Raw genomic sequence first — 57,671 nt, forward strand, 5'->3', positions numbered from 1 at the left:
TTGAGTTGCTGGTAATGCACCAGCTTCGGAAGCGTCCGGTGCCGCATGCACAAGATGGCTTTGATCAGGCCGGCCATGCCAGCCACCGATTCGAGATGGCCGATATTGGTCTTGACGCTGCCGAGACCGCAGAAGTTATCGCCCAGGATTTCACCGCGATCTTCCGCCATGCGCGAAAACGCCAGCTTCAGACCCTCCACTTCGATCGGGTCACCTTTCGGCGTACCGGTACCGTGCGCCTCGACATAGGTGACCGTACTCACCGGCACGTCCGCCTCGCGCAAGGCAGCGGTAATTACGTTCGACTGCGCCAACGAACCCGGATAAGTAACGGTACGGGCGCGTCCGCCATGATTGACGGCGGAGCCACGCAGTACCGCGGCAATGCGATCACCGTCGCGAATGGCTTGCTTGAGCGGCTTGATCAGCACCATCGCCGCGCCTTCGCCACGCACATAGCCGTTGGCGCGCTCGTCGAAGGTCTTGCAGCTTCCGTCCGGCGACAACATGCCGGTCTTGGAGAACGAGATGAAATGCGTGGGGCTACACAACACACTGACCCCGCCCACTAGCGCTTGATCGCACTCGCCGCGCCGGATCGCATGCGCGGCTTTATGTAGAGCAACCAGTGAACTGGAGCAAGCCGTATCGATCGGCATGCTCGGGCCGTGCAAATTCAGAAAATACGAGATGCGATTGGGAATGAGTGCCGTATGTGTACCGGTAGAAACATGCCCCTCGATAGTATCGAGCAATTTTCCCAGGCGTTCGCGGTAATCGAAGGTGAAAACCCCGATATAAACACCGGTGCGGCTACCACTGAATACCTTTGGATCGTAGCCGGCGTCTTCGATACATGCCCACGCCTGTTCCAGCATCAGGCGCTGCTGCGGATCCATCACCTCCGCTTCGCGCGCGGAGACGCCAAAGAAATCCGCGTCAAAATATTCGACGCCATCAATGAAACCGCCCCACTTGCTGACCGACTTGTTCTTCTCGCGCGGATCGGTCGAATAACAGGCATCCTTGTCCCAGCGATTGGGCGGAACCTCGCGCACGCTCGACAAGCCCTCACATAGATTCGCCCAGTACTGGTTGTAATCGTCGGCGCCGGGAAAACGGCAAGCCATGCCGATGATGGCGATATCGCAATCTTCACGACGACCGTGGACGGGGTTGCCGGCCGTATCGTGATCGGGGGACGACGTATTTGCACTAACTTGATCCTGACGAACGTTCATGATCACGCACATCCCATGGATTGTTTTTAGCTACCACTCGGCCCGATGCAGCGGGTCGCTTGAATACCGACTACTTTCCCGCTCACGCGCTAATGACTGGCGAAACGACTGAAGGAGCGTGTCAAATGTTCAGCCGTCGCATCCATCAACTTGAACGCAATGTGATCCACGTGGCGCTTCGTCCACGGCTCCAGCTCGGTGCCTTTCACCCACTGATTGAACGAGCCAAGCGCGGGACCCGTCTGGATCTGATAATTCACGCGATCCTCGCCTTTGCCCTCAATCGCCAGGCGCGTGCTGTAAGCGAAGTACCAACGGAACACGAGCGCCATCTTGTGCTTGGTGTTGGCTTCGGCCTTGGCGATCTCATGATCCAGTTTGATCGAGCGGAAATAGTTAGCCGTCTCGCCCCAGATCTCATCGAAGGATTTCTTGAAGAACGTACCTTCCAACTGATTGCGTGTACGCGAAGGAATGTCGTCCAGGCTCTCGTAGTGCCGATACAGCGACAGCAGCTTGTTCGCGCGCGCCGGGAAGAACACCGACTTCTTCATCACCTGTACCTGTGCACCGATCTCGAACATGTCGCCGGCCGGTGCGTATTCAGTGTCGTGGATATCGATCTCCTGAAGCATCGACTTGCCGTCGTCGCTCATGCCTGCTTCGACCGTGCATTGATTGATCGAGCCGGTGGTGATGAAGTCAGCGCCCAACAGGAACGCCGCGGCCGCTGCCTCGGGGCCGCCGATGCCACCCGCAAGCCCCATGCAGAGCGGTTCCGCATAAGCATGTGTACGCTGTAGCTCGTCGCGCATGCGCAGTAGCGGCGGCAACATCACCGCCGCGATACCGCCGTCCGTATGTCCGCCGGAATCGGCTTCGACGCAGATGTCATGGCTGACCGGAATGCGCTTCGACCATTCGGCCTGTTGCGGTGTCACCAACCCACGCTCGAGCAGACGGTCGACGATGTGTGCAGGCGGCGGGCTCATGAATGCCTTGGCCACTTCCGGACGCGACACCTTCGCAACGACACGATGCGTGCAGACGACGTCGCCACGCTCATTCAGGCGCAGCCCTTGCAAGCGGTAGCGCATCAGGGCCGGCGTCATCTGCATGAACGCAGCCGCCTCGACGTTCTTAATACCGTGCTTCAGATACAGCTCAACGACCGCCTCTTCCTGAGCGGGATATTCGTAATTGGCCAGCAGATTCATGCCGTAGGGCTGACCGGCGTTCAATTCGGTCTGGATGCGGGCAATGTTCGCCTCGATCTTTTCCCGTGAAAGACCGCCCGCGCCAAAGAAGCTCAGGAACCCGGCCTTACCCATCTTGATGACCAGGTCGGCAGATGCGACGCCGCGATACATCGCCCCGGCCATATACGCGTATTGCAAATCGTAACGGCGGCGGAAGATCTGGCTGCCCAATGTCATTGCTGACACCCGCAAAGGCAGGCTCAGGTCGCCATTGCCTATTACTTCGGTGATATCGGCCTTGGCATCATCACGACGCAATGCCGACACCGCATCAACGTGCGGTGCATGATCTACCTCCGGCGCACTATCGACGATCGGAATTTCCGTCGCCTTGATCTCCAGTACCATCTTGCTCAGCAAGCTGGCGCCAATCTCCTGGAATGCCATTTCGCCGCGCCCTAGCAAATAGCGGATCGAATCGACCCAACGCACCGGTGTGGCGATCTGCGCGGCCAGCGTTTCGGCTATTCGGTCCGGCTCGTAAGGACGCGCCGTGGTATTGGCGATCACCGGAATCTCGGGCGCTTTGAACGAAAACGAGCGCAGGAATTCGGCAAACTCCGCCTGTGCTTCACGCATATGGCGCGAGTGAAAAGCTGCGCTAACATTGAGCACCACACAACGCAGGTTGCGCCGTGCAAAGAGCTCCGCTGCCTCCGCAAGCGCCGCCTTGTCGCCGGCGATCACCGTCTGCGTCGGCGTATTGAAATTGGCGACATCGATCTGTGCCAAGCCATGCTCATCGAGCATCGCGCGGATGTCCGCCGCCGCCACGCCCAGCACGGCGGCCATGCCACCGGCCGTGCTCGCACCCATCAACTCGCCGCGCTTTTTCACCAGGCGCAGTCCTGTCTCGAACGAGAACACGCCGGCCGCGAACAAGGCGTTGTACTCGCCCAGACTGTGACCGGCAAGGAAATCCGGGCGCGGCACCGACTTCGGCCCCCACTCTTTGAGATAGTGCAGTGCGTTGACGACGTACAACGCAGGCTGCGTGTACTGCGTCTTCGACAGCAGGCCCTGCCGGTCGTTGACGCACACATCTTCCAGCGAGTAACCGAGTATGTCGGAGGCCTGTTTGACCAGTTCGGGAAAGAGCGGAAAAACGGCGCCGCCCATGCCTTTGAATTGGGAACCCTGGCCTGGAAAAATGCATGCTTTCATGTGTCGCGACTCCACAGCATGGTGTGCCGATGACCCGGAATGACGGGGCGTCACCGGGGCGAACTTTGCGGAAGATGAGCGCGCAGCCAGTTGACGATCGCTGACCAGCTTGTCGAGGCGATCCATATCGCTGCCAAAGGAGGACATGATCGAACGCACGTCGGACTTTGAATCAGCGGCAAGCGCGTATTTCAGGAACGTCGCCATCGATCCGCCCGGGCTAAGATCGATATAGCGATAGCTGTCGTACGATTCGAGGTTTTGAATGGCCTGCTGAAACAAGATCGGTTCGCGCACCACCGACCAGAAATAATTTGGCGGAAGTGCGTGCAGCGTTTCGCCCGTCGCGCAGCACACAAAAGGTAACGCGGGCTGGCGTATCGGCAGATTTTTCAGGAAGGATTGATAACTTGCGCTGGCTTCGTCGATCCAGCGCGAATGAAACGCAAAACGCACGGGAAGTTGCTGGAAAGCCAAACCACGCTCGCGCAGATAGACCTCGACGGCCGCAAGATTCGACTGGGGCAACGCGAGCACCGAATGTGCGGCGAAGTTGCTGGCGCCATGCTCGCAAAGGGCCAGCAATTCCGGCGAAAGGAAGCGCTCCCGCTCGCCCATCACGGCCACCATGCAGCCGGCCTGGCAGCGTGCTTCAAGTGTGACGGCCTGCTCGATCACGGCAGACAGCGCGATGTCCGGATCCACGCAACCGACCACAGTGGCAGCGGCGAAGGCACCGAGGCTTGCACCCAGCACCATATCGGCCTGTACGCCGCGATCAATCAGCGTTTTCGCCAGCGCATACTCCACCATGAAAATAGCGACATGGCTGTGCAGCAGGCGATCCAGCGCGAGATGTCGGCTTTTATCTTCCGCGAAGATTGCCGCCGATACCGATTCTCCGCAGCGCGCATGCACGATCTTATCGGCATGGCGTATGACGGCGCGAAAGCCTGCATCGTGTTCGTATAGCTCACGCCCCATTTGAAAATGGTGCGTGCCCTGCCCCGAGAAGAGAAATACCGTTTTCACATGTCACACACATTCAAAACCGCGCCCGACTCGAAAACCAGTTAATCCACCAGGGATTCAAATGGGTTTGGATGCTGAAACAGAGCGGCCTTTCCACGCGCTATCGCTCGGACCACTTTCCATCGGCCGATGGCGAACAAACGACAATAAGAAAGGACGTCCATCCGCCCGGGATCATGGATCCCGGATAGGATGCATTCGATTTATTGCATTTCGTCGCGCACGATGCTGGCTAACCAGGGTGCGCCGATGCGCGAAGTGAAAGCGGATGCATGTCGGTCCACACTTCGCTGATGAATGCCAGACAGGCTTCTTTCGTGCCTTGCTTGCCCACGGTTGACCATCCATTTGGAACGATCTTATTTGTAGGCCAAATCGAATACTGCCCCTCCTTATTAATGACAACCTCGTAACTCGCTTGCATTGGATTCGATCCGGCAGACATTGACGCACTCCCACCCGAAGAAAATAAAAAAAGGCTTTTATAAGTTCACTCACGCAACAAAACGCAAGACCTTCAACTAACCAATATGTGATGTGATAAACACAATTTCGTCAGCGATACACCCACGTGGACTGATTCGAGCATCCGAAGATCCCGCCCTTTTCCAGTACTTCCTTACTCAAGGTCACACCTCGCAGACGCATCGCCTTTCAGGCAACGCCAAGGTTTCTAAGATGTTGTGCAACTGCTGATTGCTGTGTTTACGTTGACAGGCAATGCTCCTGTGAGCGCCCGTTCCGCCTTTTGAATCCGACACGTAAACAAACAGGGCACCTTATTGATGCCACTGCGCCCCTCCCCCAAGGTTAGAGCATTGACACTACGACCACAGTCGTGAAGGCATCGTGATAACGCGATATATCTTGCGACTCAAGTTGTCGGCTGCCGCCCTGATTAAAGCTTGCACCAAACAAAAAATCCATTATGGATTTCACTTTATTGCGTGTCCTCACCTTCTCTGACTGCGCGACACCACCTCAAGGCTTTCGCGATGACGAGTTAGTTAATCTGAAATGTCTGGTCATATTTCATGAGTTTTTGATCACAGCACTGCGATTCTTCGCCGCCGTACACACCTTTGCGGATATTCGCCTCAGGACTCGGCATGGCCAAGCAAGCGATTACTCTGATTGGTGGTGGCCCGGTAGGCGCGCTGCTCGCTCGACTTCTGGCCCAGCGCGGCTTTGCCGTAAAGACCTTCGAAAAGCGTCGCAATCCACGGCGCGGAAGCTCCGTCCGTGGTCGCACGATCAACCTTGCCCTCGCAGAGCGCGGATTGCATGCATTACGTGCTGCGGGGCTCGCGGAGCATGCACTGCAACGATCGGTTATGATGCGCGGTCGCATGGTGCATCCGCCTGATGGAGCTTGCGGACTGCAACGTTACGGTGTCGACGACAGCGAAGTGATCTGGTCCATTTCGCGCAGCGAGCTCAACGCGCTGCTGGTCGATGCCGCCGAGGAAGCGGGTGTTAGGTTCCACTTTGGTCAAGCGCTAACGACTGCCGATCTCGATGCACAACGCATCACGCTGACCGACAGCAATCGCGTGCAGCGCGAACACGATGCCACCTTGCTGATCGGCGCCGACGGTGCCGGATCCGCCTTGCGCGCGGCAATGAACCTTTATCAGCCGCTGGGCATCCGTGTCGAACCACTCGGCCATGGTTACAAGGAACTGGAAATTCCGCCCGCCTCCGGCCGCAACCGCTTTGCCATCGAACCGCACGCCCTGCACATCTGGCCACGCGGCCGTTACATGTGTATTGCGACACCGAATATCGCGGGTAGCTTCAATGTCACACTGTTCATGCCCTTGCACGGGCCTTATCCGAGTTTCGATACACTGCGCGACGCCGCCACTGCCAGTGCCTTCTTCAGCAAGGACTTTCCCGAGCTGCTTCCGCTGATGCTGCGATTTGCCGACGATTATGACGGTCATCCGGTCGGCACACTCGCCACGCTCTATCTCGACAGCTGGCATATCGATAAGCGCGCCGTGCTGGTTGGCGACGCGGCACACGCCATGGCGCCGTTCCATGGCCAAGGCATGAACTGCGGTTTCGAGGATGCCGTGGTGCTGGCCGATCTACTGGCTGACGCCAGCCGCGAAACCGCCGACGCCTTCGCGGAATTCCAGAGCATCCGCAAACCGAACGCCGATGCCATCGCGGCCATGACGCTTGAAAATTACATCGAGATGCGTGACTCGGTCGTCGATCCTCGTTATGTTTCCAAGCTCGAACTTGGTGCGCGGCTGGCACAACGAGTGCCGGAATATTTCATGCCACGCTATCGCATGGTCACGTTCACGCTACTGTCGTATGCCTACGCGTATGAGCGAGGCTGTGCGCAGGATCGATTGCTCGAACAATTGCTGCAAGCCTCTCCAAATCCCGACGATGTATCGCTGGATGCTGCTGTGTCTGCACTGAAAGCTACCTTGCCCCCGCTCCCACTACTTCGCAGGGATAGCGCGCTGATGGATGACGCGCCAATTAATGCTGATTACGCAACGGACGCGGGACACGCGTAATCCATGCGTTAGTTTGCTTGAGTTGCGAAGCAGTCGTTGATTATCAGCCCGCCAGCCTTTCGCGATTGGGCTCTTATTCCATATCGGATTGCGGATATGCGATCCGAAATGAGTGCATTAACAGCTCATACATCACATCTTTCTTAGGATCGACACTAAGCATTTACCAAGAGATGATAAGCATGTTGGCGCTGCGTGAAGAAGACGTGTAGCGCCGTCCATCTTGTGTTGCCCATGGTGCTGGCCTGCGCATCGTAGACGGCCTGCATACCGGTAAGTCGTTGCGTATGGACGATCTTGTACTCTTGAATCATCCGTGGGTGATTGCATGAATACATCGCTTTTTGAGTGGCCGGAATCACCAAGAGTGACCAAGACCCATATCCATACCAGCCCTTATGCAGGCGCCGTGGACTTTTCTTCCTTGGAAACGCGCCGTGCACAGAACGATGCCATCGACCGTGTCTCGCTTGCCGATCTTCTGCGCAACGCCTTCGTTTACCCTCCACACACTATCTACTGTGATGTAAAGAATCTTGCGACCGGTTTCGTCTCGCAGCATGACATGGATGACGAGCTGCGATTTCACTTCGCCTATCAGTCGGCTTCGGCCCCACCGCGACCGGCCTCCGACGCGGTAAGCGACGAGACTTTGCTGCGCGTTTACCATCAGCTTCTTGCCCAGGCCGTGCAACGATGCACGGTCGACATAAAGACCCCTTGGCTTTTACAGAGCGGCGGCAAGGACTCCACGTCGTTGGCCATCGCCATCGCAGATGTGCGTCCGGATACGACCTGCATCACCTATCTGGGTGGCGAGGAAGAGAACGAAGTCGAGTCGGCGCGTTTCGTGGCGCGTCGACTCGGCCTGCGTCATGAGACAATGGTATGCGACCCGGGGCGCGCTTACGACCGTTATCTGGCCATGGTGCCGCGCATGCCCTTGCTGACGGCCGACTTCGCCACGCTGTCCTATGCGGACCTGGCAGCGGAGATCAGCTATCTACAAGGCGATGGCATTATCGACGCCTTAGGCGTGGATCCTTATTTTGGCGTGCCATTGCACTTGAAAGATCGCCTGCTCGGCATGCTGGCCAGAAGTAGACGCATACCCGGCGCACTTCTCAAGCATCCACTCATCCGTCGCAGCTTCAGGCTTTGCTTTGCGCTCGGCACACTGCAAATGAACGCGTTCGAGCGCTATTTCCCGGGCTCGCGTTTCAGCGACGATGAGGTAGATCAACTCCTCGGCGGAAACGTGTCCAGGCTCTCGCTCAAGCGCATCGAAGCGTTTCATGACGACATGCATGCTGCGGAGTCGGCAGAGGCGGTGCGGCGCGTGGTCCTCGTAGTGTTGGAGGCAGCGGGGTTCGGCAAAGGCATGTATACCGCGCAGGCGATGAACATGCGCCTGGCCTACCCGTATTGCGACAAGCAGTTGTGCGAATGGGTCTTCAACGAAGTTCCGGATGACCGCCTTATTGGCCCCGGCGGCGTGAACAAGGTATTGGTGCGCAGGTATATCGCGCAGTACTTTCAACAACTGCCCTATGTAAAGTCCAAGGGCTCATTCCGCTTCGATGTGCGGGGCTTGGCAAGACAGCGCTTCGATCAGGTCCATGACTTCGCCTTGCAGACACAGACGCTTCTTCCGGGTGCACCGAAGTGGTTGGAAGACCATCGACATTGCCTGGACAACAAATTCTTCGCGTCCAAATTCTACCTGCTCGCGTTAACGCTTCCCTGGCTGCTCAGTCACCCGGGCGGCACCGTGGATGGCGTCGAAGACGCGCCGACTTCGGATACGAATTTGGATTCTATTGACGCGCTTGTTCGGGTGTGAGGTTGGATGAAGGATGCCATTGCGGTTGATCAAGCCAGCCATGGCACCCATCCCGTCGAACACCTGCCAGCCGGTTTTGAGCATGTGCGCGTATAGCTGGCATGCGGGGAAAAGGGCCAGCGGTATGTGGCCGTGTTCAATCTTGATGATCGACCGACGTCCCTCGATACGACATGGAAAAGGTTGGGCTTGGCACCAGGCAAGCATGCCGCCCGCAATCTGTAGGATGGCCATCGCCTTGCGGCTTCCGACCGGCTGAAGGTCGTCTTGCCAGCGCACGGATGTGTTCTATATGCATTGGAATCGCATTGACACTTTCATCACGCCGCGTGGTTGACGCTTCCGCCGCGGCATTTGTACCAAGCCATAAGGGGTAGCCCCGGTTTCGCCGGGGCGACAGCAACAACCTTCCACCGAACATTTTTCGGTCTCTCAGGTGATGGGATACATCGAGGGCAAGTGCTCCATGCGCTTGCCCGAACGCCTGCTGCGCGAAAGAAACATTTCCTGGGGCAACACACTGGGGTAAGGGGCTGCTTCGCCTTGACGATGGACCGAGGCGAACCAGTGATTCAGGAATATAGCGACGGGAGGATCATCAGTTGAATCAACCGAACCTGTGACGATGAAGACGCCGCAGGTGTTCCAGGCATGGAAACGTCACCGGCTTTGCCGGTGTGGACACTTACTTGATGAGGTGACGTGCTATGAAGGCATTCGGCATACGAATCACGTTTGGCGCGCTCGCAGGGACTGCGATGCTTTGTTTGGTTGGTTGTAGCAACACCGTTACCGTTCATTATGATCAGGTTGCAACCTGCTATCTCTTTGATAGCAATCCGACAGGCTCACCACACACCACTACGTCGTCCAACAATGGATTGTTCGTGATCTACAAGATCAGTTCCATCGACAACACAAGCTCCGGAGCCCAGGACTTCAACTTCGCCCCGTCGAAGGTGTATTCGGGAAGTCAGAATTTCGCCAACAGCCAGTCGTTCGACTATTTGCTGCAATTGGCGCAGCCAAAGACCGTGGCGAAGGGAACCGTTGCGAATGCTCTTGGCAAGCTCATCATCGATACCACGGCGAATCCAAAAACAGATCAGAAGGCGAACTTCCCGCTTCTCTACAACAGCAGCTCCAGCGAGAGCGTGCTGCTCGTCAGGGACAATCCAAACGCGGCACCGCCTTTCCTGGATCCGTGTTCGCCGACTAACGTCAACGCTTTGTAGCAGCCTGATGTCAGGGGCGGAGGAGCATGGCTTGTAAGCTTCTCTGCCCCTGTTGGCGCCTGACTTGATCAATGAATATCAAGCACCACCACGGATTTCGGCGGCAACACAGCCGTTACCACCCCTTGCTTGAATATCGCGCCACCGAATGCGGCTGGCTTGACCCGATCAGGATGATCGAACGTGTTGATGGCGTTGATCTCCGGCGCGGTAAGCACATGCCCATGCACGTCTGATCCCTTGATCCCGGGCAACATCAAGTGAACGGTATCCGCATGATGCGGATCGAGATTCACCAGTGCCACATGCACGATACCGGTGGCATCGCGCCCCGCCGTGGCGTGAACACCCGGCACGGAGACATTACCGAAACGATACGCTGGAGCCTGTACGTTCACCGGTAGATACGTGGCACCCTGAAACACCTTGTACATATCGAAGACGTAATACGTCGGCGTCAGCACCATCTTCGATTGGTCAGTAAGAATCATCGCCTGCAGCACGTTCACCATCTGCGCGATGTTGGCCATGCGCACGCGGTCCGCATGCGCCTGGAAGATATCCAGGGTGATCGCCGCTGAAAGTGCATCGCGCAGGCTGTTTTGCTGGTAGAGCGCCGCGTCGCCGGCGCTGGGATCCTGATCTGTCCAGTTGCCCCATTCGTCGACGGCCAGCCCCACGCGTTTCTTCGGATCGTATTTATCCATCACCGCGCTGTGCCTGGCGATCAGTTCATCCATGCGCAGCGCACCTTGCAAAGTGGACATCCATTCGGCTTCACCGAATTCGGTGGCCGAGCCTTTGTGCTTCCAGTCACCAGTAGGAATGGTGTAATTGTGCAGGCTGATGGCATCGATCTGACTACCCGCCATCGACATCGCGGTATCGGTCCAGCCGAGGTCGTCGGCATTCGCGCCGCTGGCAATCCTGACGATAGGCGCATGCTCCGGTGCATGCACGAAGGTTGCGTACTGGCGGTAGACGTCGGCATAGAACTGCGGGCGCATGGAGCCGCCGCAACCCCACATCTCATTGCCGATGCCGACATAGTCGAGCTTCCAGGGCTTGTCGCGTCCGTTCGCGCGCCGCTCCTGCGCCAGGCTGGAATGGACATCGGCCGTGATGTATTCGATCCATTGGCTCATCTCGCGCGGCGTGCCGGTGCCGACGTTGATGCTGAGGTAGGTTTTGGCGCCAATCAACTCGGCGAAATCCATGAACTCATGTGTGCCGAACCGGTTGTCATCTTCCCCGCCCCAGGAGGCATTCATGCGAACGGGCCGCTTGTCACGCGGGCCGATACCGTCGCGCCAGTCGTATTGATCGGCAAAGCAGCCGCCGGGCCAACGCACCACCGGCACCTTGATCGCTTTCAGTGCCTCGACCACATCCTTGCGATAACCCCTGATGTTGGGAGTGGCGGAATGCTCGCCCACCCAGATGCCGCCGTAGATACCATGCCCGAGCTGCTCGGCGAACTGCCCGTAGATTTCCGGATGGATGATTGCACCCGGCCGATCCGCGTGCACGGTGACTTCCACGGTGGTATTCGTCTGCGCATAACCGTGACTGCATACAAGCACCAACATTGCCGCAAAACCACCCATCCACGCCCGAACGCTCGCCTTCATGAAGATCCCCGAATGCTGCCATGCAAGAGCAGCAGAGTATGCGGGAGCTGAGCAAAATCCGTGCAACGATTTCCAGGGCGGGGGCTTATGATTTTGACCAGTACCTGCCACACCATGCCCCAACCTCGTTGACCAGCTTCGCCGTTGAAAATCGCCTCGGCGAAGATCAGCGCACTTTTCAACAGCGAAGCTGGTCAATGACGATCAGGCAAGATCAGATCTGATGACAAGTGATGTGGATACATGTGCTGCTGCGCGTCAAACCGACGTGCGACAACTAAGGCACATACGAGTTGTTCAGCGCATGAAAAATGCAAGGGCATTATTTTCTTAATAGAAGAATGTTTCTCATGCAACGAAACTCGTAAATTCTTGCATCGCTTCCGTCCGTTTTCTTAGCCTGACTCACGCATAGGTTAAGCATTCAATCGCGCGACTTTCACGCTACTTACACACCTGTCGATGCGACGTAGATGCGAGCTGAAAAATAGCTGACGAAGAGATCATTCGAACGCTCTTCACGCGATAGCCATATTCGTCAAGACTTCGTAGCATGGTGTGGCTGCGTGTTTTTATTGCACCGCATCGGGATGAGCGGCAAGTTGGCTTGTCGGATCGACGAGCCCAAGCACGACTTCATGGTTCTGATCACCATGCCATTCCCCTCGGAGCTTGCATGAACGCCGACATCCAAGATTTTCTCGACCGCCGTCAAGTGATCGCCGCGTTGCGCCGTTTCCGCCGCGGCGACTTCAGTGTGCGCCTGCCGGAAGATATGCAAGGTCAGGACGGTGAATTGGCGCAGCTGTTCAACGAAGTGGTGGATCTCAATCAGCAGATGACGGCCGAACTTGAACGCCTTTCGTGTGTAGTGGGCAAGGAAGGCAAGATCACACAGCGCGGGCGCGTCAAGGCGGCCACCGGCGGCTGGGAAAGCGCCATTCACGCGGTGAACGAACTGATCGAGGACATGGTGCAACCCACCGCCGAAGTGGCTCGTGTAATCGGTGCGGTGGCCAAGGGCGATCTATTGCAATCGATGACGGTGGAAATCGATGGACGTCCGCTACGCGGCGAATTTCTGCGCATCGGCAAAGTAGTCAACACCATGGTGGAACAGCTCGCCTCTTTCACGTCGGAAGTGACGCGCGTGGCGCGCGAAGTGGGCACCGAAGGCAAGCTCGGCGGCCAGGCGACCGTGCGTGGCGTGGCAGGCACATGGAAAGACTTGACCGATAACGTCAACGCCATGGCGACCAACCTTACCGGGCAGGTGCGCAACATTGCCGAAGTCACCACTGCAGTGGCTTCCGGCGATCTGTCCAAGAAGATCACCGTGGAAGTGAAAGGCGAAATCCTTGAGCTGAAAAACACTATCAACACCATGGTGGACCAACTCAACTCCTTCGCTTCGGAAGTAACGCGTGTGGCGCGCGAAGTGGGTACTGAAGGCAAGCTCGGCGGTCAGGCGCGTGTGGAAGGTGTGGCCGGTACCTGGAAAGACCTCACCGACAACGTGAACCTGATGGCGGAAAACCTTACCGGTCAGGTGCGCAATATCGCCGAAGTCACTACCGCGGTGGCCTCCGGCGACTTGTCCAAGAAGATCACGGTAGATGTAAAAGGCGAAATCCTGGAACTCAAGAACACCATCAACACCATGGTGGACCAGCTCAATTCGTTCGCTTCGGAAGTAACGCGCGTGGCGCGCGAAGTGGGCACCGATGGCAAGCTCGGCGGCCAAGCGCGCGTGGAAGGTGTCGGCGGCATTTGGAAAGACCTGACCGACAACGTCAACCTGATGGCCGGCAACCTCACGGGCCAAGTGCGCAACATCGCGGAGGTGACCACCGCCGTAGCGCGCGGCGATCTTTCCAAGAAGATCACGGTGGACGTGAAAGGTGAAATTCTGGAGCTGAAGAACACCATCAACGTGATGGTAGACCAGCTCAATTCGTTCGCTTCGGAAGTGAGCCGCGTGGCGCGCGAAGTGGGCACCGATGGCAAGCTCGGCGGCCAGGCGCGCGTGCCCGGTGCGGCGGGCTTGTGGCGCGATCTTACTGACAACGTGAATCAGCTCGCGGCCAACCTCACCAATCAGGTGCGCTCGATCGCCGACGTGGCCACTGCGGTGACAAAGGGCGACCTGTCGCGTTCGATCGCGGTGGAGGCATCCGGCGAAATGGCCTCTTTGAAGGACAACATCAACGAGATGATCCGCAACCTCAAGGATCAGACGCTGAAAAATGCGGAACAGGACTGGTTGAAGACTAACCTTGCTCGCTTCTCGCGCATGCTGCAGGGCGAACGCGACCTAGCCACCGTATCCAACCTGATCATGTCGGAACTCGCGCCGCTGGTGAATGCGCAATACGGCGTGTTCTATGTCACGCGCCGCGAAGAAAACGAAACCGTGCTGGATCTAGTCGCCAGCTACGGCGCGGAAAGCCGCGATGCCTTGAAGCACACTTTCAAGCTGCGCGAAGGCTTGGTCGGCCAATGCGCGGCTGACAAGCGGGCAATCCTGCTGTCAGACGTACCCGGCGATTACGTTCGCATCGGCTCGGGGCTCGGCCACGCGGCGCCGGTCAACATCGCCGTGCTCCCTGCTCTGTTCGAAGACGATGTGAAGGCTGTGATCGAGCTGGCATCGTTCAGCCGCTTCAACGAGACGCACCAGAGCTTTCTTGACCAGTTGATGGAGTCGGTGGGCATCGTGCTCAACACGATAGCCGCCACCATGCGCACTGAGGGCCTGCTCAAGCGATCGCAGCTGCTCACGCAGGAACTGCAGGCACGTCAGACGGAACTCACCACCAAGCAGGAAGAGTTGCACACCACTAACGAGGAACTACAGGAAAAAGCGCAACTCCTGGAGAACGAAAAGAAACAAGTAGAGGCCAAGAATTTCGAGATCGATCTCGCCCGTCGCGCAGTGGAAGAAAAGGCCGAACAGCTGTCGCTCACCTCCAAATACAAATCCGAGTTCCTGGCCAATATGAGCCACGAGCTGCGCACGCCGCTCAATTCCCTGCTGATCCTCTCGCGCCTGCTGTCCGACAATCCGCAAGGCAATCTCAACGAGAAACAGGTGGAATTTGCGCGCACAATTCACTCGGCGGGTTCGGATCTACTCAGCCTGATCAATGACATTCTCGACCTGTCCAAGATCGAATCCGGCACGGTGTCCATCGAAATCGGCGATATGTCGATGAACAGCCTGAGGCAGCACATGGAGCGCACCTTCCGTCAGCTTGCCACCGACAAGAACCTGGATTTCAAGGTGAAATTCGGCGCCACGCTGCCAGCTTCCATCCGTACCGACGAAAAGCGGCTGCAGCAGATTGTGCTCAACCTGCTCTCCAATGCGTTCAAGTTCACCTCACGCGGCAACGTTACGCTGGCAGTAAATCGCGTGGAAGACGGCTGGAGCACCAACCATCCCGTGTTGCGCGACGTGGAATGCGCTATCGCCATTGCTGTGACCGACACAGGCATCGGCATTCCGAAGGACAAGCAGAAGCTGATCTTCGAAGCGTTCCAACAGGCCGACGGCACCACCAGCCGCAAATACGGCGGCACCGGGCTGGGCCTTTCGATCAGCCGCGAAATCGCGCGACTGCTGGGCGGCGAATTGCAGGTGCGCTCTACGCCTGGGCAAGGCTCCACTTTTACGCTGTTTGTGCCGATGGAACTGGCCGCGCATGCGGCGCTTCCCTCCGATGCCTTCGGTGCGCGCTACGACAACAGCGGCGCGATCGTGCCCAATGCGTTGCCCGTGCAGATGGAGGTTTCCGACGATCGCGATTCACTCGATCAATCACCGTTCGTACTGATCGTTGAGGACGACGCCACCTTCGCCTCGATCCTGCTCGATATCGCCCGCGAAGTCGGGCTGAAAGGCGTGGTGTCCACCGCGGGCGCCGGCACCCTGACGCTGGCGCGCAAGCTTCGACCCAATGCCATTACGCTGGACCTTGGGTTGTCAGACATCGACGGATTCGTGCTGCTCGATCTGCTCAAACACGATCCGTGCACCGCGCACGTGCCGATCCACATCATCTCCAGCACTGACATCGTTTCTGACCTTTCGCTGGACGATTATGAGGTGACGGAAAAACCAGCAACACTGGAACGCCTGAACGAAGTATTCGCCAATCTTGCCAGACGCGCCCGGCAGGAGCCGCCGATACCTGTGCCCGCGATGCCGGACGGCGCGAATACTCCCATGACCGGATTGCTTGCCGTGCCTGAACTGGCGGGCGCGAAGATCCTGATCGTCGATGACGATATCCGCAACATCTACTCCCTCACCAGCGTGCTGGAAAGCTACGAGGTGGAAGTACTGCACGCCGAAACCGGCCGCGACGGCATCCTGATCCTTGAACAGACGCCCGGCATCGACCTTGCGCTGATCGACATCATGATGCCCGAGATGGATGGCTACGAAACCATGCAACAGATTCGCGCCCTGTCGAAGCTGGCTGGCGTGCCGCTGATCGCGGTCACCGCCAAGGCGATGAAGGGCGATCGCCAGAAATGCCTGGATGCGGGGGCCTCGGACTATATCGCCAAGCCGGTCGATATCGAATTGCTGCTTGCGCTGCTGCGCGCGTGGGTCACGCGGTCACGCGAACGACGGACATTCACGCATACCCACACGACGGAACTGGCGCTGGAGAACCACCCATGACATCGCAGCCACCCGCGCAGGTTCGGGCAGCTAGTCACACGCCATCCACTATACGGGGTCAGGCGCCCCCTTCCCGTGCGCGCGTCCTGATCGTCGACGACGACGAGCTCAATCTGCACGCCATCAAGACCGTGTTGGAAGACATTGCAGACGTGGTCATGGCCGGCTCGGGCGAGGAAGCGCTGCGGCACCTTCTCAAGGGCGAATTTGCGGTAATCCTGCTAGACGTGTTCATGCCGGGCATGGACGGCTACGAAACCGCGCAATTGATCCGCGCGCGCGAACAGACAAAACGCATCCCGATCATTTTTCTTTCTGCCATCAATAAGGAAGTGGAGCATCTCATTCGCGGCTACTCGATGGGCGCGGTGGACTACGTGTTCAAACCGGTTGAGCCGATCGTACTGCAGTCCAAAGTGGCCGTATTCGTCGACTTGTTCATGATGCGGCGTGAGATACAGCTCAAAGCCTTGCAGGAACAGCAACTGCGCGACGCCAACCTTCACGCCAATGCGGACAGGCTGCGCGCCGAGCAGGAACTGTTGAGAGTGGAGCAGCAGCAATCGGCGATCATCGAATCGCTGCCGATTGCGCTCTATCTTGAAGAACTGAATACCTGGCCGCATGCGCCCAAGTTCGTCAGCGGCAATTTCCAGGCGCTGACCGGTTTCACCTTCGACGCATTGACCGCCGAACCTGCGCAATGGATGGACCGCGTGCACCCCGACGATCGGGCGCGAGTGATCGCTGCTCTGGCGCAACGTGGCGATGGACGCGGCTACGCCGTGGAATACCGCTGGCGCACCGCCGATGAACAGTACCGGCATTTTCTGGATCAGGCCGTACTGCTGCACGACGCCCAAGGCCATCCTCTGGAATACGCCGGCACTTTGTTCGACGTGACCGATCGCAAGGAACTGGAGTCGCAACTGCTGCATGCGCGCAAGATGGATGCGCTCGGCCAAATCACAGGCGGTATCGCGCACGACTTCAACAACCTTCTCGCCGCGATCCTTGCTGGACTGGAAATGCTGGAGCTGCGCGTGGAGATGGAACCGGAGCATCGCAAGCTTTTCGCTACTACGCGCCGCGCCGCTGAACAAGGCGCGGCGCTCGTCTCGCGTCTGCTTGCCTTTGCGCGCAAACAGAAGCTCGAACCCGCCAGCATCGACGTGGCTGCACTCTCCGGCGCGGTAACGCATCTGCTGGAGCACACGCTGGGCGGCATGGTGATGCTTGAATGGCATGTGGAAGAAGAACTTTGGACCCCCTATGCCGATGGCGGTCAACTTGAGCTGGCCTTGATGAACCTGGCGATCAACGCGCGTGACGCCATGCCGGAAGGTGGCACGATTCAGATCACCGGTCGCAATACGCGCGGTGGGCAATTCGGCCTCGCGGATGGCGATTACGTGGTATTGGCTGTGTCGGACTCCGGTTGCGGCATCGCCCCCGACGATCTCGAACGTGTTGCCGAACCCTTCTTCACTACCAAATCGGTCGGCAAGGGGACCGGCCTGGGGCTCAGCATGGTCTATGGCTTCGCCCGGCAATCCGGCGGCACGGTGCGAATAGAAAGCCGGCTCAACCAGGGCACCACCGTGGAGATATGGCTACCGCGGGCGGCGGAACTGCCGCAGACTGAAGAAAACACCCTTTTAACCCCAAAGAAACTGCCAAGCACGCACACCGCCGGGCATCAACACATTCTACTGGTGGACGACCACGACGGTGTACGCACGACCACGGTCACCCTGCTGGAAGAACTCGGCTATCGCGTCACCGCCATGCCTGACGGCACCCAAGCCACCGGCTTGCCGAACGAGGAACTGGAGACCATCGACATCCTCATTAGCGACTACGCCATGCCGCTGATGTCCGGCACCGAGGTGATCCGTCAACTGCGCGCCAAGCGAAGCACCCTGCCCGCCATCATCATCACCGGACACGCGGATGCAATCTCCCATGTTCCGGAGAGCGTGCTCGTGCTCAACAAGCCTTTTACGCTCACGCAATTGCAGGATGCCATTGCGTCGGTGGAGGTTGGGGAGCGTGCGGTGAGGGCGCACTGAAATCGAGCGTTGCAATGTAGCCATCATCGCCTCGGCCAATGACAGGCGAACTTGGCACCAACCCTCAATGCCGCAATATCGCGATCACGATCTCCACCACGATCAACACGATGATCGCTAGCTCCAGCAGCTCCGCGCGCTTGCCGGACGCCTCTTCGTAAAGAGCGGCGTAAGTATCGCGGATGATCGACAACTTGCGATCCACGGTACCGCTGACGTGGCGCACACGGAACAGATCCAGCGCGGCGGTGTAGACACGGGCGAGATAGACGTCTTCGGTGACCTGCAGGGCGTTATCCACCTTCTCGGTGATTTCGGTGACTTCCGCTACCAGCGTGTAGAGATTGCGCGCCAGGTCGGCGAAGCGGCGTGCCGCCAGTGGATTGCCCGCGTGGTGCGCAGCTTCGACCAGGTCGTACATGCGTGGCAGTTCGGCGTCCAGCAGTTCGTCGTAGAAGCGCATTTCCAGCAGCTGAGCGTTGGCGACTTCCAGAATGTCCACCACGTCGGAATCGCCGCGAGGTTCGTAGATGAAGGCGCGGTCCCAGGTCAGCACGACAAGGTCGTCGACATAGTAAGAGAAGCGCTGCTGAAGCAAGTCCTTCCGCGCCTGCTCCGATAAGGGACGCTGCTCGCCGGAAAGCAGCGGTACCAGGTCGATGCGCTCGTGCATCACGCTGGCGGGTATCGCTTCGTCGAAGGCATGCACGATACCCAGCAGGTAATCCTCGTGCAGAGACGCGGGGCTGGGCTTAGTCAGCGCCGGCAACAGGGCTGCGCGCACTTGATACAGCAGCGCTGTCCAGACAGGACTGTTCGCCAGCGGTCCCAATTGCGCATCCACCGCATTGACGAGCTGCGAAAAAGAAGCCCAATCGCACGATGCCACCGGCACCTGCACCGAAAACGCCGCTGCGCCGAAGTCATACAACCGCACGGTGACATTGGCGCGATAGGCCTTGCCTAGCAGTGAAAGATCCAGCGGATCGAGGGTAAGCACGACCGGCGGCACGCCGAACGCAACCGCCTTCGGCGGCGTGCTGGTGAGCTTGCTGCGCATGCTGGCCGGGCGCCGTTGCTGATCCCAGAGCACTTCCACGTTGGAAAGGTCGATGGCGTCGGCGATGTCGATCAGATGCATCGCAATCACCTCGGCCGATTGCACGTTGGGCTGTTCGTACGGCATGAATAGGCACCTGGAAGGCGGATGCGTCGGCCAAGGATCGATACCATAGTGGACCTGTAACAACCCGTCGAGGCGAAGTGTTCGACGGGGCGCCGGCGGCGTGGTAACACGTCCAAAAAAATACGTCCCGACGTAGATAAAAATGGCACTTGCTCCCGCTCAATTGCGGTAGCATTTCCCCACCTCAAGGACCACTGCGCACCTATGACCAGTCACGCTCTGGAGTCGTTGTTGTCCCCCCTCGATGGCGAGTCGCCCACCGGGGAGAATCTTGAATATGACCCCGATTTCATGGCCCTGGAACGCCTGGCGGCGCCCAAGGCCGAGCGCGCTATAGGCGACAGCGTAATCGCCGCCGAGGAGCCGGACTGGGATAAGGTTTCCAGCCAGGCCGAGGCATTACTGGCACGCTCCAAGGATCTGCGCGTGGCGGTGTACCTGAGCACCGCCTGGATGCGCACCACCGGTTTGCCCGGCTGGAGCGCCGGCCTGCAACTGGTCCGCAGCCTGCTGGAGCAATTCTGGGAAGGTGTGCATCCACAGCTGGATGCGGAGGACGACAACGATCCCACCGCGCGGGTCAACGCCATAGCCGCCGTTGCCGACCTACAGGGCATGCTCGGCTTTTTCCGCACCACGCCGTTCGTGCAATCGGCCCGATTGGGGCGGTTCTCGCTGCGTGATCTGCGCATTGCCAACGGCAGCTTGAAAATAGCCGCGAGCGAGGAAGATGGTACCGAGCAGCCCGCCATAAGCCAGATCGAAGCCTGCTGCATGGACTGCACGGAGGAACAGCTAGCCGCGAACGTGGCGGCGATCAGCGCCGCGCTCGATCACGTCAAAGCCATCGATGCCATCTTCAACGAGCACATCGGCACCGCCGGCCCGGATCTGAGGCCGCTACTCAGCGATATCTATGAAGTAAAGAAATTTCTGGAGCCACAGCTCGCCAAGCGTTCGCCCCAGGCGGATGAAGCAAGCGACGAGGCGGACGGTGAAGCGTCGCCGGCATCATCGGGTTCGGCAAAAGCCAGCGGCCGTATCGAAGGGCCGCAGGATGTAATCCGCAAACTGGACGAAATCTGCGACTACTACGCGCGGTGCGAACCCTCCAGCCCTATTCCGCTGCTGCTGCGCCGCGCGCAGCGACTGGTGGGCTTGAACTTCGTGGATCTGATGAAGGATCTGGCTCCAGGTGGAATGGGCGAGTTGCAGGTGATTTCGGGCGCGAATGACGAGTAACGCCGCGGCTTAGGTTGAGCCACCTGCTCTTATCTACGACGTCACTTCGTGCCAATCGTACTACCCTGCATAGCAAATGCTATGCAGGGTGCAATCTGCCATGAAACGCGACTCTGGCTATGTCTCGCTCTACGAAATCGAAGACGAACACGGGCACTATTAGCCCGAAGGCTAACTATCTCTAAATCCGGCTGGAGAGAAGCGAATCATCCATCTCGGGGAATCTATCGGGCCTAATTGGGTGTCTTAATTTTAGCGCAATTTGTAGCGATCTATAAAACGCAGCCTAGCTGCACCATGCTGCGTCATTTGGGCAACAATCGATGTTCCCACAGGGTTGGGCAACAGGCTATCACCTAACGGGCCAGTGACTGGGTTAATCATCCTTTCCATGGCTGATGCAGTGCCCTAGCTGAATGCTGCAACGACTTAAAGGCTAGATCGAACCTGCCAAGTGTTCCAAAAAGGAGAGGTCGGCTCCATCGCGGTCTGTCGACTTGCTGACGTGCTCCCATTCCGCAGTGGCTTTATCACGGGCGGCCTCGACCATGCGAACGGCGAATAACGCATCGCTTCCCAGAATCAAATGATTTGGAAGAGCATCCATGCGAGATAGATCGAAGATGACCTTCGCGTACTTTTTCAAATCACCGATCGCGTTGCCCGATAGGCTTTCCATCATAGTGAGCAAATGCCCGACGCTCGATTCATACTCGGGCAAGACCTTCGGTGCACTTTTCATCGCAAGCGGCGCCCAGCTGGTTGGCATGCTTCCGGGCTCAACGGCGATCATTTTTACGCCAAACCCGGCCACTTCTTTCGCGACCGATTCGGTGAAGCCACCTACTGCGAATTTGGCAGCATGATAGGCGCTCATACCGGGTGAACCCAGTCGGCCAGCTCCCGATGAGATGTTGATCACGCACCCGGAACGCTGCTTGCGCATCACAGGAAGCACAGCGCGCGTCAGGTTGACGACACCATAAAAGTTCGTGTCGATCTGCGCTTTGAAATCGTTCTCGCTCAATTGCTCGAATGGTGCAACCGAGCTAAATCCCGCGTTGTTGACCAGGACATCCAGTCCACCAAACCTGTCGACGGCGATCTTGACAGCGGCCTGTGCAGCGGTAGTGTCAGTGACGTCAAGGGCAGCTATCGTGATTTGATTGCCATACCGCTCCTGGAGGTCCGCGAGCAATTCGGTTCTCCTCGCCGTCGCTACGAGACGGTCGCCGTTGTCGAGAACCGTCTCAGCGATCGTCCGACCTAGACCGTGCGCACTCGCTGTTATTAGCCACGTCTTTGCCATTTCTGTTTCCTACTTTTAATGTGAAGGCATAGACTTTAACTGCGTACTTAACTACATAGTCAATGGTTCAAACATGCTCATTTCGGATTTCGTTTTCGCTACGGGGCTGCCCCGCGAAACGGTGCGATTCTATGTACGCCTCGGTCTTCTGCGGCCCACGACGAATGGCAAGGGTGGCCGCCGCCCATATCAATTTTTTACTGAGGAGGACATCCAAACCGCCGAAGTCATTCAGGTAGGACAATCCCTGGGACTGTCACTCAAAGAAATAGCAGCTCTGGATACGGAACGCCGCGAAGGCGGCATTACGCCCAAGCGCCGCATCGAGATTTTGCGTGACCAACTTGCTCGTCTGGACGCGAAGGCAGCCGAGTTAGAGGCAATGACCCGTTTTATACGCGCCAAGATTGATTGGCTGATGGCCAATCGACACGCACCCCGTCCTCAATTCGGGAAATGCGGATGTCGGGTTCAGCCTCATAGCAGCGCAGCGCCGAGTAGCTCCTCTCGCGCGCGGAAGCAGGTACGCACTCGACGATAAGAATCGGCTGGAGCGGATACTCTGCACCAATGGTGCCAATCACGACGCCGTTATTACCAAGATGACGCCATGATGGTTTAGAGCGATCGTATAACGCCGATGAAAATCGAAGCTCCATGGTCACCTTGTACGAGATGGCTATTAGTTATCCTGTCGGGAAGATGGAAGTATTTTTTTCCAATCATCTCGCGTTTTTCCTAAATAGTTCTAGCCGGAAGCAATATTTCAAAGCTGAAATACACGCCAAGGCAATTTGATTGGCGTACAATTTTGGCTTTGATTTCAAAGTCAATGGTGATGGTGTGACTGATGTTCTCGTAATAGATGACGATGAAGAAATGCTTGCTTTGCTCAAGAAATTCCTTGAGAAGCACGGTTATCATGTCGTTGTGACTACTTCGGGCCATCAAATTGAAGAGATCATTTCAAAAAATAACTTTGACGTTTTAATTCTCGACGTGATGCTTCCAGGCGAGGATGGCCTGAGCCTTTGCAGGTGCGTCAGATCAATGTCATCCATGCCAATAATCATGTTGACCGCCATGACGGATACGACGGATCGCATTGTGGGATTGGAGCTTGGTGCGGATGATTACGTTTCAAAACCATTTGATGCGCGCGAGCTCTTGGCGCGTATCAGAGCCTTGTTAAGGCGATCTTCTTCCCAGTTGGTGCAGGGCGGTGGTGAGAACCTGCCGAACTATGCGTTTGGCAGTTGGCGATTGAGCTTGACTAAACGCGAGCTTCGATCAACGGATATGACCCTCGTCCCGTTATCCCAGGGTGAGTTCGAGTTGCTTCTGGCGTTCCTGGAGCACCCTCAACGCCTTCTCACTCGCGACCAGTTGATTGATTATGCTCGAGGTAACCGCCATGAAATGTTTGATCGAAGTATCGACGTTCAAGTGAGCCGCATAAGGCGCAAGATCGAGCTAAATGTACGTAATCCAGAAATTATTCGGACCGTTCGTAATTCTGGCTATGTTTTTACGTTACCGGTCGAACGAGTGAGATGAAGCGTCATCATTTTCTCGATAGCATTGCATGGTGGTTTTCGCTGAATATCATCGCCGCGATCCTTGTTGCGCTACTCCTGAACCTGGCGTTTGTACAACTTGCAGGGGTCTGGGCGGAGCCGCCGTTAGAGAGTGCTGGTCTCATTGAGAATCTTACTGGCATAGCTCGGGCCATGAACGCCCTACCGATGAGTAATCGAGGTTTATTGGCGACTAAGCTCTCGTCGAGCGATTTTATAGTGAAGTGGTACCCGAGCAGAGTGGATGTACCCATACCCGATGTTCCCGGCAAAAATCCCTATGATGAGCGTTGGGCAAGACTGAGGGAATTGGCCGACTTGCCTGGCGCAGGCGTACTTATTCAGGACACTCAAGTGCGACCTTGGAGCTCGATGACAGTCAAAAGCGTGCACCCGCGATATTCCTTGGCCATGGAACTCATCGATCATTCTTGGGTAAGTTTCAGTACTGATCGACGAAATTGGGGAATGAGTCAAAGTGCGAAGTGGTTAATTGCCACTTTATTTTTAATGCTTTCATGCAGCTTAACCGCGAGTGCAGCAAGCCGGCGATTAGCTCGCCCCATACAGCATTTTTCTTCTGCGGCCGAAGCGTTCGGTTCAAGCTCAAAGATAGAGCCACTTCGTCTTTCTGGCCCCTTCGAAATTCGTGAAGCGGCGGAAGCCTTCAATGCCATGCAAAGTCGAATCCAAGAGCTCGTAAGCAGTCGAACGGAGATGTTTACCGCCATTTCTCACGACTTAAGAGCGCCGTTGACACGGATCCGACTAAGAGGCGAGTTTATCGAGGATGTCGAGCAGCAGAGGCGTCTTTTTCGGGACGTCGATGAAATGGAGGCGATGATCGAGGCCAGCCTTAACTATTTCCGCTTCGATGGGCAGCAAGAGGATGCTACTCGTTTTGAATTAGGGGAGCTCATTCAAAGTGTATTAGATGATTTTCAGGATATGGGGAGGACGGTGGCCATGGCTGGCATGCATCAATTAGTCTATCGAGGACAGCCGCTGGCAATTCGGCGCGCACTGACCAATCTCGTAGACAATGCAGTGAAATATGGGATTTCTGCTTTAGTCACTCTCACTGTTCAAGGCCGCAGTGTTGTTATTACGATCGATGACAATGGACCCGGCGTTACTCCCGATTTAATTCCCAAGCTTTTTCGCCCTTTTTTCCGTGGTGAGCCATCACGTAATCGTGAGACTGGAGGCTTCGGGCTCGGTTTGGCCTCTGCATACTCAATCATCCGGAGCCATGGTGGCGAACTTGTTCTTTCGAACCGTCAACCACATGGACTTCGCGCGACTATTTGGTTGCCGCGTGAGTGGGGTTGATATGGGCATACAACATTAAGTTATTGGACAAATGTGCCGAATCTGCCTAGTACACACCTTTGCAGACATTGGCGGCAGACCGCACAAAAACCGTTCTCGTCGACGGACTCCAGCTCAGCGTGAGTCCCGCGGGAAGTCCCAGCGTGATATCCGCCGCGGCACTCTGCTCGACTGGCCCCACCGATGCGCTGTTGCCATCGCCGAATGCGACCTTAGCGCTGATCGCATAACGTGACGGATCAGGACAACCGGCGAGTTCGACCTGGTGCGATGACGTAGCACCGTAGGAAACGATGTCCGGCAAGCTGCCGGTACTGGGTACGCTGTTGCTGCCGCATGTCGCGGTCAAGGTGTAGTTGACGGAGACGCGCAACGGCTGCGCCACTTGCAGTGCGGTCATGGCTTCCGGCTGAGCGCTGCAGCCCATCAGGAAACTCTTGTGCTTGGACACCACGTGCAGCAGCAAGGCACTCGACGTGTTCCCTGCCCCGTCCGGTAGCTTCAGTTCGATTCGCGTGGGCAATACGCCGGTGATCGCGGGTTGCGTACCAAGCAGCTTACCGTGTTCGTCGGTGATCGTGACCTGCGGGTCGGCGCATTGCGCATCCGATAGGTTCGTGCCGACCAAAGCCAGCGCAATCGGCGTACTGCCCGGATGCAGGGCGAACAGCGGGCGATGATCGATCGTCTCGACGCCGCTGATCACTGGCGTGGCCTTCGACGAACTCGATGCCGTGGCGAGCTGGTCGATGGTGACGGCCAATCCATCCGCCATCGCTTTGGCATCGCTGCCGGGACAGCCTTGCGCGGTATCGAGATAGGCGCGCGTGCGTTGCACGGCGGCGTCTGCGCGCAATACGGCAATGCGCCTGCTGTCGTCGATGATGTCGACCGGCTGACTCGCCTTGTCACCGAGCGATTTGCGCAGCGCCGCGGTCATCGTGCCGAGGCGTTCGCTCGCCGCGTTGAGGCGATCATCATGTGCTGCGCTGGCACGCGTGGCCAAGTCTTGTCGTGCAGTATCGAGCTTGGCGATCACCGCCTCGCCGGTCAGGCGCGGCGCAATCTGCGCGCGAGCATGATCCGGCGCGACCGCAAGCAGCAAGCCGCACCACAACGGGAAAACCCAACGTGCACTGCGCATCACGCCTCCCTTTCCGCTCACTCGTCCGAACAATCTGTATCACCTGCTTGGCAGCTCTGCTGATCCGGCGGTAACAAAATGCCAGAAGGCACGATGCCGAACGAACGATAGTTCGCTGTGATCACGCTCGCGTCGATATAGGAATCCAGATGGTTGTTGACGTTCTGCGCGCGGCTGGAGAACAGCGACGTCGGCACGTTCACGCTGTCGCCGATGATCGACAGGATGTTGCCGGCCGAATCCACCGCGTAGAAGTACGCAGGCGGATCGCCGACCAGCGGCACGTACTGCGTGGTCGTACCCGTGACGTAGATCGGATTGGCTTGCGTACCGATCGCGCCCGTCGACGACCAGGAGCCGGTACCGTCATAGGTCCACGTGTGATCGGCCTGGTAAAGATTGCCATTGGTGACCGCGATCGACACCGGCGACGTACCGGCATTCACCACATAACTACTGCCGTTCAAGGAACTCAAGGTCAGCGTTTCATCGTCCGCGAAGCTGAAACCGGACAGCGAGCGGAAATCACCCAGCGTGCCGACCTTGTTCAAGCCGGTGAGCGTGGTGAGGCCGCCGGCGTTGCCGCTGAGCGTAGCCGCCGCAATGGAGCCTTGGTTTCCTTCGCTGAGTGCACCGGCGCTGTTGAGGCTGGTGCTTGATCCGCTGATGGCACCGTTGATGCCGATGTTGCCGCTACTAGTGGTCAGCGCAAGACTGCTGCCGGCATTGACTGGGCCGTTGATCGCCAAGGCGCGCGCGTTGATCAAGCTGAAGCCGTTGGCAGTGAAGCTGCCCAAGGTGTCGATTTCGTTGATGCCGTTGAGCGTCGTGACACCAGCCGAACTGCCAGTCAGCGTTCCGGCATTCACGCCGTCGTTGCCTTCGCCGATCGCACCGGCCGAATACAAGGCCACCGTATTACCGGCCACCGTACCGTTGATGTCGATATTGCCGGCGGTCGTGGTCAGCGTTGCCGTGCCGTTGCCGCTGTTCACGGCGCCGTTGATCGCCAGGCCGCTGCCGCCGCCAAGCTTCACCGCACTGCCGGTGACATTGCCATTGACGGTCATTGCCCCCGATGCAGTGGCAATGCTCGCCGTGCCATTGCCGGCATTTACCGTACCGGTAACCGTCAGCGCCTGCGCGTTGGCCAGGTTGAAGCCGTTGGCCGAGAAATTGCCCAGATTGGCGATCTGATTCGCAACACCCAACGTGGTCGCAGCGAAGGAATTGCCGGTCAAAGTGCCTGCGGTGACGAGGCCGCTGCCGCCTTCGCCTATGACACCACCTGAGGTCAGCGTGGTTGTGCCGCTGCCGCTGTTCACGCCGCCGTTGATCGCAAGACCACTGCCACCGCCAAGGCTCACTGCACTGCCGGCGACACTGCCGTTCACGGTTAGCGCCCCTGTCGTAGTGGCGACGCTCGTCGTGCCGCTGCCGCCATTCACTGCACCATCCACGGTCAACGTATTTGCGTTACTCAGACTGAAGCCGTTCGCCGTGAAGTTGCCCAGACTGACGACCGCATTGGCGCCACCCAGAGCAGTCGCGCCACCGGAACCGCCAGTCAGCACACCTGCCGTAATGACGCCGCTGTTGCCTTCGCTGATGGTGCCGCCGGAGGTGAGCGCGGTAGTGCCAGCGCCGCTGTTGACGCTGCCGTTGACACCAAGACCACCCTGGCCGGCCAGCGCTACGGAGCCACCAACGACAGCCCCATTCACCGCCAGCGCCCCCGCGGACGTGGCAATGTTGGTAGCACCGCCACCGCCGTTCACTGTACCGGCGACAGTCAGCGCCTGCGCGTTATCCAGGTTGAACCCGTTTGCAGCAAAACTGCCAAGGGTACCGATCTGGTTTGCGCCCTGCAGTGCAACCGCTGCACCAGAGCTGCCGGTGAAGGTGCCGGCCACAATCACGCCGTTGCTGCTTTCACCAATCGCACCGGTCGAAGTGATCGTAGTGATGCCGCTGCCGCCATTGACGGTGCCTGCGATCGTCAACGCCTGCGCATCCGACAGATTGAAACCATTGGCAGTAAAGTTGCCGAGCGTGCCAACCACGTTCGCACCGCTCAGCGTGGCCGCGCCGACCGAACTGCCCGTCAGGCTGCCGGCCGTGATGACGCCGTTGTTGCCTTCGCTGATCGCGCCACCCGAAATCAGCGTCGTGGCGCCACTGCCGCTGTTCACCCCGGCATTGATGGCTAGATCACCGTTACCGTTCAGCGCAACAGCGCCGCCGCTGACAGAGCCGTTCACGGTCAGATTGCCGCCCGTGGTGGTCAAGCTGACGCCCGAAGCTCCGCCGTCCACCGTACCCGCGACGGACAGCGCTTGTGTGCTGGTCAGGCTGAGACCGTTCGCGGTGAAGTTGCCCAGCGTCGTGATTGCATTGGCGCCATCCAGCGTGGTTGCTCCGGCCGAACTGCCAGTCAGCGTAGCCGCCGTGAGCGCACCGCCACTCTGCGCAATGCCGCCTGCGCTGCTGACCAGACTGAGCGTGCCCGCAGCAGTCACATTGTTGGCGAGTGCGATGCCGTTCGCACCGCTCAACGTGACATTGCTGCCGCTCAGGGCACCCGTCGTATCTAGCGTACTGCCCTTGGAAACAAGGGCGAGGTTGCCCGTGCCGGCATTGATGCCTCCAGTCAGATTCAGCGCCTGCCCTGCCGTCAGGCTCACGTCGCCGTTATTGTTATCGGTCAACGCGGCGATGGTCAGGTTATTCGCATCGTAGATGGATACGCCGGCACCTGTCGCAGTCACGGCTCCCGTGAAATTGTTGCCAAGCGTGAGATCGACCGTGTTAGTACCCGCATTGAAGCTGGAAGCACCTGTCACCACAAACGGATTGGTTTGCTTGATATCGCCCGCCGTGGTCGTCACCGATAGCCCGCCGCTGCCGATATTGAGCGCGTCCGCCGTGAACGTGCTGCTCCGAGTAGTCAGACCGCTCAGCGACACCGGCTGATTGAAGGTGACGATGCCGCCGGTGTTGATCGACAACGCACCGGAACCATTCACCGTGGAGATGAAATCAATGGCGCCGTTGCCGGTACTGGTGAGCAACGCGTTTGCTCCAAACGCCACTGCACCGTTGTAGGTTTGGCTTCCGCCGGTCGTGACGTTGTTATCCAGAGTCAGTGTGCCTGCCCCGGTCTGGGCGAAGTTGCTGCCGCCACTGATCGCGCCAGTCACTGTCAGGTTGGTGCCACTATCGGTTTGCAGTGTGCCGCCGCTACTACCCAGCGTCACAGCGCGACTTAGGGTGAACGAAGCAGTGTTTTCCAGCGTACCGCCATTGAGCGTAATGCCCGTGCCACTCGCACCCAGGTTGCTGTTGCTCGATACCACCAGTGTGCCGCCGCTGACGGTGGTGCCCCCGCCGTAGCTGTTCGCACCACCCAAGGTCAGCGTCCCGCCGCCCTTCTGTGTGACCGAGCCCGTGCCTGAGATCACTGCGCCGTAGTTCAGGTTGCCGCTCAGATCGAACACCAATGCGCCGTTGTCCGCTACGATGCTGACGACTGAACCATTCGTTCCGCCATTACCCAACTGCAAGGTGCCGCCGCTGATCGTCGTGCTACCTGAGTACGTGTTCGTGTTCGTCAGTATCAGCGTACCGCCAGACAATACGAGGCTGCCGCCGGTACCGCCACCAATACCGCCATCGCTGATGACACCGCTGAAAGTGTCGTTAGCAGCATTGGTCAACGTCAGTATTTTGCTGCCCAGCCTCACTTGGCCCGCGCCACTCAGGCTGGCAATGCTTGCGCCGCTGGTCGTCTGAGAAATGTCGAATGCGCCCGCATCGCTCACGCTCGAGTTCGCCACGCTGCCGCCACCCGAAAGTGCCAGCGTGCCGTTAGTGATCGTCGTGGCACCGCTATAGGTGTTCGCCCCGGTCAGTGTCAACGTGCCGCTGCCCGCCTGTGTCAGCGATCCCGTGCCGGAAATCACTCCGCCCAAGCTCACGCCGTTGCTGTGGTCGTATACCAGCGAACCGTTGTCCGTCACGTTGCTAGTGATTGAACCGCTCGTTCCGCCATTGCCCAGCTGCAAGGTGCCAGCACTGATCGTCGTGCTGCCTGTGTATGTGTTCGCGCCCGTCAATATCAGCGTGCCGTTGCCCACAAGCGTCAACGAACCCGTGCCGGAAATCACTCCGCTGTAGCTCACGCTACCGCTGCGATCGAACACTAGCGAGCTGCTATCCACCACGCTTCCCGTGATCGAACCGCTCGTCCCACCATTGCCCAGCTGCAAGATGCCGGCATTGATCGTCGTGCCACCTGTGTAGGTGTTTGCACCGGTCAGTATCAGCGTGCCACTGCCCGCCTGCGTCAACGAACCCGTGCCGGAAATCACGCTGCCGTAGCTCACGCTGCCGCTCTGGTCAAAGACCAGCACGCCGTTGTTCGTCACGTTGCCAGCGACTGAGCCACCGGTCGCACCATTGCCCAACTGCAAAGTGCCCGCACTGATCGTCGTGCTACCCGTGTACGTGTTCGCGTTCGTCAGTATCAGCGTGCCCGAGCCCGCCTGCTTCAACGACCCCGTGCCTGAAATTACTCCACCATAGCTCACGCTACCGCTCTCGTTGAACACCAACGCACCGTTATCCGTCACGTTGCCAGTGATCGAACCACCGCTACCCAGTTGCAAGGTGCCCGCACTGATCGTCGTGCCGCCGCTATAGGTGTTCGCGCCCGTCAGTGTCAACGTGCCGCTGCCCGCCTGCGTCAGCGATCCCGTGCCGGAAATCACTCCGCCCAAGCTCACGCCGTTGCTGTGGTCGTACACCAGCGAACCGTTGTCCGTCACGTTGCTAGTGATTGAACCGGTCGTCCCGCCGTTACCCAGTTGCAAGGTGCCGCCGCTGATCGTCGTGCTACCCGTGTATGTGCTTGCATTCGTAAGTATCAACGTACCGCCGGACAACACGAGATTGCCACCGGTACCACCACCGAGACCGCCATCACTGATGACACCACCGAAAGTGTCATTGGCAGCATTGCTCAACGTCAGCGTTTTGCTGCCCAGACTCACCTGCCCAGCGCCACTCAGGCTGACGATGCTCGCACCACTGGTCGTCTGCGAAATGTCGAACGTGCCCGCATCGCTCACGCTCGAGTTCGCCACGCTGCCGCCACCCGAAAGTGCCAGTGTGCCGTTAGTGATCGTCGTTGTGCCGCTATAGGTGTTCGCCCCCGCCAGCGTCACCGTGCCTGTACCCGCCTGCGTCAGCGATCCATTGCCCGAGATGACGCCGCCGTAGCTCACGCTACCGCTCTGGTCGAATACCAGCGCACCACTGTCCGTCACGTTGCCGGCAATTGAGCCGCCGGCCCCGCCATTGCCCAACTGCAAGGTGCTGCCCGCCGTGATCGTCGTAACGCCCGTGTAGGTATTCACACCCGTCAGCGTTTCCGTGCCGCTCGACAACACGAGGCTACCACCGGTACCGCCAGCGATGCCGCCATCGCTGATGACGCCACTGAAAGTGTCGACAGCATTGGTCAACGTCAGCGCTTTGCTGCCGAGACTCACCTGGCCTGCGCCGCTCAGGCTGGCGATGCTTGCACCGCTAGTCGTGCCGGAGATGTCGAACGTGCCGTTGTCGGCAACCCCGCTGGAACTCACCACGCTGCCGCTACCCGAAAGTGCCAGCGTGCCGCTAGTGATTGTCGTGACGCCGCCATAGGTGTTCGCACCCGTCAGCGTCAGCGTGCTCGCCCCCCCCTGCGTCAGCGATCCGCTGCCCGAGATGACGCCGCTGTAACTCACGCTGCCGCTCTGGTCGAATACCAGCGCACCGTTGTCCGTCACGTTGCCGGCGATTGAACCGCCGGCCCCGCCATTGCCCAACTGCAAGGTGCCGGTATTGATCGTCGTGCCACCCGTGTACGCGTTCGTACCCGTCAGCGTCAGTGTGCCCGTACCCGCCTGCGTCAGCGATCCGCTGCCCGAGATGACGCCGCCGTAGCTCACGCTGCCGCTCTGGTCGAATACCAACGCACCGCTGTCCGTGACGTTGCCGGCTATTGAGCCACCGGTACCACCATTGCCCAGTTGCAAGGAGCTACCCGCCGTAATCGTCGTAACACCGGTGTAGGTGTTTGCACCCGTCAGCGTTTCCGTGCCACTCGACAACATGAGGCTACCACCGGTACCGCCACCGATACCGCCATCGCTGATGACACCACTGAAGGTGTCGACAGCATTGATCAACGTCAGCGCTTTGCTACCCAGATTCACCTGGCCTGTGCCACTCAGGCTGGCGATGCTCGTACCGCTGGTCGTGCCGGAAATGTCGAACGTGGCGTTATTGGCGACCCCGCTGGAGCTCGCCACGCTGCCGCTACCTGAAAGTGCCAGCGTGCCGTTAGTGATCGTCGTGACACCGCCATAGGTATTTGCACCCGTCAGCGTCAGCGTGCCGCTGCCTTTTTGTGTCAACGAACCCGTGCCTGAAATCACCCCGCCGTAGCTCACGCTGCCGCTCTGGTTGAATACCAACGCGCCGTTGTCCGTCACGTTGCCCGCGACCGAACCACCATTGCCTAGCGTCAAGGTGCCCGCACTGATCGTCGTAGCACCCGTGTACGTGTTCGCGCCCGTCAGCGTCAGCGTGCCCGTGCCTGCCTGGGTCAGCGAACCCGTTCCGGAAATCACTCCGCCATAGCTCACGCTACCGCTCTGGTCGAACACCAGCGCAGCGTTGTCCGTCACGTTGCCGGTGATCGAACCGCTCGTGCTGCCATTGCCCACCTGCAAGGTGCCCGCTGTGATCGTCGTGCTGCCATAGTTATTCGCGCCCGTCAGCGTCAACGTACCGCCGCCTGTCTTGCTCAAACCGCCACTACCGGAAATCGCGCTGCTCACGATCAGGTTAGTGCCGCTATCGGTTTGCAACGTGCCTCCACCAAACAGCGTCACCGTAGCGTTCAAGGTGAACGAAGCGGTGCTCTCCAGCGTACCTCCGCCGAAGGTCAGGCCACCATCGTTGCTTCCCCCCAGGTTGGCGTTGCTGGATACCGCCAGTGTACCGCCAGCGAAGAGCGTGCCACCGCTGTACGTGTTCGCGCCCGTCAGTGTTTCCGTGCCGCCCGACATCGTGAGGCTGCCACCACTACCACCATCACTGATGACACCGCTGAAAGTGCCAGCCGCGTTGCTTAGTGTCAGCGTGTTGCCGCCCAGGTTAACCGCCCCGCCGCCCGACAGGCTGGTGATGCTTGCCCCGTTGCTCGTGCCCGAGATGTCGAACGTGCCGGCATCGCTCACGCCACTCGAGTCCGCCACGCTGCCGTTGGTCTTGAGGGCCAGCGCGGTGCCGCTGTTGATCGTCGTGCTACCTGAGTACGTGTTCACCCCCGTCAGCGTCAGCTTGCCCGTACCCACCTGGGTGAGCGAACCCGTGCCGGAAATCACTCCGCCGTAGCTCACGCCAGTTGTCCGGTCGAAAACCAGCGAGCTGTTGTCCGTCACGTTGCCGGTGATCGAACCGGTCGAGCCGGCATTGCCCACCTTTAAGGTGCCCGCTGTGATGGTCGTGCTGCCGTAGCTGTTCGCGCCCGTCAGCGTCAACGTACCGGTACCTGTCTTGCTCAGACCACCGCTGCCGGAAATCGCGCTGCTCACGATCAGGCTAGTGCCACTATCGGTCTGTAACGTGCCTGCACCAGTCAGCGTCACCGCAGCGTTCAGGGTGAACGAAGCGGTGCTCTCCAGCGTACCTCCGCCGAAGGTCAGGCCACCATCGTTGCTTCCACCAAGGTTGGCGCTGCTCGATATCGCCAGCGTCCCGCCATTCATGGTCGTGCCACCGCTGTAAGTGTTGGCGCCCGTCAGCGTTTCCGTGCCGCCCGACAACGTGAGGCTGCCGCCGGCACCGCCATCGCTGATGACACCGCTGAAGGTGCCGGAAGCGTTGCTCAACGTCAGCGGATTGCTGCCCAGGCTCACCGACCCGTTGCCAGACAGGCTGGTGATACTCGCCCCGGTGTTCGTGTTTGAGATGTCGAACGTGCCCGCGTCGCTCACACTGGAGTCCACCACGCCGCTGTTGTTACCGGTAAGTGCCAGCGTGGCGCCGCTGTCGATCGTCGTAACACCGGTGTAGGTGTTCGCGCCAGCCAAGGTTTCCGTGCCGGCCGATACCGTAAGGCCGCCGCTACCGCTGATGACGCCGCTGAAGGTATCCGCAGCGTTGCTCAGCGTCAGCGTATTGGCGCCAAGGATTACCGACGCCCCGCTCGCGCTGCCTGCCAGGCTGGTGATGCTTGCCCCACCATTGGTCAGGCCTGAGATGTCGAACGTACCGTTGTCGGTCAAGCTGCCGATCGTCGAGGTGCCAGAGCCTGCCAGCGACAGCGTGCCGGTGCTGCTAATGATGGTCGTGCCGCCGGACACGGCGTTTTCGGTCGCACTGCCGGTCGAGTTGGTAGTCGAAGGTTCCAGCGCCAAGCCGGCCGTGCCGGTGGCCTTCAACGCGCCACTGATATTGATGTTGTCAGCAGCGATCAAAGTAAGGGTGTTGTTGTTCCAGCTAACCGTGTCGTTGACGTTGATGCTGCCGGTTCCTGGCGTGGTGGCACCCTGGCTGGACTTGATGATGACGTTGCCGCCAGACAGGTTCGTGCTCAACGCGGTGCCCGTAATGTCCCCACCCGTCGCCGCAATGGTGAAATCAACCGGGTCGATCAGCCAGCTGCCGCTCTGCCCATGCGGCGCCAAGGTGTTGACGCCCGTGCCGTCGGCAATGTGAACCTGCTCGCCCGAGGTCTCAATGCTGCCACCGTTGCCGCCGTCCACACCACCGCGCGCACTGAAGCTGCCGGCGACGTTGTTGGTCTGACTACCCCACGTCGCGATAGAACCACCGGAACCCTGCGTCGTGGCATCGGCGTTCAACGTGGCGCCTGCCTCAACGGTGGTGTTGGCCGCCTGCATCAGTCCTTCACCGCCGTGCGGACCACCACCGATGCGGATGCTGCCGCCACCGTTCGCGCCAGAGGCATTCACATTGCCGCTGACGTCCACGTTCTGATCCGACAGCACCTGCACGCTGCCGCCTTCCGCGCCGGATACGTCGATAGTGCCGCTGGTAACGGTATTGCCGCCGCTGGCGATCAGCTGCACTTTGCCACCTTGCGTGCTTATACCGCCGGCGCTGATTACGCCGGTGTTGTTGACCAGGTTGGTGAACAAGTCTTTCGCCGCCGACGCCTGCAGCACTACCGTGCCGCTGTCCGCTTGCAGCTTGCCTTTGTTGGTGACGGCTGCTTCGTCGGTGTTGAGTCGCTTCTGCAACTCACCCGTGACCTGTACGTTGATCAGACCTTCGCCATCGAAATCGAGTACCGCTCGATCGGCGCCGTCGAGATTGATGTGGCCGTAGTTAGCGAGGATCAGGCCGTCGTTCTCCACCTGCCCGCCGATTAGGCTTACCGAGCCGCCGCTGGCCGCTTCGATGGTGCCGTGATTAACGATGCCAGCACTGCCGCCGTGCGCATCTAGGTTGAAATGGCTGGAAAGAAAATCGCTGGGCGTGAGATCCAGCGTGCTCGCTACCAGGCCGCCCACGTTCATTTGTGAGCCGGCACCGAAGATGATGCCGTGTGTGTTGATCAGGAAGATCTGACCGTTGGCGCTGACGTGGCCGAAGATCTGGCTGGGATTCTGATCGAGGATGCGGTTGAGCGCCACCGAGGTGAACGACGGCTGCTTGAACAGCACCGACGCGTTCGCGCCCACGTTGAAGCTTTGCCAGTTCAACGCCAACAACTGCGAATTCTGCACGATGGTGGTGTTGACGCCATTCTGCGAAATCGAGCCGTTGCCACCGACGATTGCGCCGCCGGTGGGCGTGGCGTTCGCCGCCACGTGTCCGCCCGCCCATACCTCGCCGCCGCACGCGAAAAGACCCAGCAATGACACCAAGCTTGCCGGTAGCAGTTTGCGCCGCAAGGCCGGCAATCCATTCGGGTGACGTGACACGTGCTGCTGTTTGCCAGTGTTCGTGTTCATGATTGCCTCCATCAAAACGTCAAGCCCATACGTCCGTATACGTGGTATCCGTGACGATCCGTCGCCTGCTGACTGCCAAGCGGAATCGAACCGTCCAGATGGAATTCGAAGTGGTGGAACTGGGGTATGCGGAAAATGAAACCGGCGCCCCAACCGCTGAAGTTGACCGGCGGCGTGCTGCTGTGCAGGTCCGCGCCGGCCGCAAAGCCACGCGCGTAGTCGAAGAAGGTCTCCAGCTCCAGCAGCTCACGCCACGGCCTGCCGTAGAACGGCGAGGTGACGTTGCCGAAGCCCGGCGCATCCACGTGATATTCCAGCGAAGTGTAGTAGCCACGATCCGTCAAGCCGTCGGCAATCGGGTACGCGCGCACGCTGTCCGGACCACCGATGACGAACTGCTCCATTGGCACCAACGCATCCGGCGTCCATTGCCCGTTGAACTTGAAGTACAGCCGCTGCGCCTGCGTAAGGAATTGCAGGCGTGTGTACGATATTTTCAACAAACTGAAGTCGTGTGCGTGATTGGGACTGACCAGATCCGGTTCGTGCGACTGGTCATCCAGCGACTTGCGCACGCTCACCTGCAGCAGATCCACGCCGTGCAGGCGTCGGTCGGTGTGGTTCATCGCGTAAGCGAGTTCGAGCAGGTTGAATTTCTCGTTCGACAACTGCAAGCCCTGCGTGCTCAGCCGCGACTGCTCGCGGATCACGTGCAGCGAGGTCTGCATCTTCATGTCGTCGTCGTTGATGAACTTCCAGTCACTGCCGGCGAAATACGTGGTGGTGGGGCCACGCACCTTCAGTGCCGCGAAACCGTCGGAGTTGATCTGCAGCTCGCTGCGCGTGCCACCGATGTTCATGCTAAGACCTGGTACGACCACCAACGGTGCGCTGTAGTTGAGCGAGCCGTAGGCGTTCTGGTTCGGGTCGAGCGCGTAGTTCGCGTTGGCGGACAGCGAGTCGCCGATGCCTAGCGGACTGTTCCAGGTCACGCCGCCCTCCGCGCGATAGCGTCCGGTAAGCGGCGTGCCGTAGTTGTCCGCACCGGTGGTGAAGGTGAAGGGGTTTCGTGCTTCGCGTGCCACCATGATCAGGTCGGTATCGCCGGTCTGTCGGCCTGGCTGGAAGGTGGACGCCACCGACACACCCGGCAGGTCGCGCACATACAGGAGCGCGGAATCCACCGTGCTCTTCTGCAATGGCTCGCCTCTGAGCTGCTGCGCGGGTGCGGCGATCACGTCGGCGTAATAGCGCTTGTTGCCCTTGACGATGATGCGGCCGACGCGGCCTTCGAGAATCTGGATCTCCACTTTTTGATCGTTGCCGATCGTTTGCGCCGGCAGGAATGCGCTGGCCACGATGAAGCCGGCCTTGCGGTAGCGATCGGTGATCGCGTCGGCCACGCCCTGCATCTGCGCGAACGAGAGCATCACAGGTTGATCGGCGCCGCCACCCAGCTTGTGGTACTGCGCGTCGGCCATCGCTTGGATGCTGTCAAAGGTGATGCCGGAATCGGGATGATCACCCACACCGTCCACACGGAAACCTTTCACGGCGATTTTCTGCGCCGCAGCGCTGCCGCTTTCGCGTTCCTTCACCGGAGGCACCACGCCGCTTTCGCTCGGCGCCGAGGCTAGCGCGGCGTTGCCCGCCGCCGAGGCTGCAGGCACTGCGCTCGCGGCCGCCTGAGCATTGGCACCGGCGCTCGCCGGTTTCGCCCCTGCGCCGAAGCTATAGCTCACGAACTGGTCGGCCAGGTAGGCATGCGCCTGCGGGTAGCCGGCTTTCTTCAATGCCGTGGTGATGCGTTCGGCCAGCGCCTGTAACTGGGTGTGATCGAGCGTGTTCGCGTTGCCTGTCGCGGCCAACGCCTTCTGATATTCGCCGTCGACGATCTTTTGAATATCCGGCGACGATGCGGGCACGCCGCTTACCAGGATGTTCTGCGCAGCCGCAGGTGCGCCACCTTGCGCCCATACGCTGCTGCTGCCCAACGCCAAAGCCAATGCTGCTGCCATGCATGCAATCCGCACGATACGTATCCCCTGAATCGAAACGCGGTGGTATATGGGTCGAAGGAGCGCACCATGCACTCCCCGTCAATCAACTTTTTCGTTAAACGGAACCCCTTGCTGCGGAGCGCACGCTGACGTCGGTGCGTCCGTTTTTCCCCTGCTACCGGGCCATCAACCGTGGTGCCGGACAGCTATCATGCCTCCATTCGACAACGTGTTCCAAGTCGCATTTTTCACTTTCCAATGGCTGTGACGGCATTACCTTTGCTTTATGCCGGCCCGGTAGGCGGCGATGCCAATCCTGGCTTTCTCCTGGTTTCCCGATGCTGGGATCGGCATCCCAGCCTACGCACTAACTCTTATCCAAAGTTCGAAGCATTGCCGCTTCACCCACCGCGCGATAGCCAATACGCCAGTACCGCGCACAACAGAACAATCACAGCCAAGGGAACACCCCATTTCCACGCCGTATGCCGCGGCGGAAACAGGCCGGGCAGCACGTCGCCAGCCGGTTGCGGCGCAGGTTCATGCGAGTGCGGTGCCGGTCGCACGATCGCATTACGCGCGGTTACCACGTGGCTTTCGCATAATGCACTCAGCAGATGACGGCGGCGCGACCGGTATTCCTCGCGACTGATGCGCCCCAGGCGATGGGCCTCGTCCAGCGCCTGCAGGCTTTGATTGGCGTGACGTTCCCGTTCGTTCATTTGAGTTCTCTGAGCACGCGGAAACCCACGTCTTTCTGTGCCGTGCCGGTGTCATCGCGGCGGCTGTTTACGGTGCAATCGGACCAGTAGCTGTTGTAGCTGCCGCCGCGCACTTCCACGCCTCCGCCGGTGGTGACCCACTCCCAAACGTTACCCGTCATATTCACCAAGCCCCATGGATTGGCCTCGCGCCCGCGCGCCGAAATCGGCGCCGAGGTGTTGTCGCCGCCGCCCACCGTGTTGGGCGGAATGCAGTTGCTGTCGGAAGCTTGCGACCAACTGCCGCCGCCCTTCGCCGCATGCATCCATTCCGCGTCCGTCGGCAGGCGGTACACGTAACCGCCGCTGGCCGAACTCAGCCATGCCGCATACGCCTTGGCCTGGGCCAGGCTGATATTGCTGATCGGCAAGTTCCCGCCATCCGGGTCGTCGGAGGCTTTCGCCGAACACTGCCCGGTAGCGCTGCAGAAGCGGTTGAACTCGCTTACCGTGATTTCAGCGCGCGACATCGCATACGGCTTGCCGCCGGACGCACCAGGCACCACCACCAGCGAAGGACCGCGGCGCTGACCGAGCGCGTCGAAACAGACCTTGCCCTTGCCAATCAGGTCCGGCTGATTGCAAGGATCGGAACTGGGGCCGGCCGGCGTCTGCGGTGCAATGTTCGCCGCGGTGGCGGCGCCATTGGCAGCGGCAGTCTTGCCGTTCGTCGCAGGCTTGGCGGCCGTACCCGTCGTGGGCGTAGGTTGTCCTGGCGTACCGGTGGCCGGTTGCGCGGGATTGGTGGGCGATGGTGTGACCGGTGTTGCAGCGGCCACTTCGCTCGGCTGCATGCTGTTGATCAGATCATCAAGCGTGCTGCTCAACTGGCCGCGCTGTTTCAGATCCGATTCCAACCGCTTCAAGCCATCTGGATCGGCCTTGCGCGCATCGACCAGTTGCTTCTTCATGCGCTCCAGGTCGGCGGAAGCCACTGGCTTGCCGCGTGCGTTCATCACCGCGGCGAGCAGGTCGTAGCGCGCCTTCGCATTGCGCAAGTCACTACGGCTGCCGAGCGTCTTGATGCCCTTGGCCATAAGTTCGGCAGCGGACGAGTAACGACTGCGCTGGACCGCCGTATCCGCCTGGCTGAGATACGCGCTGGCCAGCAACTGCGGACCTTCCTGGCTCAGGAACGGATTGTCCGGCTGCAGCGTGCGGATGCGCGCCAGCGATTCCTCCGCCTTGCCGATATCGTTCGCCGCCGCGGCGCGCTTCACCGATTCGATGCGCGAAGTGACTTCCGCGGCGATGCTTTCCTGGTTGAGCTGTGCTTCCTGCTGCTGCAGCAAGGTATCCAGGCGGCCGCGCTGCGCACGCAATGCGTTCGATTGCGGCGCGTACTGCAATCCCAGGTTGACCAGGTTGCTGGCCTGCTGCAGATGCAACGGATCGCTCTGCGTGCTAGCCGCGGTGGCGATGGCGTTGGCCAGGTCGTCCACCAGCTTGCGCGTTTCCGGCGCATTGTCGTTGCGCAGCGGGCCCATCGCATTGGCAACGGATTGCTGCCAGTCAGCGCTCAGCACCGGCTTGGCGATCAGGGCCGCCAGCGTCTTGCGCGCTTCCGGCAGATTTTGTAAGACCGGTGCCGCGGCTTGCGGCGCCGTCGCGGCGAGCGTGCCGCCCAAGCCCGCCAGTTGCGCCTCGCGCTGCTTCAAGCGCGTCGAATCAGGAAACAGGCGCGTTGCCAGGGCCAATTCCGACTTGGCTTCGTCGGCACGGTTGGCGCTCAAAGCTTGACCGATGGCAATGTCGTATTTCAGTTCCAGCTCGGCGTTCTTGAGCAATGCGCTGTGCGGATCGATGGCCCGGATCTGCGCCAGCGTTTCCACCGCATTATTCGGTTGGTTCTCGAAGATCGCGCCGGCATCAATGCGCTGGGTGAGCTGCGTATCGAGTGTGTTGAGCAGGTCGTTCTTCTGCGTTTCGATCGCACTGCGTTTGGTATCCAGCGTCGGCGAATAAAGCTTCAGCTGATCGCGCAGTTGGAACACGTGCTGCGTGCCGGCATAGTCGTAGTGATTCTGCGCCGGATCCCAATAGGTGCTGATGCGGCTAAGCATGTAGTTCTGGATCGCGTCGCCTTGGTCGAGCACGATGCGCTTGCGCTCGTCGTCGGTCAGGCTGTTCAAGGCTTGCGCCGCCTGGTCCTCATTGGCGTAATGATCGGGCGCACTCAGCGAGAACCGGCCGACGATATGCGCCACGTGCTGGTTGTGCAGGTAATACGTCGTTCCCCAGCCGACGCCGATCAGCAGCACCAGCGCGCCACCGCCGTAGGCCAACTGCGGGCCGATGCGCTCGCGCAGACTCAATTCGCGCAAGCCCTCTATCAGCTCGGCCGCGGTTTTCAAGCGCTGTTCGCCGTGGAAGGCCACGGCATCGCACAGCGTCTTGTACTGGCGCTTGGTCAAGCCGGGGACCGGCGGCGGTTTGCGCCCTTCGCGCAGCGCAACTTCCGCGCTGACCTTGTCGAACGGGTGCTTGCCGGTAAGCAGCTCGAACACCACGCAGCCCAGCGCGTAGATGTCGTCGCTGGGCGTGGGCTCCTTGCCTTGAATCATTTCCAGGCTGGCGTAGGCCGGCGTGAGCGCGCCGAGGGTGCCGGCGTCGAACAGCGTCTGTTCGCCGGACGCGTCGCTTGCATGTTTGCCCGCGCGCGCGATACCGAAGTCGAACACCTTCGGCACGCCGTCGCGCGTCACCATCACGTTGCCGGGCTTGAAGTCCGAGTGCACGACACCGCCACCGTGCGCGCGCTTCAGCGCCCAGGCCATGCCTTCGATCAGCGGACGCGCTTCGGACAGCGGCAGGCCGTTGTAGGCTTTCTCGCGGATCAGAGCCTTCAGATCCTGGCCGTCGACGTACTCCATCGTCATGAAGACGATGGTGCCGTCCTTGTCGAAATCGAACACGCGCACGATGTTGTCGTGCGCCAGCAATTGCGAACGACGCGCCTCGCGCTGCAACGCGATCAGCGAATCGGGATGGCGGCGGAATTCGTCATTCAGCACTTTCACCGCGACATACGGGTCGCGATCGCGCGCCTCCACCTTGCGCTCGTCGCGCGCCAGGTACACCACGCCCATGCCGCCGCGCCCAACTTCGCGTTCAAGCAGGAAGCGTCCTTTCAGCAGCATCCCGACGGTAGCGTATTCACCGCCTTCGGCCTGCGCTATGCGTTGCCAGGTATCGCGGTTGGAGCTGCCGGAGTTGCTGGTGTTCTGACTCGTATTGTGACCCGTGTTCTGCGTATTGCCCGAAGGGGTCGAAGCCGGCTTTACCACCGTGGCTTCGGCATCCGTCGATGCTGAAGCCACAGTGGGCTTTACTTGTGTGACTTCCGTTTCGATGGCTCCGGGCGCTTTGACGACCGTAGCGTCGTCGGACGGCGGCTGCGCGGGCTGTTGCACGGCATGCAACTTGGCGATCAATGCACGCGCAATATCGGGCGACAGCGCATCCTCGCCCTGCAGGCGTTCGAGCAGCGCCAAGTCGGCGCGATACGCCTCGTCCGGCTGCGGCCCGCGCTCGGCCAGCGCCTGGAACAGCTCCGGCAGCTTGCGTCGGTGCGCGTTGAAATCGTCGATGAGTTCGGCGAGAAAAGTCATGGCGTGCGGGTCAATCCTTTAGCCGCACGATCACGGCGGAAATGTTGTCGCGCGCGGCGCGATTGAGCGATAGCTCGAATAGCCTGGCGAGCAGTATCTGCGGATCGACGTGTGCGCGGCATTCGTCGTCCAGTTCCGCGTCGGAAAGCTCCTTGTTGATGCCATCGGTGCACAGCACGAAGGCCATGCCTGGCCGACTACCCGCCACTACCCAATCGACGAACAGGGCTTCCTCGGCGCCGACCGCGCGGGTGAGCACGCCCGAGCCGGCCGGCTGCGCCTGCCCGATCTGGGTGACGTCGTTCTTGTGGCCGTGCACATGGTCGTGCGTGATCTGCCGCAACCGGTCGTCCTCAAAGCAGTAGGCGCGGCTGTCGCCCACCCAGCCGCACAGCACGAAATCCTTGTCGTGCACCAGCACGACCACGGTGGAACCGATCACGTCGACGTTGCGCTCGCGCGCGATGCGACGGAGGTCGGTATTCACCTTTACCAGGGTGTCCTCGATCGCTTCCACGAAATCGAACACGCTGCCGTTGCGCGGCAATGTGCCCAGCCGTTCCACGATCATGCCGCTGGCGTAATCGCCGGCGGTATGGCCGCCCAGGCCATCGGCCACTACCCACAGGCCCACGTCCTCGCGCACGAGAATGGCATCCTCGTTGTGCGCGCGGACTTTGCCGGTATCGGTATGGCCAACGGATTCATAGCGTAGCGTCATGAAGTCACCTCGATCACGGCCAGCGGCCAGCGGGCCGGTTCTTCGCCAAGCCCGGCAGCGGTAGCGATGCGTGCGCGCGCGTCGTCGCAGGAAGGCATCGCCAGCGCGCGCGCGTAGACATCGGGAGCAAGCTGCACCAAGTGTTGCGTGGCGACTAGCAGCAGGCGATCGCCTTCTTCCACCGCACACACGACTTCGTCGCATAGCGGCTCGGTCGGGCCACCCAGCCCGGAGGCAACCGTCGCCGCACGGGTGAACAGCAGATCGTCGAAATCGCCGCCCAAGGCGTTGTCTTCGTTCGACGCATTGGCGGTGGCGAACAGCGATTGCAGCGTGCCGCCACGCCAATGCCACGCTGCGGCTGTGCCGATGCGCAACAGATTGGCCCAGCGCCGGGTGATGTGCACGGCGATCACCGAGCCGTCTTCCGGCACCGGGTTGATCAGGTCTTCGCCGCGTTCGCGCAGCCGCGGATGCAAGGCCAGCAGGCGTTGACGCAGCACTTCGAGGCTGCCGGCCAGGTCGCCTGCGCTCAATTCGTTCGCGACCTGATTGGCATAGACGGAAGCCTGCCGTCGCACATCGTGCCCGCCTTCGTCGGCAGCGACTAAAGCCAGCGCGATATCACCGCGATAGGTGGTTGCGACGCCGTCGCTTTTGACGACCGAATCGCCCTCGCCTGCCGTGCCCACTGTGCTGCCAGCCATGGCCATCGACACCGGCGGCACCAGGTCGGCGAATACGTCGCTCAAGTCATCCGGCAACAGCTTGCGTGGCGGCGGCGTGATGACCGGCGCACTCACCGACACGTGCGGAGCGTGGTGGGTATGCACATGCGACGCGACGTCCTCGAACACGCCCAATGATTGCCAGCCTTCATCCGCGTGCTTGGCGTCGAGAAATCCCGCATAACTTTCCGCCTGCGGCAGACCGCGCGTGACCAGTACGCTGGCCGGCACATGGCCGCCGCCATGCGTCCACCACAGACACCAGTCGTTGCCGCTGGCGGAGGCGCGCGTCCACAGGTCGGCCAAGAAATCGCCATTACCCCGAGCACGCGGTAGCGGCAGACGCCATTGCCCGGCGTTCTGCCAGGCGATGTGTTCCACGCCATGCAGTGGAGCCGTTGTCGGTGCAACAAGCGGAATGTCGGCCAGCGCGAGCAGTTGCGCATCGAACGCTTCCACGCCGACCGACGGATCAGCCTGCGCCGCGCCGTGGACGCGCTCGATCGCGGCAAACCACGTGTCGCCATCGCGCAGCACTTGCGTGGCGAGCGAAACATCCTCCAACGGCACAGCGATCACCATCGGAAAACTGCGCCCGACGCGATCGCCGGCCGGCCCCATCACGCCCACCCACGCAGAGGACGTGCACACTCCCGGCGACAATAGAAACCGCCAAACGGGACTGCTGCGATAAGCGTGCTGCCATGCATCGCCCAGCGCGAGGCGGCTGGCGTTCACGGCACGCTCGAAGTGCCGGTCCCACACCTCGACGAAGGCTGACGGCAGGCGCCGCTGGACGAAGTCACCCGCGCCCGGAAGCTTGCCGAAGAATCCCGCCCCTGTCGGACTCACCGATCTACCCTCCGCACCTGAAACGTTGCACGGTGGTATTGAGGAACGGGTTCTTGAGGTTATCGGCTTGAATCATGACCTTCGCCACGTGGCCGCCGAAATTGAAGTTGGCCAGGTAGCGTAGATCTGACTGGCGCTGCAAATTGGCGGCCTGCATGGCGTGGAAAAAGGCCCAGTCACCCTGGTAGTCAAAGGTGCTGAGTAGATTGCCGCTGGTATCCCACGCCGAAATCGTCACATGACCGGGCTGCGGCCCTGGCCATTTCATGCCGGCAGTGCTCGTGCCGCCCGCCTGGTATTCGAACTTCTGCCCATCGATGGTCACCGAGAGCTTGCCGATGCCCGGATCCAGCGACGGTGCGGCCAGCGTGAAATCGACTTCCGGCGTAGCACCGTTGTTGCGGAAGTACATCTGCTTGATCGCATCGGCTAACTGCATCTGCGCCAGCATGCCGGGCGATCCGGCGACTGCACCGGGGCCACTCTTCCACTTCCAAGTGGGGCCGCTGGCGTCGATCAGCTTGTCCAGCGTCTGCTTGTAGAAGCTGTCGAAGCGGCCGCCGTAACCGAACAGCTCGCCGAAGTTCTGCAGCGGAATATCCGAACCGCTGTTCGGCGAGAACGGATAGCGGCCACGGGTGAAGTCCGCGCAATCCTTGCCTGCCGCTTGCTGGAATGCATCGCCGAGCGCACCGCTGGTGCCGGTGGCGACCAGCGCCTGGCTCTTGCCGGTGAGGGCGGCGACCCAGCCCGATACCGGCGGCGGTAGTTGCGACGCTTCCTGCTGCGCCATCAGCAATTGCGGATTGGGTTGGCCGGCCGCACCGCTGAAGTCGGTCATGGTCAGCAGCGTTTTGCTGAGCTGATCGAGCACGCTCACGGTGTGATCGATCGGCGTGCCGCCCGGTGGCCCTTCGCTGAGCTTGTCAAGCGTATCGAAGTGCGCGCTGATCGCATCTCCGGGTTTGGCAGCACTCGCTCCGGCCTCGCCCGTACCGGTGCCGATGCCATTGGTGGCGAGCGCACGCATCACTGCGCTCTGCGTGGCTTTCTTTTCGGCCGCCTTCTTCAGCGCAGCCTCTGCTTTGTCGGCATCGCTCGGTGGCGGCTCGCGCAGCAGGTCGTGCGTGTTGTCACGCACCAGCACCAGCAGCGATTTCAGTGGCGAACTGGGGCCAGACAGCTTTGCAGCGATTGCGCTGGCGTCCTGGATGTTGCCGATCGGCTGCAGTTGCAGATCGCCGAGCAGGTCGTCCCACGCCTTGATGTAATCCTGCTGGTAGAGCGCAAGCACCTGCTGGGCCAGCTGCGCCTGGCGGATCGCATCGATCTTGCCGGCACCGAACACCCAGTCGTCCTGCGTGAACTGCTTCACCGCCTGCTCGATGCCCTTGTTCACCTGCATCGCGAACACCGATTGCGTGTAAAGCGCGGGCAGCGGTTCGGATAACGAAGCACCGCTGCGGCGGCGGAACACGTTGCCAAGCAGGCCAAGTTCCTTGTCCAGTTGCAGCGGTGCATGATCGGAACTGTCCATGCTCAGCTTGAGGCTTCCGTAAATCAGCGTGGACAGGTCAGCCGTGCGCAGCGTGCTGCGCGCCTGCTCCACCAGAGCATCGTCCAGATGCAGCGGGCGCAACTGTCCCGGCTCGGCCACCAGCGCGTGGAAATGCTTGCCCAACGCTTTCTGCAGTACCGGATCTTCCGGGAAGATCTTGCGCCATTCGATATCGGTGAGCGCCACCAGCTCGTCCGCGTTCTGATGCTGCGGCTCGCCCAGCATCAGATAACCCTTGAGGTAATAATAAAGCGCTTGTGGATCGCTGGCGCTGCTGGTCAACCCCGTGCGGAATTGCGAGGCCACGCCGGGCAGCAGCAAACCGTTGAGTTCGCGCACGTAGGCATCGTGCACTTCGCTACCCACGGCGTGGCCCTGGTACAAACCAAAACGCATCGACAGCGGCACATCGCCCTTGTATTGCTGCGCGATGTCCTGCACGCCGGACAGACCTTCCAGCCGCGCCAACACGCGTGCGAAATAGTCTTTCTGCGTGGCGGCGCCGGAAACGTCGCTGGTAGCCGGATAGTTCTTGAGAGCATCCTCAACTTGCGAGAGATAGGCGCGATTGCGGCCATAGCTTTCCGCAAAACCGGCCAGCAGCAGCACGGTAAGCACCAGTACGCCCAGATACGAAGCTGCCTGCAGCAGAATCTTCTGCCGCTCCAGCTTCGGGTTGGTACCGGCGAAACCCGATTCGCGGAACAACACTTCCTTCAGCAGACGCTCGACGAAGAAAGTGCGCTGCTGCGCGCCGGGCGTATGCACTTGCGCGGCGTCGAGCCCGAACGTGCGCGCCACCGCCGCCATCATGCGATCGATCGGCGTGCCTTCCTGCGTACCTGACGTGAGATACACGCCACGCAGCAAGGGTGGCGTGCCGTAGGCGTAGCCGGTAAACACACCCTCGACGAACTGGCGCAGGGTTTCGCGCAAAGAACTCAACTGCTGCGGGAATGACAGGATCGTCCCGCGCCGGGTGGGATCGCGCTCTGCATGCAGCCGGCTGAGGATGCGTGTGTGCAGGCGATTCAACAGCAACTCGAATTCGCTGGCGAACTGTTTGGCCGCCGTGCCGTTCATGGTCTGCTCGACCGGGAACGACATGCCCCATACCTGGCTGCGCAGTTCCGGGCTGAGATCGTCGAAGAATTCGGTGAAGCCGGCGATCAGGTCGCACTTGGTCAGCACCAGATACACCGGTACGCCGATGCGCAATTGCGTGGCCAGCTCGTCCAGGCGGCGGCGGATCGCCTGCACGTGTTCCTGCATGCCGTTCTGATCGAGCGTAAGCAGGTCGGACATGCTCATCGCGATCAGCACGCCGTTGATCGGGCGGCGTTTGCGGTATTTGCGCAAGAGCTTCAGGAATTCGCCCCACGCCGACGAATCCGCGGCCTGATCCGAATCCTGCATGGTGTAGCGGCCGGCGGTATCCAAGAACACCGCTTCGTCGGTGAACCACCAATCGCAATTACGCGTACCGCCAACGCCGCGCAGGGCCTGCTTGCCGAAGCGATCGGACAAGGGGAAATTCAGGCCCGAATTCTGCAGCAGCGTGCTCTTGCCCGAGCCAGGCGGGCCGATCACCACGTACCACGGCAAAGTGTAGAGATTGCCGCTTCCACGCTTGGTTTTACGCAGCGTATCGACCGCTTCCTGGAAGCGCCCCTGCAACTGCGTGCGCTCGGCGACGCTGCGTTCGTCGTGCTCGCTGCCCGCGGGCTTGGCTTCTTGCGAAACCATGTCGCCGGACATCTGTTTCGCCTTGTTGCGTGCACGCAACTGCGAGATCTGCAGCCAGATCGCCCACACCGCAAGAATCACGATGATCAGCACCAGCCGCACCACCGGGCTGGCCAATGGTTGCGAATCGCCAATGCCGAGATACGGACCGCCCAGCCAGATCAGCACCGACAACAACACGATGCCGACCAGCGCGATGAACCAACCGGATTTGAACAACGCCAGAATCTTCACTTGGTTCAATCCTCCGGAATGAACATGATTTCCACGCGCCGGTTACGCGTGCGGTTGTCCGGCGTATCGGGCGGCAGCGCAATCGGCTGCGACGAGCCTGCGCCGTTGGATTCGATGCGCGTGGCATTGTCCAGACCGTCGCTCAGGATTTGCGCAACGCTGCGCGCACGCGCGCCGGACAGTTCGAAGTTGTCTTTGTATTTCAGCGAGCGAATCGGCTGATCATCGGTATGCCCGACCACGATCACCCTACCCTGCACCTGATTGAGCGCGGCGGTGATCTTGTGCAGCAGCGGAATCTCGCCAGTGCTCACGTCGACACCACCGGAGGGGAACATGCCGGTGGCGGCCAGCCGCACCATCGCCTGTCCGTCGGATTTTTCATCCACGCTGAGCTGACCGGCTTGTTCCTCCGGCGCCAGCAATTGCTTCAGGCTCTTGCGCGCGGGATGCGGTTGGCGCGCGGTATCGGGCGGCGTGCCATTTTCAAGGCCGATCTGCGCGAGCTGCGCGCTGATCGGTGAAGAATCCGCGTTGAGCCGCGTGTAGAAATAAAGAAACGCCGCCAGCAGCACTACCGCCGCAAATGCGGCGATCACCCACAGTGGCACGTAGCGGATCAGCGGATTGCGGCGATCCTCGATGCCGCGCCAGTGCGGCGCCAGCTCATCCGCCGGCTTGGCGCGCTGCGCCTGGATGCGTCGGTACAAGTCTTCCTGGATATCGGCAAGCTTGGCCCGCCCGCCGGCTTCGATCTGGTACCGCCCGGCAAAACCCAGCGCCAGGCAGATGTACATCAGCTCGATCAGATCGATGTGCTTGGCGAAATCCGAGCACAGGCGTTCGAGAATCTGGAAGAACTTGGCGCCGCCGTACGATTCGCTGTGAAACGTGACCAACAGCGTTTTCTGCGCCCAGCCACTGTGTTCGCCCCAGGGCGAGCTGAGCACGGCTTCGTCCAGCATCGTGCACAGCACGTAGCGCGCGGCGAGTATCGTTTGTTGCGGAGCATTGGCCGCCTGGGCGAGGTTTTCGAAGCGGCGCATCTGCGCTACGGCCTGCTCGCGCAGGTGCATGGCGTCCGGTTGCGCAACACTGTGGCGCAATTGCACGGCGAGCAGCAGCAAGGGACTGGCCGCCTGCACCAACGGATTGGCACCGCCGTTGAGAAATTCATTGATCTGCGCAGGCGAGCCATACGAAGCCGGCGCGGGTGCTGCGGGAGGCGGCGCAGCAGGCGCCGCGCCGCGCGGGCGCACTATTGTCGCGTCGCGCTTATCGTCATTGGGGCCGTTGGTCTGGCTCATGTTCCGCCTCTGATCGCCCACAGTTGCAGGTCAAGCCCACCGAATTCCTCGCCGAAGTGGAACGCGATGCCGCCGGACGTTTTCAGCATCCGCCACATCTGCGAGTTCTTGTCGAATTCGAAATACAGATAACCGGAGTTGTACGGAATCTGCCGCGGCGCCACCGGCATCGGCGCTACTGCGATGCCCGGCAGTTGCAGGTTCACCAGGTCGCGGATCTTTTCCACCGGGCCGATCTTCGACTGCGCGGGCAATTGACGGCGCAGGTCTTCGGATTTCATGTCCGCCTTGGCGGCGAGCACGAAGGCCGCGGTATCCAGCAAGGTCATGTCCGGCACCACCGCCACCCACACGCCGAACTTGCGCTGCTGCAGCGGAATCGGTGTGGCGGTCTGCTCCATCACCGCACTCAGGGCGTTACGCAAAGCCATGATCACCGGCTCGAAGCTCTCGCGCAGAAATTCGTGCCGATACGGCGGAAATGGCTGCGAGCGTTTGCTCGGCGCGGTGAAGGTGGCCAGCTCGCCGGCCATTGCGATGGCAATACGATAAAGATCTTCCGGATGCGCGATGGGTGCGGCAGCCAGGTGCGCAACCAGCGGCTGATAGCGATTGACCACCTGCAGCAGCAGGAAGTCGGCGATTTCCGCTGCGCCGCCGCGATCGGTGACCGCCACGCGACTGGCCAGCGCTTCGCCGCGCTGATGCAAAAGGCCGAGCAATTCAGTAAGAAAGGTCACCAGCCGCGGCACGGCCTGGCAACTCTGCGCGGTGGGCATGAAGGTTTCATCCAGCACCACGCGACGATCCGAACGGCATTCAACGATGCGCGCCAGCGGAATCTGTGCCAAGCCTTCCATCGGCTGCGATTGCGGCAGCATGCGGCTGCTCATGCCGCCGACTTCCAGCACGGTGAACCCATCCACGCTGCCGGAAGCATCGCGCACTTCGGCTTCGCGCACGCGGAAGCGGAACAGTTTCTCTGCCGATGCTTCGGGACGACCGCTGTCAGGCTGCGTGGGCGAGCGCAACGGCAGCGTGAGATAGACGGTCTGGTCGCGCCAATTCGGATCCACTTCCAGCGCGGGCGGCAGCGGATCGTCGTTGGGCATGGAGAACGGCGTGCCGTCCGGGAACACACCGCGGGCGCGCTTGATGCCGAGCTTGCCGATCGCCAGCAGATCCGCTTCCAACTCCAACTCGTGAAAGCCCCAGGCATACGGCCGCAGCCCACCCGCGCGCAGTTCCACGAAGCGCTCCAGATAGCGCTCCTGCTGCTGCAAGTGCTGGGGCCGCAAGAACAGGCCTTCGCTCCATACCACTTTGTTGTTTTGCGTCATGTATCGGGTCCGTCTGTCTTGCGGCTTTTTTGAAACTCACCTGCGAGGAGAGATCACCCCAACTCTGCCGTCATTCCGCGAAAGCGGGAATGACGGCCATGCAAGGTTTCACATCGCGCCAAATGCACATATCTATCGATGCTCACTACGACGACTCGCCTTGAGCCGCGCCAACTGCTCTTCGTACGCCCGCGCAAACTCATCCCCAAACAACCGCCGGAACGCATCGTCAGGGTTCTTCATCAACCCCTCGAAGTTCTCCCGGTATTTGTCCCAGTAACGCCCCTTGCCGCCGAATGCGGCGCGCTTGCCGCCGTCCACTTCGTGTTCGTAACGATCTGGATTGAAATGCATCAACAACGCTTCAAAGCCTGCCCGCACACCGGCGAGCATCGCCATCTGGTGGCAGCGGATATCCTCAAAGGCATCCTGAAACGCCGCCGTGCCGGCGAGGAAACCGGGATTGGCGGGACCGAGAATTTTCTGCATCGCCTCGTCCGTGCCCAGCGCGAACTTCAGCGGATTGTTCTCCGAGCGCTGGATGATCGTCACCGGCAGGCGGAACGTGTTCTTGATCTCCGCACGCGCGCGCAGCACGTCCATCACACCATCGACCACGATGCGGAACATGGTTTCCATATCCGGCGACAGTGCCGTGTTGCCGGATGAGGCTACTGATGCTGGTGCTTGCACCGGTGGCGACGGAGCGACGTCCACAACCGGTGCTGGCGGTGGCGCAGGCGCAGGTGCGGGCGCAGGAGGCGCGAAGTCGCCCGTGGTCAGGTCCCAGTTTTCCGGCAGCAGGCTGGCTTGCTTGCGCACGTCTGTGACGGGCGGACGGAAGTGATCGCTGACACCGGACGTGTGATTCCAGCTCGGTGCGGGTGCTGGCTCCGGCACGGGAGCGCCGAGCGGTTCGTCGAGAAAACTCAATGGATCCAGATCGCCGCTCGCAGGCAACCTTTGGCTGGCTCCGGGAATCAGGCTGTCGACCGGCGAGGAATGCGACGGCGCGGCACTGCGTGGCAACGGATCGAGAAAACCGAAATCCAGTGGATCGAGATTCAACCCAGCCGGTGCCGGCGCGGCAGGCGCGGGTATGGGGGCTGCGTACGGCACCGATGCACTCGGCTGAACGATAGTTTCGCTGTCCTGATCCATCCGCACGGCGACTTCGAAGGTATCGATCAGCAGTCGATCACCGTTCTTCAACGCGGCCGGATCGCCTTTGACGAGCGGCTGGCCGTTGAGCAGCATGCCGTTGGTGCTGCGGTCTTCGATGAAATAGATGCCATTGAGATAGCGCACCATCGCATGCACGCGCGACACACCGACGGCGCTCAGTACCCAGTCGCAATCCTCGGAACGCCCGATGCTGCCGTCCTTGCCATGAAAGGTTTTCTGGGCGCGACTGCCAAATTGCGCCGCCTGATGGCCTTGCACGGCGAGGGTCAATGTCTGTGGCGTCGGCACGTTACTTCTCCTGCTTAGCCGTTGCCAGCGCTGGTGCTTGCCGTGAGCAGGCTCATCGCGCGCTCGATGAAGGCAACGCGCCGGGCTTCGAATTGTTCACTGACCAGCGCGGCCATCAGGTTGATGGCGGCAACGGTGGCGCGCGCGGTGAGATGTTCCGGCGGCGGCACGGGTTTTTCCTGTGTGGCCGGCGCCAGGCTACCGCCCGACCAGCCTGCTGCGGCCGCCAGCCATGCGCCCAGCGAGCGATAGCCGCCGGCGTTGGCGAACTCGAAGGCGGCGCGACGATTGTCTTCGTTCGGTTCGCGCACCCATTTTTCGGCCAGCGAGGCGCCGGCCTTATCTTCCAGACCCAGCGACTGGTCGCGTGCACATTGCAGCAGCCACGCTACGGCATAGCGCTTGGGTAACAGGCGTGCGAGCAGTTTGAGCGCATCTTGCGTATCGCCCGCATCCATCAGCGTGCGCACGGCGGCTTCCGGCGTCATCTCCGGGCGCAGCCTGGCGCTGGCTGATGCCGACAGCTCCATTTGCATTGATGCTTGCGTTACGACCGACATGCTGGGTTCCCCTTTACCCCGTCTTGCTTCGTACTGCGTTGCCTGTCCTGATATGTCCGCTCCTTTCCCGGAGCGGATTTAAAGCCTTCAGCCGATCATGATGATTCCGCCGGACACCTGCGTCATCGCATCGCCGCTGGCGGTGAGCATGGCGCCTTTCACGGTGGTCATCGCCCCGCCCTCCACCTGCAGCATGGCGTCCGAATGCACCTTCATGCTGGCGCCGGCGCCGATGTCCATTGTCGCGCCCGCCTTGATGCCCACCTGCACCTGCCCCTCCACCTTCACCGACGAATTGCCGGTGATGGTGATGTTGACGCCGGTGATCTGGATCTCGCCAGAACTCTTAAGAATGATACTCGACGCGCCGGTCGTCAGTTCGATTTGCGTGCCGGCAGTAAGCTTGAAGATCTGACCGACATCGATGGTGTCGTTGTTGCTGATCGTGGCCTTGCGGTCGTGCTGCACCGTAAAGGTCTGATCGTTCTTAACGGTGACCGTCTCGTCGTGATCGATGGCCACGACGTGATCGTTCTCGACTTCTTCGTGCATGTCCTTTTGAGCATGTATGAAGAAATCTTCGCTGCCTTTCTTGTCTTCGAAACGCAACTCGTTGAAATCGGCCGTGCCGCCGAGCAGGCTGCGGCTCTTGATGCCGCTTTGCGTCTTGTTGTCCGGCAGGCTGTACGGCACTTGATTGTCGCCGTTGTAGACGCTGCCGATGATCAGTGGACGATCCGGATCGCCTTCTAGAAAACTCACCACCACTTCCTGCCCCACACGCGGAATGCTGACGGCGCCCCAGTTCTTGCCAGCCCATGGCGTAGCGACACGCACCGGACAGGAACTCTTGGCGTTGGGCTTGTCGGGCTTGTTCCAGTGGAAGGTGACCTGCACGCGGCCGTGCTGGTCCACCACGATATCTTCGTCGGTCTTGCTGCCGCACACGATGGCGGTCTGGAGGCCCACAACGGTGGGTTTCACCGAGGTGTGCAGGCTGCGAAAGGTCTGCTTGCTTTCGATAGCGTCAAAGTCACAGCGAAACGACGGGGCATCATCGCTGCCGCCTGACGCGTGACCAGCACCGGCCAGTTGGATAGTGGTGCCGATAATCAGGTATTCGCGATTGTGTTCTTTCCGCGGATAGTCCGACAGCGTGAACAAGGCACCAATCTCGATGCCGCATGCACCGGTACTGCCTTTGTAGTGCGACCGCGCTGCGGTAAGCGCCTCGGCGCGCACCTGCGCGAAATGCTGCCCCACGTCGGCAACCTTGTGTGCGCCGGGAAAATCGAACGCCACCATGCCCGGGCTGGTGCCTGCGGTACCGTGACCGTCGCTGGTGCCGGTGGACAGCAGCGAGGTTTTGGGGGCCATCGGGTCGTAATCGGTGAGCTGGTACTTGACCGCATCCGCGCTGCGCGACGAAGCCCAGGTGGTGATGGTCGCCTCACGACGCAGCACGCTGTCGGTGGTGTGCAGATACGGTACGCGCGCAAAATCCTTGTTCACCGCGTGCGCGCTGACGCTATCGGCCAGCACCATGGTGTGCGTGGTTTCATCATGCGTAAAGTAGTAATAGATGCCTTCCTGTTGCATCAGGCGGCTGATGAAATTGAGGCAATCCTCACGGTACTGCACGCAGTACTCGCGCTTAGCGTAATTGCCGCTGAGGCTGAGTTTCACATCGGTGTAGCCAGCATCGTTGAGTACCGACTTCACGATGTCCGGCACGGATACATCGGTATAGATGCGGCAATCCACCTTCTGCCCCAGTAGCCAGGGCTTGGGCACCAACTGCACGCTGTATTGCGCGTAGACCAGATTGTCGACCGTTTCCACGCCGGTCTGTGCTGCTTCGCACACGATGCCATTGAAGTAGCGCTCAAAACCGTCGTCAGTGGCGATCTTCACTGTCATCGGCGAACCCAGCAGGCCGCTCAGGTCGATGTTGGGGTCCTGGCTTTCGAAATGCAGATGGAAGGAGAACAGGTCGCCCAGACGCTCATGGGCAGCCATGCTGCGGAACAGCAGACCGCTGACCTTGGCAGAAGAAATGGTGATCTGGGCGGTCATGATGCGAATCTCCTCGGAGCCTGTTCGGCTTCACACGTTTCCATGGTGCACTCATGTCCGAGGGGGCTCCACACACCGGGTCAGGTGGCGCAGCGGGCAGAATCTGCCATGACTCCCTTATCCCCCCGTACCGTAAAGTTTCGCCCAGTGGCGCGGCTTAATCCAGTGATTTTTTTACCAAAAGACGCACGGTTTCCAACGTTTTCGTGCTTGAACCAGGGCGATCATGTAGCCTTCATGACAAAAGGGTTCCACCCTGCTTCAACTGCCTTACTTTCTGAAGGTTTTGCCTATAGCTCGCAGGCTAGGATGACAATTCCAGCCACAACGTACATGGAGGCGGCTGGGATTATCGGCCCAACCTTGCCGGCTAGCTGCCGACATCACATCAACGGCCGGATTTGATCTCAGATGCTATTGAAAGAGAGTTGGAACATCTCTTCTTTGAACACTTTCCTTGGCCGAACCACCTAGCTCATTTCGGCACAGGAAACATCGCCATCACGTTCAATCGATCAGCTTTCTGTCTCGTAATTTCTTAAGGTATCGCGCGCCCTCACTGTCGGCAGAAAAAATCTTCTCACCATCAAGCATGTACGCTTTCAGCAGACTCTGAATGCCGCGCTCATCCTCTCCGAGCCTAATCAAGCTCTGCCCCAATCGATAGTGGACAAAGGGATTCTCCTGCCCCCCAGGTCCATTGAGCGCGTCATAGAAACTGTGCCGCGCCGCGTCCAGTTGTCCAACTTGGTATTGGACATCGCCGATGGATGCGGATAGCCAGGTATACGCCTCCCAATCAACGCGGGGCTCGGGAAGCAATGCGATCGCTGCGCGCCACTTCTCTATCGCCTCGGCAAACCTCGACTCGTCGCATAAATCGTTACCCTGCGCGGAGAGGTCATCCACCTTGTCCCAAATTTGTTTAGGAAGCTCCATTATTTTTTTCCTGCCGCGTGCTTTTTATAAAATTCTTGGTATTTCTTGTCTTCGCCTTGAAAGCAACGCCCCTTTGACATCTTGCTGGATTTATCAAAGTGCGCAAAAGCACCATCCAAATCGCCCATCTCAAAGTAAGCAACGCCCATCAGGAAATCAGGTTCTGCATCAATCTTAGAGACAGGCAACTTCTTCAACTCATCAATCCACCTAACCGCCAATTGCGGCTTATTCGATTGCGCCATCAATCGAATCGATGCGAGAGCCTTCGAGATGCTAATGTCGCACTCTGCTTTCGGCTCAGGAATTAGTTTCCAGCCTCGCTCCAGTAAGGATTGAGCTTTGTCGGCATCACCGTTCTTTAGTGCCTCACGCACATCCGAACCAAGACCCCTTAATTCCTGCATCACCTCATCACTTACGGACTTCATCACTACCTCACTTCAACGGCGGCAAATAAGTTTCCCCCAGCTTCGCACCGAGAGATCGATTAATTGACATATGGTCTAGCACATAATTGTCCGAGTCCAGCATCCAGTCACGCACCTCAGGTGCTTTTGCGCCAAACTCCCGCCCGGTTTGATTCCACCAAGTGACGGCATCCGTCTGATGGGACATATCCGCATATTTGATGTCATACCATTTCTCATCTGATGCAAAAAATTCTGTACGACCGGTATCCACGTTTTCACGCAACATCCCGTCGTCCCGCATCCGATCCATGACTTCTCTACCAGTACGCGAGTTCTTGCCGGGAGTACGCCCAAGATACTGGTCCCGAAGCGATTTGGGCTTCGCACTACTGCTAGTGCTCTGCGTCGCTGATTCTTGCTTCGGCTTACGCGGCGCGCTGCTCGATGGCTGCCCCGTCTCTGCAGGCGCCTCCGCCCTCGGTCGCACCTTCGGCTGCAGACTCTCTTCCTTCAGCAACTTCTCCTCGTTGTCCTTCAGCCAGTCCGCCATCTTCGAACCCAGGCGCTTGCTGTCGCCTACCGCCTTGAACAGCGCTTCCTTGCTTTTGCCGCGGGTGAGGTAGGCCACGATCGCAATCAGGATGGCCATGATCATCAGCACATGGCCTTGGGCGAAACGGAGCGCGGCCGTTTCCTTGCTGGGTGCGTAACCTGCGAGGTAGCAAGCATCAGGGCGATCGCTCGACGACGGCCCCCACGCGGCACGGAAACCCTCCACGTAACAGCGCATCGCTTGCGGAATGGTGTCGATCAGCCCC

33 protein-coding genes (2 of these 33 cut by a window edge) are annotated in these 57,671 nt (G+C 59.9%); 11 read left to right on the forward strand and 22 right to left on the reverse strand.

Annotation, left to right across the window (positions count from 1 at the left end; translation table 11 throughout):
* The 3 genes from ISP18_RS01200 to ISP18_RS01210 form a co-directional block, all read right to left on the reverse strand.
* Nucleotides 1-1,241, reverse strand: the start of a protein-coding gene (locus tag ISP18_RS01200) for an amino acid adenylation domain-containing protein (protein ID WP_380016211.1). It extends 35,812 nt beyond the left edge of the window; 1,241 of the gene's 37,053 nt are visible here — the first part of the coding sequence; it begins with the start codon at nt 1,239-1,241; the stop codon falls past the left edge of the window.
* A gap of 89 nt (nt 1,242-1,330) precedes the next feature.
* On the reverse strand, nt 1,331-4,696 hold the full coding sequence (gene fabD, locus ISP18_RS01205; protein ID WP_380016213.1) for an ACP S-malonyltransferase: 3,366 nt from the start codon (nt 4,694-4,696) through the stop codon (nt 1,331-1,333).
* A 232-nt stretch (nt 4,697-4,928) separates the two neighbouring features.
* Nucleotides 4,929-5,141 carry an MbtH family protein gene (locus ISP18_RS01210; RefSeq protein WP_380016215.1) on the reverse strand — a complete coding sequence of 71 codons (213 nt, stop codon included), beginning with the start codon at nt 5,139-5,141 and terminating at the stop codon, nt 4,929-4,931.
* Nucleotides 5,142-5,805: 664 nt separating this feature from the next.
* Here ISP18_RS01210 and ISP18_RS01215 point away from each other — a divergent pair.
* From ISP18_RS01215 to ISP18_RS01230, 4 genes are all read left to right on the forward strand, one after another.
* Nucleotides 5,806-7,236: an FAD-dependent oxidoreductase gene (locus tag ISP18_RS01215; protein ID WP_380016217.1), complete on the forward strand. Its 1,431-nt coding sequence runs from the start codon at nt 5,806-5,808 to the stop codon at nt 7,234-7,236.
* A gap of 328 nt (nt 7,237-7,564) precedes the next feature.
* Nucleotides 7,565-9,079 carry an asparagine synthase-related protein gene (locus tag ISP18_RS01220; RefSeq protein WP_380016219.1) on the forward strand — a complete coding sequence of 505 codons (1,515 nt, stop codon included), beginning with the start codon at nt 7,565-7,567 and terminating at the stop codon, nt 9,077-9,079.
* A 96-nt stretch (nt 9,080-9,175) separates the two neighbouring features.
* Nucleotides 9,176-9,304 carry a hypothetical protein gene (locus tag ISP18_RS01225; RefSeq protein ID WP_380017595.1) on the forward strand — a complete coding sequence of 43 codons (129 nt, stop codon included), beginning with the start codon at nt 9,176-9,178 and terminating at the stop codon, nt 9,302-9,304.
* Between the two features lie 482 nt (nt 9,305-9,786).
* Nucleotides 9,787-10,314, forward strand: a complete 528-nt coding sequence (locus ISP18_RS01230) for a hypothetical protein (protein ID WP_380016221.1) — start codon at nt 9,787-9,789, stop codon at nt 10,312-10,314.
* Between the two features lie 68 nt (nt 10,315-10,382).
* Here ISP18_RS01230 and ISP18_RS01235 read toward each other — a convergent pair whose 3' ends face one another.
* On the reverse strand, nt 10,383-11,945 hold the full coding sequence (locus ISP18_RS01235; RefSeq protein WP_380016223.1) for an alpha-N-arabinofuranosidase: 1,563 nt from the start codon (nt 11,943-11,945) through the stop codon (nt 10,383-10,385).
* Nucleotides 11,946-11,965: 20 nt separating this feature from the next.
* Between ISP18_RS01235 and ISP18_RS01240 the strand changes: the two genes are divergently transcribed.
* The 3 genes from ISP18_RS01240 (at nt 11,966) to ISP18_RS01250 (ending at nt 18,710) form a co-directional block, all read left to right on the forward strand.
* On the forward strand, nt 11,966-12,169 hold the full coding sequence (locus tag ISP18_RS01240; protein ID WP_380016225.1) for a hypothetical protein: 204 nt from the start codon (nt 11,966-11,968) through the stop codon (nt 12,167-12,169).
* Nucleotides 12,170-12,621: 452 nt separating this feature from the next.
* Complete coding sequence (locus ISP18_RS01245) at nt 12,622-16,638, forward strand: HAMP domain-containing protein (protein ID WP_380016227.1); 4,017 nt, start codon at nt 12,622-12,624, stop codon at nt 16,636-16,638.
* Nucleotides 16,635-18,710 (forward strand): response regulator, encoded by a 2,076-nt coding sequence (locus ISP18_RS01250; protein ID WP_380016229.1) that lies wholly within the window; start codon nt 16,635-16,637, stop codon nt 18,708-18,710. The genes ISP18_RS01245 and ISP18_RS01250 overlap by 4 nt, the downstream gene beginning before the upstream one ends.
* 64 nt (nt 18,711-18,774) lie before the next feature.
* On the opposite strand, the gene ISP18_RS01255 is transcribed toward ISP18_RS01250, so the two are convergent.
* Nucleotides 18,775-19,896 (reverse strand): hypothetical protein, encoded by a 1,122-nt coding sequence (locus ISP18_RS01255; RefSeq protein WP_380016231.1) that lies wholly within the window; start codon nt 19,894-19,896, stop codon nt 18,775-18,777.
* 204 nt (nt 19,897-20,100) lie between these two features.
* Here ISP18_RS01255 and tssA point away from each other — a divergent pair, with 204 nt between their 5' ends.
* Nucleotides 20,101-21,138 (forward strand): type VI secretion system protein TssA, encoded by a 1,038-nt coding sequence (gene tssA / locus ISP18_RS01260; protein ID WP_380016233.1) that lies wholly within the window; start codon nt 20,101-20,103, stop codon nt 21,136-21,138.
* Nucleotides 21,139-21,574: 436 nt separating this feature from the next.
* Here tssA and ISP18_RS01265 read toward each other — a convergent pair whose 3' ends face one another.
* The gene (locus ISP18_RS01265) at nt 21,575-22,447 is read right to left on the reverse strand and encodes an SDR family NAD(P)-dependent oxidoreductase (protein WP_380016235.1); all 873 of its coding nucleotides are present in this window, start codon (nt 22,445-22,447) and stop codon (nt 21,575-21,577) included.
* A gap of 73 nt (nt 22,448-22,520) precedes the next feature.
* Between ISP18_RS01265 and ISP18_RS01270 the strand changes: the two genes are divergently transcribed.
* From ISP18_RS01270 to ISP18_RS01280, 3 genes are all read left to right on the forward strand, one after another.
* Nucleotides 22,521-22,988: a helix-turn-helix domain-containing protein gene (locus ISP18_RS01270; RefSeq protein ID WP_380016237.1), complete on the forward strand. Its 468-nt coding sequence runs from the start codon at nt 22,521-22,523 to the stop codon at nt 22,986-22,988.
* Nucleotides 22,989-23,245: 257 nt separating this feature from the next.
* Nucleotides 23,246-24,004 carry a response regulator gene (locus ISP18_RS01275; protein ID WP_380016239.1) on the forward strand — a complete coding sequence of 253 codons (759 nt, stop codon included), beginning with the start codon at nt 23,246-23,248 and terminating at the stop codon, nt 24,002-24,004.
* The gene (locus ISP18_RS01280; protein ID WP_380016241.1) at nt 24,001-25,356 is read left to right on the forward strand and encodes an ATP-binding protein; all 1,356 of its coding nucleotides are present in this window, start codon (nt 24,001-24,003) and stop codon (nt 25,354-25,356) included. Before ISP18_RS01275 ends, ISP18_RS01280 begins: the two co-directional genes overlap by 4 nt.
* 46 nt (nt 25,357-25,402) lie before the next feature.
* Here the strand turns inward: ISP18_RS01280 and ISP18_RS01285 are convergent, their stop codons facing one another.
* The 16 genes from ISP18_RS01285 to ISP18_RS01360 all read right to left on the reverse strand — a co-directional run.
* A complete protein-coding gene (locus tag ISP18_RS01285) occupies nt 25,403-26,500 on the reverse strand; it encodes a hypothetical protein (RefSeq protein WP_380016243.1) in 1,098 nt (365 codons plus the stop codon).
* A 17-nt stretch (nt 26,501-26,517) separates the two neighbouring features.
* Nucleotides 26,518-36,534: an autotransporter-associated beta strand repeat-containing protein gene (locus ISP18_RS01290; RefSeq protein WP_380016245.1), complete on the reverse strand. Its 10,017-nt coding sequence runs from the start codon at nt 36,532-36,534 to the stop codon at nt 26,518-26,520.
* 11 nt (nt 36,535-36,545) lie between these two features.
* Entirely contained in the window at nt 36,546-38,552 is a 2,007-nt protein-coding gene (locus tag ISP18_RS01295) for a ShlB/FhaC/HecB family hemolysin secretion/activation protein (protein WP_380016247.1), read from the reverse strand.
* Nucleotides 38,553-38,935: 383 nt separating this feature from the next.
* Nucleotides 38,936-39,256 (reverse strand): hypothetical protein, encoded by a 321-nt coding sequence (locus ISP18_RS01300; RefSeq protein ID WP_380016249.1) that lies wholly within the window; start codon nt 39,254-39,256, stop codon nt 38,936-38,938.
* Nucleotides 39,253-42,906, reverse strand: a complete 3,654-nt coding sequence (locus ISP18_RS01305) for a bifunctional serine/threonine-protein kinase/formylglycine-generating enzyme family protein (protein ID WP_380016251.1) — start codon at nt 42,904-42,906, stop codon at nt 39,253-39,255. The genes ISP18_RS01300 and ISP18_RS01305 overlap by 4 nt, the downstream gene beginning before the upstream one ends.
* Nucleotides 42,907-42,916: 10 nt before the next feature.
* Complete coding sequence (locus tag ISP18_RS01310) at nt 42,917-43,627, reverse strand: PP2C family protein-serine/threonine phosphatase (protein ID WP_380016253.1); 711 nt, start codon at nt 43,625-43,627, stop codon at nt 42,917-42,919.
* The gene (tagF, locus tag ISP18_RS01315) at nt 43,624-45,207 is read right to left on the reverse strand and encodes a type VI secretion system-associated protein TagF (RefSeq protein WP_380016255.1); all 1,584 of its coding nucleotides are present in this window, start codon (nt 45,205-45,207) and stop codon (nt 43,624-43,626) included. Before tagF ends, ISP18_RS01310 begins: the two co-directional genes overlap by 4 nt.
* Nucleotides 45,208-45,211: 4 nt before the next feature.
* Nucleotides 45,212-48,754, reverse strand: a complete 3,543-nt coding sequence (gene tssM / locus ISP18_RS01320) for a type VI secretion system membrane subunit TssM (protein WP_380016257.1) — start codon at nt 48,752-48,754, stop codon at nt 45,212-45,214.
* Nucleotides 48,751-50,052, reverse strand: coding sequence for a type IVB secretion system protein IcmH/DotU (gene icmH, locus ISP18_RS01325; RefSeq protein WP_380016259.1), 1,302 nt, complete (start codon nt 50,050-50,052; stop codon nt 48,751-48,753). The genes tssM and icmH overlap by 4 nt, the downstream gene beginning before the upstream one ends.
* Complete coding sequence (tssK, locus tag ISP18_RS01330; protein WP_380016261.1) at nt 50,049-51,392, reverse strand: type VI secretion system baseplate subunit TssK; 1,344 nt, start codon at nt 51,390-51,392, stop codon at nt 50,049-50,051. Before tssK ends, icmH begins: the two co-directional genes overlap by 4 nt.
* A 132-nt stretch (nt 51,393-51,524) precedes the next feature.
* Nucleotides 51,525-52,865, reverse strand: a complete 1,341-nt coding sequence (gene tagH, locus ISP18_RS01335; RefSeq protein ID WP_380016263.1) for a type VI secretion system-associated FHA domain protein TagH — start codon at nt 52,863-52,865, stop codon at nt 51,525-51,527.
* Between the two features lie 14 nt (nt 52,866-52,879).
* A complete protein-coding gene (locus tag ISP18_RS01340) occupies nt 52,880-53,425 on the reverse strand; it encodes a DUF6931 family protein (RefSeq protein WP_380016265.1) in 546 nt (181 codons plus the stop codon).
* Nucleotides 53,426-53,512: 87 nt separating this feature from the next.
* Nucleotides 53,513-55,501, reverse strand: a complete 1,989-nt coding sequence (locus tag ISP18_RS01345) for a type VI secretion system Vgr family protein (RefSeq protein WP_380016267.1) — start codon at nt 55,499-55,501, stop codon at nt 53,513-53,515.
* A 507-nt stretch (nt 55,502-56,008) separates the two neighbouring features.
* Entirely contained in the window at nt 56,009-56,440 is a 432-nt protein-coding gene (locus ISP18_RS01350; protein ID WP_380016269.1) for a hypothetical protein, read from the reverse strand.
* Entirely contained in the window at nt 56,440-56,871 is a 432-nt protein-coding gene (locus tag ISP18_RS01355; RefSeq protein WP_380016271.1) for a tetratricopeptide repeat protein, read from the reverse strand. The genes ISP18_RS01350 and ISP18_RS01355 overlap by 1 nt, the downstream gene beginning before the upstream one ends.
* Before the next feature lie 7 nt (nt 56,872-56,878).
* Nucleotides 56,879-57,671: the 3' portion of a DUF6861 domain-containing protein gene (locus ISP18_RS01360; protein ID WP_380016273.1), read on the reverse strand. Its footprint extends 416 nt past the window's final position; 793 of the gene's 1,209 nt are visible here — the last part of the coding sequence; its start codon lies beyond the right edge, outside the window — the gene reads right to left on this strand; its stop codon occupies nt 56,879-56,881.

The sequence above is a fragment of the Dyella humi genome, from assembly GCF_044904605.1.
Lineage (GTDB): Bacteria > Pseudomonadota > Gammaproteobacteria > Xanthomonadales > Rhodanobacteraceae > Dyella_B > Dyella_B humi.

What these genes read in the sequence shown, in the direction of transcription:
- ISP18_RS01210 (WP_380016215.1), bottom strand. Translation starts at nt 5,141, where the DNA reads ATGTCTGCCGGATCGAATCCAATGCAAGCGAGTTACGAGGTTGTCATT.
- ISP18_RS01215 (WP_380016217.1), top strand. Translation starts at nt 5,806, where the DNA reads ATGGCCAAGCAAGCGATTACTCTGATTGGTGGTGGCCCGGTAGGCGCG.
- ISP18_RS01220 (WP_380016219.1), top strand. Translation starts at nt 7,565, where the DNA reads ATGAATACATCGCTTTTTGAGTGGCCGGAATCACCAAGAGTGACCAAG.
- ISP18_RS01230 (WP_380016221.1), top strand. Translation starts at nt 9,787, where the DNA reads ATGAAGGCATTCGGCATACGAATCACGTTTGGCGCGCTCGCAGGGACT.
- ISP18_RS01235 (WP_380016223.1), bottom strand. Translation starts at nt 11,945, where the DNA reads ATGAAGGCGAGCGTTCGGGCGTGGATGGGTGGTTTTGCGGCAATGTTG.
- ISP18_RS01240 (WP_380016225.1), top strand. Translation starts at nt 11,966, where the DNA reads ATGCAAGAGCAGCAGAGTATGCGGGAGCTGAGCAAAATCCGTGCAACG.
- ISP18_RS01245 (WP_380016227.1), top strand. Translation starts at nt 12,622, where the DNA reads ATGAACGCCGACATCCAAGATTTTCTCGACCGCCGTCAAGTGATCGCC.
- ISP18_RS01250 (WP_380016229.1), top strand. Translation starts at nt 16,635, where the DNA reads ATGACATCGCAGCCACCCGCGCAGGTTCGGGCAGCTAGTCACACGCCA.
- ISP18_RS01255 (WP_380016231.1), bottom strand. Translation starts at nt 19,896, where the DNA reads ATGCCGTACGAACAGCCCAACGTGCAATCGGCCGAGGTGATTGCGATG.
- tssA (WP_380016233.1), top strand. Translation starts at nt 20,101, where the DNA reads ATGACCAGTCACGCTCTGGAGTCGTTGTTGTCCCCCCTCGATGGCGAG.
- ISP18_RS01265 (WP_380016235.1), bottom strand. Translation starts at nt 22,447, where the DNA reads ATGGCAAAGACGTGGCTAATAACAGCGAGTGCGCACGGTCTAGGTCGG.
- ISP18_RS01270 (WP_380016237.1), top strand. Translation starts at nt 22,521, where the DNA reads ATGCTCATTTCGGATTTCGTTTTCGCTACGGGGCTGCCCCGCGAAACG.
- ISP18_RS01280 (WP_380016241.1), top strand. Translation starts at nt 24,001, where the DNA reads ATGAAGCGTCATCATTTTCTCGATAGCATTGCATGGTGGTTTTCGCTG.
- ISP18_RS01285 (WP_380016243.1), bottom strand. Translation starts at nt 26,500, where the DNA reads ATGCGCAGTGCACGTTGGGTTTTCCCGTTGTGGTGCGGCTTGCTGCTT.
- ISP18_RS01290 (WP_380016245.1), bottom strand. Translation starts at nt 36,534, where the DNA reads ATGAACACGAACACTGGCAAACAGCAGCACGTGTCACGTCACCCGAAT.
- ISP18_RS01295 (WP_380016247.1), bottom strand. Translation starts at nt 38,552, where the DNA reads ATGGCAGCAGCATTGGCTTTGGCGTTGGGCAGCAGCAGCGTATGGGCG.
- ISP18_RS01300 (WP_380016249.1), bottom strand. Translation starts at nt 39,256, where the DNA reads ATGAACGAACGGGAACGTCACGCCAATCAAAGCCTGCAGGCGCTGGAC.
- ISP18_RS01305 (WP_380016251.1), bottom strand. Translation starts at nt 42,906, where the DNA reads ATGACTTTTCTCGCCGAACTCATCGACGATTTCAACGCGCACCGACGC.
- ISP18_RS01310 (WP_380016253.1), bottom strand. Translation starts at nt 43,627, where the DNA reads ATGACGCTACGCTATGAATCCGTTGGCCATACCGATACCGGCAAAGTC.
- icmH (WP_380016259.1), bottom strand. Translation starts at nt 50,052, where the DNA reads ATGAGCCAGACCAACGGCCCCAATGACGATAAGCGCGACGCGACAATA.
- tssK (WP_380016261.1), bottom strand. Translation starts at nt 51,392, where the DNA reads ATGACGCAAAACAACAAAGTGGTATGGAGCGAAGGCCTGTTCTTGCGG.
- ISP18_RS01340 (WP_380016265.1), bottom strand. Translation starts at nt 53,425, where the DNA reads ATGTCGGTCGTAACGCAAGCATCAATGCAAATGGAGCTGTCGGCATCA.
- ISP18_RS01345 (WP_380016267.1), bottom strand. Translation starts at nt 55,501, where the DNA reads ATGACCGCCCAGATCACCATTTCTTCTGCCAAGGTCAGCGGTCTGCTG.
- ISP18_RS01350 (WP_380016269.1), bottom strand. Translation starts at nt 56,440, where the DNA reads ATGGAGCTTCCTAAACAAATTTGGGACAAGGTGGATGACCTCTCCGCG.
- ISP18_RS01355 (WP_380016271.1), bottom strand. Translation starts at nt 56,871, where the DNA reads ATGAAGTCCGTAAGTGATGAGGTGATGCAGGAATTAAGGGGTCTTGGT.